53 protein-coding genes and 2 riboswitches are annotated in these 52,529 nt (G+C 74.5%); of the genes, 29 read left to right on the forward strand and 24 right to left on the reverse strand.

What is annotated here, in order from left to right:
* Nucleotides 1–217: 217 nt before the first annotated feature.
* Nucleotides 218–1,453: an RNA polymerase sigma factor gene (locus tag DMH08_RS13565; RefSeq protein ID WP_125614349.1), complete on the reverse strand. Its 1,236-nt coding sequence runs from the start codon at nucleotides 1,451–1,453 to the stop codon at nucleotides 218–220.
* Entirely contained in the window at nucleotides 1,453–1,791 is a 339-nt protein-coding gene (locus DMH08_RS13570) for a YciI family protein (protein ID WP_026403774.1), read from the reverse strand. Before DMH08_RS13570 ends, DMH08_RS13565 begins: the two co-directional genes overlap by 1 nt.
* A gap of 280 nt (nucleotides 1,792–2,071) precedes the next feature.
* On the opposite strand from DMH08_RS13570, the gene DMH08_RS40085 reads away from it, so the two are divergent.
* The 5 genes from DMH08_RS40085 to DMH08_RS13595 all read left to right on the forward strand — a co-directional run bounded on the left by DMH08_RS40085 (nucleotide 2,072) and on the right by DMH08_RS13595 (nucleotide 7,428).
* Complete coding sequence (locus tag DMH08_RS40085) at nucleotides 2,072–2,737, forward strand: hypothetical protein (protein ID WP_158642299.1); 666 nt, start codon at nucleotides 2,072–2,074, stop codon at nucleotides 2,735–2,737.
* Entirely contained in the window at nucleotides 2,734–3,783 is a 1,050-nt protein-coding gene (locus DMH08_RS13580; RefSeq protein WP_125614266.1) for a hypothetical protein, read from the forward strand. The genes DMH08_RS40085 and DMH08_RS13580 overlap by 4 nt, the downstream gene beginning before the upstream one ends.
* 91 nt (nucleotides 3,784–3,874) lie before the next feature.
* Nucleotides 3,875–4,243, forward strand: a complete 369-nt coding sequence (locus tag DMH08_RS13585; protein ID WP_125614269.1) for a hypothetical protein — start codon at nucleotides 3,875–3,877, stop codon at nucleotides 4,241–4,243.
* A gap of 74 nt (nucleotides 4,244–4,317) precedes the next feature.
* Nucleotides 4,318–7,065: a helix-turn-helix transcriptional regulator gene (locus DMH08_RS13590; protein WP_233617571.1), complete on the forward strand. Its 2,748-nt coding sequence runs from the start codon at nucleotides 4,318–4,320 to the stop codon at nucleotides 7,063–7,065.
* Between the two features lie 12 nt (nucleotides 7,066–7,077).
* Entirely contained in the window at nucleotides 7,078–7,428 is a 351-nt protein-coding gene (locus DMH08_RS13595) for an anti-sigma factor (RefSeq protein ID WP_233617572.1), read from the forward strand.
* 33 nt (nucleotides 7,429–7,461) lie between these two features.
* On the opposite strand, the gene DMH08_RS13600 is transcribed toward DMH08_RS13595, so the two are convergent.
* The 4 genes from DMH08_RS13600 to DMH08_RS13615 all read right to left on the reverse strand — a co-directional run bounded on the left by DMH08_RS13600 (nucleotide 7,462) and on the right by DMH08_RS13615 (nucleotide 10,053).
* Entirely contained in the window at nucleotides 7,462–7,809 is a 348-nt protein-coding gene (locus tag DMH08_RS13600; protein WP_125614272.1) for a DUF1330 domain-containing protein, read from the reverse strand.
* An 85-nt stretch (nucleotides 7,810–7,894) separates the two neighbouring features.
* Nucleotides 7,895–8,263, reverse strand: coding sequence for a nuclear transport factor 2 family protein (locus DMH08_RS13605; protein ID WP_125614275.1), 369 nt, complete (start codon nucleotides 8,261–8,263; stop codon nucleotides 7,895–7,897).
* Nucleotides 8,264–8,373: 110 nt separating this feature from the next.
* On the reverse strand, nucleotides 8,374–9,441 hold the full coding sequence (locus DMH08_RS13610) for a hypothetical protein (RefSeq protein ID WP_125614277.1): 1,068 nt from the start codon (nucleotides 9,439–9,441) through the stop codon (nucleotides 8,374–8,376).
* Between the two features lie 111 nt (nucleotides 9,442–9,552).
* Nucleotides 9,553–10,053, reverse strand: coding sequence for an Lrp/AsnC family transcriptional regulator (locus DMH08_RS13615; RefSeq protein ID WP_034519246.1), 501 nt, complete (start codon nucleotides 10,051–10,053; stop codon nucleotides 9,553–9,555).
* 30 nt (nucleotides 10,054–10,083) lie between these two features.
* Between DMH08_RS13615 and DMH08_RS13620 the strand changes: the two genes are divergently transcribed.
* On the forward strand, nucleotides 10,084–13,692 hold the full coding sequence (locus DMH08_RS13620) for an indolepyruvate ferredoxin oxidoreductase family protein (RefSeq protein WP_267898542.1): 3,609 nt from the start codon (nucleotides 10,084–10,086) through the stop codon (nucleotides 13,690–13,692).
* A gap of 55 nt (nucleotides 13,693–13,747) precedes the next feature.
* Here DMH08_RS13620 and DMH08_RS13625 read toward each other — a convergent pair whose 3' ends face one another.
* From DMH08_RS13625 to DMH08_RS41595, 4 genes are all read right to left on the reverse strand, one after another.
* Nucleotides 13,748–13,942, reverse strand: a complete 195-nt coding sequence (locus tag DMH08_RS13625) for a CsbD family protein (protein ID WP_026403764.1) — start codon at nucleotides 13,940–13,942, stop codon at nucleotides 13,748–13,750.
* Nucleotides 13,943–14,013: 71 nt separating this feature from the next.
* A complete protein-coding gene (locus DMH08_RS13630) occupies nucleotides 14,014–14,217 on the reverse strand; it encodes a hypothetical protein (protein WP_125614283.1) in 204 nt (67 codons plus the stop codon).
* 98 nt (nucleotides 14,218–14,315) lie between these two features.
* The gene (locus tag DMH08_RS13635; protein ID WP_125614286.1) at nucleotides 14,316–14,996 is read right to left on the reverse strand and encodes a TetR/AcrR family transcriptional regulator; all 681 of its coding nucleotides are present in this window, start codon (nucleotides 14,994–14,996) and stop codon (nucleotides 14,316–14,318) included.
* Nucleotides 14,993–15,874, reverse strand: a complete 882-nt coding sequence (locus DMH08_RS41595) for an oxygenase MpaB family protein (RefSeq protein WP_233617573.1) — start codon at nucleotides 15,872–15,874, stop codon at nucleotides 14,993–14,995. Before DMH08_RS41595 ends, DMH08_RS13635 begins: the two co-directional genes overlap by 4 nt.
* A gap of 169 nt (nucleotides 15,875–16,043) precedes the next feature.
* Here DMH08_RS41595 and DMH08_RS13645 point away from each other — a divergent pair, with 169 nt between their 5' ends.
* Together DMH08_RS13645 and DMH08_RS13650 are read left to right on the forward strand one after the other, a co-directional pair.
* Complete coding sequence (locus DMH08_RS13645) at nucleotides 16,044–17,840, forward strand: ABC transporter permease (RefSeq protein ID WP_125614292.1); 1,797 nt, start codon at nucleotides 16,044–16,046, stop codon at nucleotides 17,838–17,840.
* Between the two features lie 148 nt (nucleotides 17,841–17,988).
* Nucleotides 17,989–19,380: a GntP family permease gene (locus DMH08_RS13650; RefSeq protein ID WP_125614294.1), complete on the forward strand. Its 1,392-nt coding sequence runs from the start codon at nucleotides 17,989–17,991 to the stop codon at nucleotides 19,378–19,380.
* A gap of 54 nt (nucleotides 19,381–19,434) precedes the next feature.
* On the opposite strand, the gene DMH08_RS13655 is transcribed toward DMH08_RS13650, so the two are convergent.
* The 3 genes from DMH08_RS13655 to DMH08_RS13665 all read right to left on the reverse strand — a co-directional run bounded on the left by DMH08_RS13655 (nucleotide 19,435) and on the right by DMH08_RS13665 (nucleotide 23,419).
* On the reverse strand, nucleotides 19,435–20,139 hold the full coding sequence (locus DMH08_RS13655) for a FadR/GntR family transcriptional regulator (RefSeq protein WP_034519243.1): 705 nt from the start codon (nucleotides 20,137–20,139) through the stop codon (nucleotides 19,435–19,437).
* A 143-nt stretch (nucleotides 20,140–20,282) separates the two neighbouring features.
* Complete coding sequence (locus DMH08_RS13660) at nucleotides 20,283–21,074, reverse strand: CHAP domain-containing protein (RefSeq protein ID WP_125614297.1); 792 nt, start codon at nucleotides 21,072–21,074, stop codon at nucleotides 20,283–20,285.
* A gap of 12 nt (nucleotides 21,075–21,086) precedes the next feature.
* A riboswitch (cyclic di-AMP (ydaO/yuaA leader) is annotated at nucleotides 21,087–21,214 on the reverse strand.
* 321 nt (nucleotides 21,215–21,535) lie between these two features.
* Entirely contained in the window at nucleotides 21,536–23,419 is a 1,884-nt protein-coding gene (locus tag DMH08_RS13665) for a Na+/H+ antiporter NhaA (protein ID WP_125614300.1), read from the reverse strand.
* 226 nt (nucleotides 23,420–23,645) lie between these two features.
* On the opposite strand from DMH08_RS13665, the gene DMH08_RS13670 reads away from it, so the two are divergent.
* The 5 genes from DMH08_RS13670 (at nucleotide 23,646) to DMH08_RS40090 (ending at nucleotide 28,001) form a co-directional block, all read left to right on the forward strand.
* Nucleotides 23,646–24,482 (forward strand): alpha/beta fold hydrolase, encoded by an 837-nt coding sequence (locus DMH08_RS13670; protein ID WP_125614303.1) that lies wholly within the window; start codon nucleotides 23,646–23,648, stop codon nucleotides 24,480–24,482.
* Nucleotides 24,475–25,038, forward strand: coding sequence for a TetR/AcrR family transcriptional regulator (locus DMH08_RS13675; RefSeq protein WP_026403758.1), 564 nt, complete (start codon nucleotides 24,475–24,477; stop codon nucleotides 25,036–25,038). The genes DMH08_RS13670 and DMH08_RS13675 overlap by 8 nt, the downstream gene beginning before the upstream one ends.
* Before the next feature lie 187 nt (nucleotides 25,039–25,225).
* Nucleotides 25,226–26,077 (forward strand): peptidoglycan-binding domain-containing protein, encoded by an 852-nt coding sequence (locus DMH08_RS13680; RefSeq protein ID WP_125614306.1) that lies wholly within the window; start codon nucleotides 25,226–25,228, stop codon nucleotides 26,075–26,077.
* A 51-nt stretch (nucleotides 26,078–26,128) separates the two neighbouring features.
* Nucleotides 26,129–27,016 (forward strand): peptidase inhibitor family I36 protein, encoded by an 888-nt coding sequence (locus DMH08_RS13685; protein ID WP_125614309.1) that lies wholly within the window; start codon nucleotides 26,129–26,131, stop codon nucleotides 27,014–27,016.
* Between the two features lie 28 nt (nucleotides 27,017–27,044).
* Nucleotides 27,045–28,001: a peptidase inhibitor family I36 protein gene (locus DMH08_RS40090; protein WP_199747774.1), complete on the forward strand. Its 957-nt coding sequence runs from the start codon at nucleotides 27,045–27,047 to the stop codon at nucleotides 27,999–28,001.
* A 24-nt stretch (nucleotides 28,002–28,025) separates the two neighbouring features.
* On the opposite strand, the gene DMH08_RS13695 is transcribed toward DMH08_RS40090, so the two are convergent.
* Nucleotides 28,026–29,012: an NBR1-Ig-like domain-containing protein gene (locus DMH08_RS13695; RefSeq protein WP_125614312.1), complete on the reverse strand. Its 987-nt coding sequence runs from the start codon at nucleotides 29,010–29,012 to the stop codon at nucleotides 28,026–28,028.
* Nucleotides 29,013–29,448: 436 nt separating this feature from the next.
* Between DMH08_RS13695 and DMH08_RS13700 the strand changes: the two genes are divergently transcribed.
* Together DMH08_RS13700 and DMH08_RS13705 are read left to right on the forward strand one after the other, a co-directional pair.
* Nucleotides 29,449–30,072, forward strand: coding sequence for a ClpP family protease (locus DMH08_RS13700; RefSeq protein ID WP_125614315.1), 624 nt, complete (start codon nucleotides 29,449–29,451; stop codon nucleotides 30,070–30,072).
* Nucleotides 30,069–30,671: a ClpP family protease gene (locus tag DMH08_RS13705; protein ID WP_026403754.1), complete on the forward strand. Its 603-nt coding sequence runs from the start codon at nucleotides 30,069–30,071 to the stop codon at nucleotides 30,669–30,671. Before DMH08_RS13700 ends, DMH08_RS13705 begins: the two co-directional genes overlap by 4 nt.
* 16 nt (nucleotides 30,672–30,687) lie before the next feature.
* Here DMH08_RS13705 and DMH08_RS13710 read toward each other — a convergent pair whose 3' ends face one another.
* On the reverse strand, nucleotides 30,688–31,071 hold the full coding sequence (locus DMH08_RS13710; protein WP_026403753.1) for a helix-turn-helix domain-containing protein: 384 nt from the start codon (nucleotides 31,069–31,071) through the stop codon (nucleotides 30,688–30,690).
* A 114-nt stretch (nucleotides 31,072–31,185) separates the two neighbouring features.
* On the opposite strand from DMH08_RS13710, the gene DMH08_RS13715 reads away from it, so the two are divergent.
* On the forward strand, nucleotides 31,186–31,911 hold the full coding sequence (locus DMH08_RS13715; RefSeq protein WP_125614318.1) for a poly(ethylene terephthalate) hydrolase family protein: 726 nt from the start codon (nucleotides 31,186–31,188) through the stop codon (nucleotides 31,909–31,911).
* An 18-nt stretch (nucleotides 31,912–31,929) separates the two neighbouring features.
* Here DMH08_RS13715 and DMH08_RS13720 read toward each other — a convergent pair whose 3' ends face one another.
* Nucleotides 31,930–33,264: a hemolysin family protein gene (locus DMH08_RS13720; RefSeq protein ID WP_026403752.1), complete on the reverse strand. Its 1,335-nt coding sequence runs from the start codon at nucleotides 33,262–33,264 to the stop codon at nucleotides 31,930–31,932.
* Nucleotides 33,265–33,337: 73 nt separating this feature from the next.
* Complete coding sequence (locus DMH08_RS13725) at nucleotides 33,338–34,306, reverse strand: sporulation protein (protein ID WP_125614321.1); 969 nt, start codon at nucleotides 34,304–34,306, stop codon at nucleotides 33,338–33,340.
* 163 nt (nucleotides 34,307–34,469) lie between these two features.
* Between DMH08_RS13725 and DMH08_RS13730 the strand changes: the two genes are divergently transcribed.
* Nucleotides 34,470–34,844 carry a BlaI/MecI/CopY family transcriptional regulator gene (locus tag DMH08_RS13730; protein ID WP_125614323.1) on the forward strand — a complete coding sequence of 125 codons (375 nt, stop codon included), beginning with the start codon at nucleotides 34,470–34,472 and terminating at the stop codon, nucleotides 34,842–34,844.
* Nucleotides 34,841–35,716 carry a M48 family metalloprotease gene (locus DMH08_RS13735; RefSeq protein WP_026403749.1) on the forward strand — a complete coding sequence of 292 codons (876 nt, stop codon included), beginning with the start codon at nucleotides 34,841–34,843 and terminating at the stop codon, nucleotides 35,714–35,716. Before DMH08_RS13730 ends, DMH08_RS13735 begins: the two co-directional genes overlap by 4 nt.
* A 213-nt stretch (nucleotides 35,717–35,929) precedes the next feature.
* Here the strand turns inward: DMH08_RS13735 and DMH08_RS40095 are convergent, their stop codons facing one another.
* Nucleotides 35,930–36,109, reverse strand: coding sequence for a hypothetical protein (locus DMH08_RS40095; RefSeq protein ID WP_125614326.1), 180 nt, complete (start codon nucleotides 36,107–36,109; stop codon nucleotides 35,930–35,932).
* Between the two features lie 32 nt (nucleotides 36,110–36,141).
* Between DMH08_RS40095 and DMH08_RS13745 the strand changes: the two genes are divergently transcribed.
* The gene (locus tag DMH08_RS13745; protein WP_125614329.1) at nucleotides 36,142–36,708 is read left to right on the forward strand and encodes a suppressor of fused domain protein; all 567 of its coding nucleotides are present in this window, start codon (nucleotides 36,142–36,144) and stop codon (nucleotides 36,706–36,708) included.
* A 4-nt stretch (nucleotides 36,709–36,712) separates the two neighbouring features.
* Here the strand turns inward: DMH08_RS13745 and DMH08_RS13750 are convergent, their stop codons facing one another.
* Nucleotides 36,713–37,243, reverse strand: a complete 531-nt coding sequence (locus tag DMH08_RS13750; protein WP_125614332.1) for a dihydrofolate reductase family protein — start codon at nucleotides 37,241–37,243, stop codon at nucleotides 36,713–36,715.
* Nucleotides 37,244–37,371: 128 nt separating this feature from the next.
* Nucleotides 37,372–37,553: riboswitch (cobalamin riboswitch) on the forward strand.
* Between the two features lie 37 nt (nucleotides 37,554–37,590).
* Between DMH08_RS13750 and DMH08_RS13755 the strand changes: the two genes are divergently transcribed.
* Genes DMH08_RS13755 through DMH08_RS13765 form a run of 3 tightly spaced genes read left to right on the forward strand, consistent with a single transcriptional unit; the run spans nucleotide 37,591 to nucleotide 40,444 of the window.
* Nucleotides 37,591–38,610, forward strand: a complete 1,020-nt coding sequence (locus tag DMH08_RS13755) for an ABC transporter substrate-binding protein (RefSeq protein WP_125614335.1) — start codon at nucleotides 37,591–37,593, stop codon at nucleotides 38,608–38,610.
* Nucleotides 38,607–39,662, forward strand: a complete 1,056-nt coding sequence (locus DMH08_RS13760; RefSeq protein WP_026403744.1) for a FecCD family ABC transporter permease — start codon at nucleotides 38,607–38,609, stop codon at nucleotides 39,660–39,662. The genes DMH08_RS13755 and DMH08_RS13760 overlap by 4 nt, the downstream gene beginning before the upstream one ends.
* Nucleotides 39,659–40,444 (forward strand): ABC transporter ATP-binding protein, encoded by a 786-nt coding sequence (locus DMH08_RS13765; RefSeq protein ID WP_051301031.1) that lies wholly within the window; start codon nucleotides 39,659–39,661, stop codon nucleotides 40,442–40,444. Before DMH08_RS13760 ends, DMH08_RS13765 begins: the two co-directional genes overlap by 4 nt.
* 14 nt (nucleotides 40,445–40,458) lie before the next feature.
* Here the strand turns inward: DMH08_RS13765 and DMH08_RS13770 are convergent, their stop codons facing one another.
* Nucleotides 40,459–41,484 carry a hypothetical protein gene (locus tag DMH08_RS13770; protein WP_125614337.1) on the reverse strand — a complete coding sequence of 342 codons (1,026 nt, stop codon included), beginning with the start codon at nucleotides 41,482–41,484 and terminating at the stop codon, nucleotides 40,459–40,461.
* Between the two features lie 302 nt (nucleotides 41,485–41,786).
* Between DMH08_RS13770 and DMH08_RS13775 the strand changes: the two genes are divergently transcribed.
* Nucleotides 41,787–42,881: a glycerophosphodiester phosphodiesterase family protein gene (locus tag DMH08_RS13775; protein WP_233617574.1), complete on the forward strand. Its 1,095-nt coding sequence runs from the start codon at nucleotides 41,787–41,789 to the stop codon at nucleotides 42,879–42,881.
* Nucleotides 42,882–43,080: 199 nt separating this feature from the next.
* A complete protein-coding gene (locus DMH08_RS13780) occupies nucleotides 43,081–43,509 on the forward strand; it encodes a Fur family transcriptional regulator (protein ID WP_026403740.1) in 429 nt (142 codons plus the stop codon).
* Nucleotides 43,510–43,569: 60 nt separating this feature from the next.
* Here DMH08_RS13780 and katG read toward each other — a convergent pair whose 3' ends face one another.
* The 3 genes from katG to DMH08_RS13795 all read right to left on the reverse strand — a co-directional run bounded on the left by katG (nucleotide 43,570) and on the right by DMH08_RS13795 (nucleotide 46,955).
* Nucleotides 43,570–45,798 (reverse strand): catalase/peroxidase HPI, encoded by a 2,229-nt coding sequence (gene katG / locus DMH08_RS13785; RefSeq protein ID WP_125614340.1) that lies wholly within the window; start codon nucleotides 45,796–45,798, stop codon nucleotides 43,570–43,572.
* Nucleotides 45,799–45,831: 33 nt separating this feature from the next.
* Complete coding sequence (locus DMH08_RS13790) at nucleotides 45,832–46,236, reverse strand: Fur family transcriptional regulator (RefSeq protein ID WP_199747777.1); 405 nt, start codon at nucleotides 46,234–46,236, stop codon at nucleotides 45,832–45,834.
* A 152-nt stretch (nucleotides 46,237–46,388) separates the two neighbouring features.
* The gene (locus DMH08_RS13795) at nucleotides 46,389–46,955 is read right to left on the reverse strand and encodes a TetR/AcrR family transcriptional regulator (protein ID WP_026403737.1); all 567 of its coding nucleotides are present in this window, start codon (nucleotides 46,953–46,955) and stop codon (nucleotides 46,389–46,391) included.
* A gap of 86 nt (nucleotides 46,956–47,041) precedes the next feature.
* Between DMH08_RS13795 and DMH08_RS13800 the strand changes: the two genes are divergently transcribed.
* From DMH08_RS13800 to DMH08_RS40100, 5 genes are all read left to right on the forward strand, one after another.
* The gene (locus DMH08_RS13800; protein WP_125614343.1) at nucleotides 47,042–47,749 is read left to right on the forward strand and encodes an SDR family oxidoreductase; all 708 of its coding nucleotides are present in this window, start codon (nucleotides 47,042–47,044) and stop codon (nucleotides 47,747–47,749) included.
* A gap of 83 nt (nucleotides 47,750–47,832) precedes the next feature.
* Entirely contained in the window at nucleotides 47,833–49,086 is a 1,254-nt protein-coding gene (locus DMH08_RS13805; RefSeq protein WP_125614346.1) for an APC family permease, read from the forward strand.
* 70 nt (nucleotides 49,087–49,156) lie between these two features.
* Nucleotides 49,157–50,548, forward strand: a complete 1,392-nt coding sequence (locus tag DMH08_RS13810) for an alanine/glycine:cation symporter family protein (protein ID WP_034519237.1) — start codon at nucleotides 49,157–49,159, stop codon at nucleotides 50,546–50,548.
* 475 nt (nucleotides 50,549–51,023) lie between these two features.
* Complete coding sequence (locus tag DMH08_RS13815; protein ID WP_026403734.1) at nucleotides 51,024–51,509, forward strand: hypothetical protein; 486 nt, start codon at nucleotides 51,024–51,026, stop codon at nucleotides 51,507–51,509.
* Nucleotides 51,510–51,715: 206 nt separating this feature from the next.
* A complete protein-coding gene (locus DMH08_RS40100; RefSeq protein WP_158642301.1) occupies nucleotides 51,716–51,853 on the forward strand; it encodes a hypothetical protein in 138 nt (45 codons plus the stop codon).
* A 118-nt stretch (nucleotides 51,854–51,971) separates the two neighbouring features.
* On the opposite strand, the gene DMH08_RS40105 is transcribed toward DMH08_RS40100, so the two are convergent.
* On the reverse strand, nucleotides 51,972–52,529 hold a 558-nt coding region (locus DMH08_RS40105), incomplete at its 5' end, for a hypothetical protein (RefSeq protein ID WP_442778638.1).

Genomic DNA, 52,529 nt, shown 5'->3' on the forward strand with positions numbered 1-52,529 from the left:
GTGCCGACCCGCTTCGGGTCGCCCGCCTGCAGCGGCTCCGTCTTCGCGTTGGACACTCCGCCCGCCCTCCCGCCGCGCCGGCCACCGACCGGACCCGGCCGTCCGGGCTCCCCCGGGGACCGAAGCGCCGCAGGGGCCCGGCCGCGCGCCGGTCCGACCGCTAATAAACACTGCCGTTCTCCTAAGAGTACAGCCCGCGGCACGGCACGCGGGGCGGTCAGCCGAGGGTGAGGCGTCCTTCTATGAGCGCCCGCTGGGCGGGGTTGGCGGTGAGCCGCAGGGCCCTCCCGTCGGCGGCGCGGGCCTCGGCGGGACGGCCGAGGGCGCGCAGCAGTTCGGCCCGGGTGGCGTGGTACGGCGGGTAGCGCTCCAGGGTCGCGCGGTCGTTCTCCGGGAGGGCGTCCAGGTCGGCCAGGGCGTTGCGGGCGCCGCCGCGGGAACCGGGGTGGTGGTGCAGGGCGATGGCGCGCTGGAGCCGGTGCACGGGGGACGGCGCCATCGCCAGCAGCATGTCGTACAGCACGACGATCTGCGGCCAGTCGGTGTCGTCCCAGGCAGGTGCTTCGGCGTGGCAGGCGACGATCGCGGCCTGCACCTGGTACGGGCCGGGGCCGCGGAGCGCCGCGGCGCGTTCGAGCAGCCGGACCCCCTCGGCGATGGCGTCGCGGTCCCAGCGGGCGCGGTCCTGGTCGCGCAGCGGCACCAGGTCGCCGCCGCCGTCGAAGCGGGCGGCGGCGCGGGCCCGGTGCAGGCGGATGAGGGCGAGCAGGCCGAGGACCTCGGGCTGCCGCGGCATCAGCCACGCGAGCTGCGCGGCGAGCCATTCGGCGTCGGCCGCCAGGTCGGGCGCGTGCGTCCGTCCGCCCGTGCTGGCCAGGTACCCCTCGTTGAACAGCAGGTAGATGACGGTCAGGACCTCGCGCAGCCGGTCGGGAAGGTCGTCGCCGGCGGGGACGCGGTAGGGGATGCGCGCGTCGGCGATCTTGCGTTTGGCACGGGTGATGCGCCGGGAGACCGCCGGTTCCGAGGCCAGGAGCGCGGCGGCGATCTGCGCGGTGGTGAGCCCGCACACGGCCCGCAGGGTGAGCGCGATCCGCGCGGCCGGCGGCAGCGCGGGGTGGCAGCAGGTGAACAGCAGCTTGAGCCGGTCGTCGGGTTCGGACGGCACCGGCCACCGCAGCCGCGCCAGCTTGTCGCGCTGGACGGCGCGGCGGCGCAGCACGTCGATGCCGCGGCGGCGCGCGGTGGTGAGCAGCCAGGCGTCCGGATGCTCGGGGATCCCGTCGACCGGCCAGCGCCGCAGCGCGGTCTCGACCGCGTCCTGGACGACGTCCTCGGCGGCGGCGAAGTCGTCCAGCACCCGCACCAGGCACGCGGTGAGCCGGCCCGCGTGCTCGCGCACGGTGCGGGCCAGCTCGGCGTGCACCCGCGGGTCCGGGTGGGCGGACGCCATCAGGTGATCGGGCGGATCTCGACGAGCGGGCACGCCGGCCACGAGCGGGCCACCGCCATCGCCGCGTCCAGGTCGGCGACCTCGATCTCGGCGTACCCGGACACGACCTCCTTGCCTTCCACGAACGGCCCGTCGGTGACGATCGCGTCCCCGCCCGCCAGCCGCATCGTGGTGGCGGTCTCGGCGGGCCGCAGGTGCGCGTGGTGGGTGATCACGGCCGCGTGCTCGGTGAACCAGCGCCCCACCGCCTCGAACGCCGCCTGCCGCTCGTCCTCGCCCATCGCCTCCAGCTCGCGGGCGAACTCCTCGGTCTCGACGAACATCAGCACGTACTTCACGTGTGTCTCCTTCCCCGGAACGGCCGCCCGACGTCTTTCGCCGGGAAGCGCTCCTCACCCCCAAGACGAACGGGCCCTCCCCCGATCCGACACCGCCGCCGGCCGTTTTCCCCGGCGTCGCCGGGGTCAGGCCCGCCTTGCGGAGCCGGGTGCCGAGGCCCGTCCAGGCGTTCGGGACGTCCGGCGGCCCGGCGAACCAGCGCTCCCAGACCGGTCGGACGTGCTCGGGGACGGGCGGGAAGTACACCCCGTCGAGCTCCAGGTCGATCAGGTCCGTGCCGTGCGCGGACGGGCGCCAGGCGCGGACCTCGACCCAGAGCGTCCGGTCGGTGAGGGGTTCGCCCCGGTCGTCCCGTATCTCCAGGACGGTCTCGTCGAGGTTCAGCGCGCGGCGGGTGCCCTTCGCCAGGGCCGCCCGCAGCCGGTCTCCGGGGGCGAGGCCGCGCAGGACGAGCGCGGGCCGCTCCCGCTCGGGCGGCAGGACGCGGGCGAACTCCCGGCAGGAGCCCAGCCACCGGCGCTCGTCGTGCACCCGGACGCGGCCCCGGTGCCCCTCGGGCGGGCCTTCGTCGTCGTCCAGGCCGGTCAGCACGAGGCTGCCCGACGCCGGGTGGAGCCCGGGGGCGCGGGCGTCCTCCAGCAGCCAGGCGTCGCCGCCGTCGGGGACGAGCCAGACCCGGTCGCCGACCCACCCGTGGACTCCGGCGCCGTCCGGGACCCAGCCGAGCAGCTCGTACGTCCCGCGCTCGGGCTCGCCGAAGAGGCCGTCCACCGCGGCGCACACGCCGAGGACGTGGTCGTCTTCGGCGGCGACCAGGGTGAACCGGCCACGTCCGCGATGTTCCACGATGCCCATCATGCCCGGATCGGCGCGCGGGCGGGGATGCCTGTCGGGGGCGGCTGGCAGGGTTGCGCGGAAACGCTCCCGAGAAAGGTGACGCCATGACGCTGCTCGACTCCAGCGGACGGGCCCTCCCGCTGCCTCCCGACCCGCCGAGCCCGGTGCCGGACGAGGTCGGGCGCGGGCTGGCGGCGTTCCGGGCGGGCGACGCCGGGCGGGCGCGGGAGCTGCTGGCCGCGGCCGCCGACGCGGGACGGACGAGCGCGTCCGGGCACGCGGCGATGGCGCTGGCGGGCATCGGGATCGGCGAGGACGGGCTCGACGGCCCGCACCGGGCGCGGCTGGAGCAGGCGGCCTCGGGCGAGGACCCGTGGCTGGGGCCGCTGGCCGCGGTGCTGCTCACCCCGGACTTCCGGTCGGGCGCCTCGGCGGACCCGGACGGGCGGCTCCTCCCGGGCCTCGCGGCCTGGCTCACCGGTGACCCGGACGCCGCGCGGGACGGCTTCGGGCGCACCTTCGAGGCCCGCAAGGGCACGGCCGCCGGAGACGTCGCGGGCCTGCTGCTCGGCGCCCTCCTCGTCCAGGGCGGGGAGCCGGAGGCCGCCCTCGAACCGCTCCGCTACACGCGGAAGATGTCCGACGGCACACTGGCGGCCTTCGCCGGCCATCTCGAGGCGCACGTCCTCATCGGGCAGGGCAAGAAGGAGCGTGCGAGCACGGCGCTGTCGTACGCGCACCGCGCGTCCCATCCGGCAGGAGGCGGCGACGCGGGGCTGCACCCGTGGGTCGCGGTCAGGTTCGGCGAGCTGCTGGCGAGCGAACCGTGGATGGACATCGTGTACGACCAGGTCGAGCAGAGCGGGGTGAGCGAGGGCTCGGTGATCCGGGAGCCGTTCGAGTCCGCCCAGTACCAGAAAGAGGTCAGCGCACCCGCGCTCGCCGACATCGGCCTGTTCCTGTTCCCGGCCACGTTCGAACCCGTGCACGCGGGTCTGGACCGTCTGAAGGAATGGAGCGACGAACGGTACGAGCGCGCCCGCAGGCTGGTGCTCACGCTCTACACCTTCGTCGAGGACGGCCGCGACGCGGAGCGCACGCGGGGCCTGGCGGAGCTGCTGGCGAAACTCGACCTGCCGAGGCCCGAGTACTGATCGGCGAAGGGCGCGGGTGCCGCGCCGCCGGCCGTGTCCGCCTTCGGACACGGCCGTTTCACCGGTCGGGATGTTCATGGATGGTGAGGCCATGCGCTCCCTGATCCGTGTCCTCACCCTCGCCGCCGCCGGTGCCGCCGCGGCCTTGACCGCCTCCCCCGCGCTGGCGTCCGCTCCCGCCGGGTTCCCGGTGTGCATTCCGGAAGCGCCGGTGTGCGCGGGCATCACCGGCGAGCCGGGGGGCTACTTCTATGCGTTCCGCTTCCAGCCGCAGCCGACCGGCGTCCTGACGTTCACCGTCAACGACGCGTACGCGCCCGGGAGCGTGTACTACGAGAGCGGCCCCACGTACCTGCGCGGCGAGTACCGGCCCACCGTGCCGCTGGTCAGCGGGGACGAGGTCTGCTTGAGCTACACGATCTCCGGCTGGCCCGGCGAGACCTGCGACACCGTGCCGTGACCGGCCGTCGCGGTCGCCCGCCGCCCGCGGAGGTCAGGCGAAGCCTGTATCTCTAGAGGGGACACAAGGGGGCGATGCGCATCATGGCGGGGCCGGTCGAACTGTGCGGCAGAGAGCCGGAGGCCGCGTCGGTCGCGGACCTGCTCGCCGGGGCGCGCCGCGGCGAGAGCGCGGTGCTGGTGCTGCGCGGGGAACCGGGCATCGGCAAGACGGCGCTCCTCGACCACGCCGCCGCGGCGGCCGGGGACCTGCGGACGCTCCGCGGCGCGGGCGTCGAGTTCGAGGCGGAACTGCCGTACTCGGGCCTCCAGCTGCTGCTGCGTCCGGCGCTGGGCCGCCGCGCCGCGCTGCCCGCCCCGCAGCGCGCGGCCCTGGAGGCGGCGTGCGGGCTCGGCGCGGGCGGCGGCGCCGACCCGATGCTGGTGGGGCTCGCGGTGCTGTCGCTGCTCACCGACCACGCGGGCGCGGACGGGGCGCTGTGCCTGGTCGACGACGCGCAGTGGCTCGACCGGGCCTCGCGGGACGCGCTGCTGTTCGCCGCGCGGCGCCTGCAGGCCGAGGGCGTCGTCATGCTCTTCGCCGTCCGGGACGGCGAGGGCGACTTCCCGGCGGCGGGCCTTCCGGAGCTGCGGCTGGCCGGGCTGGCCCCGGCGGCGGCCGCCGCGCTGCTCGACCGGGCGCCGCTGGCTCCCGACCTGCGGTACCGCCTGCTGGCGGAGGCGGGCGGGAACCCGCTGGCGCTGCTGGAGCTGCCGGTGGCCCTGGCCGCCGAGGGCGGCGGGGCGTTCGCGCCGCGCGCGCTCCCGCTGACCGACCGCCTGCGGCTGGCCTTCCACGGGCAGGTCGGCCGGATGCCGGAGGCGTGCCAGCGGGTGCTGCTGGCGGCGGCGGCCGAGGAGTCCGGCGAGGTTGCGGTGATCCTGCGCGCCGCCGCCGCGCTGGGCGCGGCCGTCGAGGACCTGGCCCCGGCCGAGCGGGCCGGGCTGGTGCTGCGCGGGGGCGCCGAGGGCGTGCTCCGCTTCCGCCATCCGCTGGTCCGCGCCGCCGTCTACCAGCGTGCGCCGCTCGCGCAGCGGCTCGCCGTGCACCGCGCGCTCGCCGCCGCCCTCGACGCGCCCGAGCACGCCGACCGCCGGGCCTGGCACCTGGCGGCCGCCGCGACCGGAGCCGACGACGGGGTCGCCGCGGCGCTCGAACGCACCGCCGTCCGCGCGCGGGAGCGCAGCGGCCACCAGGCGGCGGCCGCCGCGTACGAGCAGGCCGCGCGGCTGAGCGCCGGGCCCGGAGACCGCGCGCGGCGCGAGGTCCTGGCGGCGGAGGCGGCCCTGGAGGCGGGCGACCTGGAACGTGCCAAGGCCCTCGGGACGCGCGCGTCCCGGCGGCAGGCCGGCCGGGACCCGGCCGGGCACGCGCGGATCGCCGCGGTGCGGGCGCACGCGGACTTCTGGCAGGGCTCCTACGCCGCCGCCCACCGGACGCTGCTGGACGGCGCCGCGCTCGTCCGCGACACCGACCCGGACCGGGCCGCCGCCCTGCTGGTCCAGGCCGTCCACCCGTCCTGGTACCTGGGCGAGCGGGCGCTCGCGGCGACGCTGGACCGGCTGACCGCGCTGCCGGACGACGGCGCGAGCCCGTTCGCGCCGATCGGCCCCTTCCTCGCCCGCCTCGGCCGGGACCGCGCCGGCCCGCCGCCGGGCCTGGGCGGCACCGTCGCCGAGGTGCGGCGGCGCGGCGGCGTCCCCGACCAGGCGCTGATGATCCTGTGCGGTGCCGCGCTCGCGCTGGGGCAGGACGCCGACGCGCACGCGCTGGCGGCCGAGCTCGCCGACGGGCAGCGCGCCCGGGGCGGCGCCGGGCGGCTGCCGACCGTGCTGTTCTTCGTGGCGGAGGGCGAGGTGTTCACCGGGCGGCATCTGGACGCGCTCGCCACGGCGTCCGAGGCCCTGGGGCTCGCCCGCGCCACCGGGCAGCGGCAGTGGGTCGGCCAGTTCGCGAGCGTGCTCGCCTACCTCGACGCGGTGCGGGGGCGGGAGGCGGACTGCCGCCGGAACGCCGAAGACGGGCTCGCCGGCGCGGCCGTCGGCGGCGTCTCGCCCGGAGCGCCGTGGGCGCACTGGTCGCTCGGGCTGCTGGACCTCGGGCTCGGCCGCGCCGAGGCGGCGCTCGCCCGCTTCGAGCGGCTGGCCCGCGAGCCGATGCGCCACCACATCTGCGCGACCCGCTCCATCCCCGACCTGGTGGAGTCGGCCGTCCGGGTGGGGGCGCCGGAGCGCGCCGCGGAGCCGCTGGAGCGCTTCGAGCGGTGGGCCGGGGCGGTCGGGCTGCCGTGGGCGGACGCGCTGGTGCTGCGCTGCCGCGGGCTGCTGGCCGCCGACGACCGGGCCGAGGAGTGCTACACCGGGGCCCTGCGGCTGCACGACCGGGACGACCGCGCGCTGGAGTACGCCCGGACCGCGCTGCTGTACGGCGAGTGGCTGCGCCGGGCCCGGCGCAAGGCCGAGGCGCGCGGGCGGCTGCAGGACGCGCTGGACGTCTTCGACCGGCTCGGCATGCGCCCGTGGGCCGACCGCGCCCGCGGCGAGCTCACCGCGACCGGCGTCCCGGACCGGGGCGCGCGGGCCGGCGGGGCGGCCGCCGGCCTCACCCCGCAGGAGCTCCAGATCGCGCGGCTCGCCGCGCGGGGCCTGTCCAACCGCGACATCGCGGCGCGGCTGTTCCTCAGCCACCGGACGGTCGGCTACCACCTCTACAAGGCGTATCCCAAACTCGGCGTCGCCTCCCGGGGCGAGCTGAGGGACGTCGCCGACCGGCTCGGGCTGTGAGAGGCTGCCCCGGTGACGGCTCCCGAGCAGGCGCTCCCCCCGCAGGTGCTTCCCGGACAGGTGCTTCCCGTGGACGTCGACGAGGTCCCGGCGGTCGAGCTCGGACCCGGCGTCCGCGCCCGGACGCTCCCGGGCATGCCGGGCGTCCGGACGTGGGTGATCGACCTGGACCCGGGCGCGGAATGGCCGGGGCTCGACGTGCACGAGACCTACGGCGAGGCGTACTTCGTCGTGCGCGGCGAACTCATCGAGGGGGACCTGGTCCACGGGCCGGGCACCTACGTCGCGTTCGGTCCGGGGACGAGCCACCGGCCCCGCACCGAGACCGGTGTGCGCGCGTTCGGGTTCAACTACGACGCCTGAGGAGTCCCGGCGGGACGAGCGGTGGCCCGCGGGCTATCCGGCGGCGAGCGCGTCCCGCATGGCCCGCACGGCGGGGGCCGGGTCGTAGCCGTCGGGGACGCCCTCGACCAGGACGATGTCGCCCTCGATGTGCCGCGAGCGCAGCGGCGCGATCGCCCGGTACGCGGGCGAGTCCCACCAGGCCCGCGCTTCGGCGGCCCCGGGGAAGCCGATCATCACGACGGCTCCGGGCCAGCCGCCCTCCAGCACCCGGTGGGCGGTCATGTGCACGAGGTAGCGGCCGCCGTACGGCGCGAACGTGCCGGGCAGGCGCTCGATGTAGTCGGCGATGTCCGGGTGCGGAGGGGCGTCCTGCAGGTGGGCGATGACGTAGGCGGTCACGGTTGCTCCTCGGATGGTGCGGGCGGATGCTGCGGGCGGCGGGGCGGGGCGGGGCGGGCCGCGGCGCGGCCCGCCCCGGGGGCGGTCAGGCTCCGGCCGGGACCCGGTCGAGGAAGCCGAGCACCTGGCGGATCCGCCCGTCGGCGCCGAGCACCGCGACGTCGAAGCCGATGACGACGGGCTCGCCGCCCGCGGGGCCCAGGTGCCAGGTGAACCGGGCGATGTCGTGGTGGGCGTCCACCGCGCCGCCGAGGCTGAAGACCAGCCCGCCGAACTGCGCCTGGACGGCCGCGATGGTGGCGTCGAGCCCGTCCGGGCCCTCGACGGACGCCAGCGGGTCGGTGTAGACGGCGTCGTCGGCGAAGACCTCCGCCAGGATCGCGCGCCGCGCGGCGGCGTCGGTCTCGTTCCACGCGGCGAGGTAGCGCTCGACCAGCTCGGTGATGTCGCTCATGTGCTTCTCCCTGGGGCGTGCTCTCTCTTGGTGATGACCACGCTAGGGAGGCGGGGCGTGCGGGGAATCTGACGTGCTTAGGTACTTTCGCGCGGCGGGCGGGGCGCCTCTCATGGCGCGGTGAGCACCAGCGGCGAGTTGATGACCGTGCTTCCCGTCGCCCAGATCCGTCCGCTCGGCGCGACGGAGACGTCGTCCACCCACGTCTCGACCGGGGTGGTGAACGTCTGCCAGGTGCCGCCCGCGTAGCGCAGGAGCGGCGCGGGGCCGTAGATGCTCGCGCGGGAGAGGACCACGAGGGGGTTGCCGTCGCCGTCCAGCCGCACCTTCTCGCCGTAACCGTCGAAGGCGTCGGCGGCGGGGGCCGCGGTCCACGCCGCGCCGTCCCAGCGGTACAGGGCGTCCCAGGTGAGCGCCCACACCGTGCCGCCGGCGGCGGGCGCGACGCTCTCGACGCACCGGTCGGCGGGGAGCGGGGGCAGCGCGGTCCAGGCGGCGCCGTCCCAGCGCAGGACGACCGGTTCGGGCCGTCCGGCGGCGGCGTCGTAGCGGCAGCCGCCTCCCCACGCCTCGGTGGCGCCGCGGGCCTGGACGTCCGACAGCCCGTCCTGCAGCGGGCGGGCGACGGGGTCGGCCGCCCAGGCGCCGCCGACGCGGCGGAACAGCGCGGGGACGAGCTGCCCGCCGTCCGGGCCGCCGGAGACGTCGACCTGGATCCACACCCCGGCCGGTCCCGCCCACATGCGGGTGCCGTGGGCGTAGGCGACGCCGGGCGGCGGGGCGACCGGCCGGAACGCGGTGCCGTCGAACCGCGCGAGGTAGAGGTCCTCGTCGTCCTGGACGCCCCAGGCCCAGACCTCGCCGCCGTGCGCGACGACCTGCCAGACGGCGCCGCTCCCGGACCAGCCTTCGAGCGGGTACTCCTTCCACTGCGCGCCCGCGCGGCGGCGCACCACCGGATTGCCGGTGCCGTCGCCCGTCCGCCCCTGCCGGCCGGAGATCCACGCCTCGGTGTCGGAGACGGCGGCGACGCCGGTCACCCCCGCCCGGGGCCACAGGAACGGAAGCGGGACGTCGCGCAGCGCGGCCGGTGCGGGCTCCGCGTGGACGGCGGCGGCGGGGGTCAGGGCGACGACTGCGGCGGCGGCGACGGCGAGCCGGACGGGGAGTGCTCTCATGCGGCCATCATGCGGCGCCCGCCAAAAAGATGCCAGTGTTTACTGGGAAATTCGGCCGCGCCGCCCGGCCGGTACCGGTCGGCGCGGCGGCCGCTACGCGCGCGGCGGCCGCTACGCGCGCGGCTTCCGGTCCGCGGCGCGGGCCCGCTTCTCCTCGTCCTCCAGCAGGGGGCCGACGCGGAACGGGACCTGGTCGGTGAGGACGATCGAGGTGGTGCTGCGCCGGACGCCCGGGCAGGCGAGGATCGCGTCGATCACCTCGTGGAGCTGCTTGCCGTTCGGGGCGACCGCGCGCACCAGCAGGTCGCCCTGGCCGGTGATGCCGAGGACCTCCAGGACGCGCGGGATCGCCGCCAGCCCCGCCGCCGCCTCGCGCAGCCGCCCCTGCGCGACCTCCAGGGTGACGAACGCGGTCAGCTCGAAGCCGAGCGCGCCGAGGTCGACCTCCCGGCCGCGGTGCCCGATGACGCCCTCCCGTTCGAGGCGCTCGACGCGGGCGTGCGCGGTGTTGCGGGCGATGCCGAGCTTCGCGGCCAGCTCGGTGACCCCGATCCGCGGCTGCTCGACGAGCCGCCGCAGGATCTGCAGGTCGAGGAGGGTGGTACGGGTCACAGCGCTCAGCCTCCACGGTTCGTCCGGCCCATGTTTGAGCAATCTGCTCAACTATCGTCCAGCCATATTGCAATACGCTCACCGCAGAGCGCTAATGCAGGCATGAACACCATCGCTTCCCCGCTCCGCGACCGGCTGGAACTCGACCGGGGCCGGATCGCGATCGGCGGGGTCCACGCGCTCGTCCGGCTGCTGCTCGACCAGCGCCGCGCGGACGCCCGGCGCGGCTGGACGACCGCGGGGTTCGTCTCCGGGTACCGCGGCTCGCCGCTCGGCGGGCTCGACCAGCAGCTCGTGCGGGACGCGGCGCTGCTGGAGGCGGACGGCATCCGGTTCGTGCCCGGCGTGAACGAGGAGCTGGCGGCGACGGCCGTCTACGGCTCGCAGCTCGCCGAGCACCTGCCCGGCCCGCGCTACGAGGGCGTCTTCGGCCTCTGGTACGGCAAGGCGCCGGGCGTGGACCGGTCGCTGGACGCCTTCAAGCACGCGAACTGGCTCGGGACGTCCGCGCGCGGCGGGGTGCTCGCGGTGGTGGGCGACGACCCGTCGTGCAAGTCGTCCACGCTGCCGTCGGCGACGGAGGGCGCGCTCGCCGAGGCGTTCATGCCGGTGCTCGTCCCGGCGTCGGTCGGGGACGTGCTGCGGCTCGGCCGGCACGGGTTCGAGATGTCGCGGTTCAGCGGCGCCTGGACGGGCTTCAAGGTCGTCACGGACGTCGCCGACTCGCACGAGGTGGTGGACGTCGCGCCGCTGCCCGACCCGGTGCTGCCCGAGTTCGCGTGGCGGGGGCGCCCGTGGCGGCCGACGCGGCGGCCCGGCGTCGACCTGAAGGACACCGTCGCCCTGGAGCCGGAGGTGCTGGAGGGGCGGCTGCGGGCCGCGACCGCGTACGCCGCGGCGAACGGCCTCGACCGGATCGAGGGCGCGACCGGCGACGCGGCGATCGGGCTGGTGGCCGCCGGACGCACCTACCTGGAGCTGCGGGAGGCCCTCGACCGGCTCGGGCTGGACGACGCGGCGCTGGAGCGGCGCGGCGTCCGGCTGCTGCGGCTCGCCCTGGTCCACCCGCTGGACGCCGACCGGGTGCGGGAGTTCGCGCGGGGGCTCCGCGAGATCGTCGTGGTGGAGGAGAAGCGGGCGTTCATCGAGACGCAGATCCGGGACGTCCTGTACGACGCGGCGGACCGCCCCGCCGTGTACGGCAAGCGCGGGCCGACCGCGTACGGCGAGTCGGCGCCGCGCGTCCCCGGGTCCGGGCCGGACGGGACGCTCGTCCCGGTCGACGGCGGGCTCGACGCGGACCGGATCGTCAAGGCGCTGGCCCGGTACCTCGCCGACCGGATCGGCGCGGAGCACGTCGACCTGCGCGACCCCGTGCTGCGGCCCGGCAAGCCCGCGATCACCCTGCTCGGGGCCGCGCGGACGCCGTACTTCTGCTCGGGCTGCCCGCACAACCGGTCGACGGTCGTCCCGGACGGGTCGATCGCCGCGAGCGGCATCGGCTGCCACGTGATGACGGTGTTCACCGACCGCAGCATCGGGACGACGCAGATGGGCGGCGAGGGCGCGATGTGGGTCGGCGCGGCGCCGTTCAGCGACACCGAGCACCTGTTCCAGAACCTCGGCGACGGGACGTTCTTCCACTCGGGCGGCCTCGCGATCCGGCAGGCGGTCGCGGCGGGCACGAACATCACCTACAAGATCCTCTACAACGCGGCCGTGGCGATGACCGGCGGGCAGGACGCCGACGGCGGCGCCGACCCGGCGGCGATCACCCGGATGCTGCACGCCGAGGGCGTCGCGAAGATCGTCGTGGTGGCGGACGACCCGTCCCGGTACCCGCGCGGGACGGACTGGGCGCCGGGCGTCCGCGTCCGGCACCGCGACGACCTGGACGCCGTCCAGCGCGAGCTGCGCGCGACGCCCGGCGTGACCGTGCTGCTGTACGACCAGGCGTGCGCGGCGGAGACGCGGCGCAAGCGCAAGCGGGGCCTCGTGCCCGACCCGCGGACCCGCGTGCTGATCAACGAGTCGGTCTGCGAGGGCTGCGGCGACTGCGGCGTGAAGTCGAACTGCCTGAGCGTCGCGCCCGTCGAGACCGAGTTCGGGCGCAAGACGCAGATCGACCAGACGTCCTGCAACAAGGACTACTCGTGCGTCGACGGGGACTGCCCGTCGTTCCTGACGGTCGTCCCGGGCGAGGCTAAGGCCGCGCGGCCCCGGCTGCCGGAGATCGGGGCGCTCGCCGAGCCGGAGTCGCGCCCCGCGGCGGCGGACGTCCTGCTGGTCGGCATCGGCGGGACCGGCGTCGTGACCGTCAACCAGGTCCTCGCGACGGCCGCGCTGCTCGACGGGCGGCACGCCCGCGCGCTCGACCAGACCGGGCTCAGCCAGAAGGCCGGCGCGGTCGTGTCGCACCTGCGGATCGGGGACGGCGGGCGCGACCGCCCCGGCATGGTCGGCGCGGGCGGCGCGGACGCCTACCTGGTGTTCGACGCGCTGGCCGGGACGTCCGACGCGAACCTGCGCCGCTGCGCGCCGGACCGCACCGCCGCGGTCGTGTCGACCAGCGAGGTCCCGACCGGCCGGATGATCACCGACACGTCGGCGGCGCTGCCGCCGAGCGCCGCGCTCGTCCGGCGGATCGCGGACCGCACGGACGCCGGCCGCCTGGTCGCGTTCGACGCGCTCGCGCTCGCCGAGCGCTGGTTCGGCGCGACGACCACCGCGAACTTCGTCGTGGTCGGCGCCGCCTACCAGGCGGGACTGCTGCCGCTGTCGGCGGACGCGATCGAGCGGGCGCTCGCGCTCAACGGCGTCCAGGTGGACGCGAACGTGCAGGCGTTCCGCGCGGGGCGGCGGCTCGTCCTCGAACCGGGCTGGGCGGACGAGCCCGCGGCGCCGTCCCCCGCGCCGGTGCGGCGCCCGCTGGACCGCACCGCGCCCGCCGCCGAGCGCCTGGTCGACGCGTCCGGGGCGGACGGCGAGCTGGCCCGCGTCCTGCGGATCCGGGTGCCGGACCTCGCCGCCTACCAGGACCTCGCGCTCGCCGAGCGGTACCTGGCCGCCGTGCTGCGCGTCGCCGCCGCCGAGCGGGCCTCCGGCGCGGACGGGCAGCGGCTCGCGGTCGCCGTCGCGCGGAACCTGTACAAGCTGATGGCCTACAAGGACGAGTACGAGGTGGCGCGCCTGCACCTCGACCCGGAGCTGGCCCGGCGGGTCGAGGAGCGGTTCGGCGCGGGCGCCGAGGTCCGGTACATGCTGCACCCGCCGCTGCTGCGGGCGGTGGGGCTGGACCGGAAGATCGCGCTCGGCCGGTCGGCGCGCCCGGCGTTCCGCGCGCTGCGCGCGATGCGGCGGCTGCGCGGCACCCCGCTCGACCCGTTCGGCGCCGCCGCGCAGCGCCGCGCGGAGCGCCGCCTCGTCACCGGCTACGTGGCCGTCGTCAACGAGCTGGTCGCGGGCCTCCGCGACGGCGCGTCCCCGGAGCGGCGCGACCTCGCCGCCGAGATCGCGGAGCTGCCCGACATGGTCCGCGGCTACGAGGACGTCAAGACGGCGAACATCGCCCGCTACGAGGAGCGCCTCCGCGAGCTGCTGGCGGCGTGGCGCACGGAACGCTCCCCGGTCGCCCGCTGACCGGCGCGCCGACGCCCCCGCCGCGCGGCGGGGGCGTCGGTGTGCGCGGGCGCGGTCAGCGGCGGGTGGTGCGGCCGACCTCGCGGACCGCGTCCTTCGCCTTCTCGGCGACCTGCTTGGCGCCGCCCGCGGTGCGGTCCTTGCGGCCCTCCGCCTCCAGGTAGGGGTCGCGCGACCCGCGTCCCGCGTTCTCCTTCGCGCGGCCCTTGGCGCGCTGGGTCCGGTTCTTGAGCTTGTCGAGCATGCCCATGGGACTGTCCTCTCCGGGGGTCCGTCGTCGGCCGGTACGGGTGGACGGTCGGGGCCGTCCGCGGCCGGCCGTCAGCCGGTGCGGCGCCGCCCGCCGCGGCGGAACAGCTCCGCCTCGTGGTGGATCCTGGCTTCGGTCGCCATGAGCCGGGCCTCCGCGCGCTCGGTCCGCATCCGCGCGTCCATCTCCCGGAAGGTCGGCACCCTGCGCTCCGCGCGGGACCCCGCCCCGGACCGTTTCGCCATCCTTCGCCGCAGGCCGTCCAGCAGTGCCACGTTCGTCTCCCTCCACGCCGTACGGGCGACAATGTCCCCGATACCGGGCGTTCCATGCGTGGCGGTGCTCACGTCCCGCCGCCGGGACGGGCGCGGGCTCAGCGCAGGACGGGGACGAGGTAGCGGCGGGCGAAAGCGCGCGCGCCCTCGTCGTCGAGGGGGATGAGCCCGGCCGGGGTCAGCAGCAGCGACTGCGTGAGCCGGACCAGGATCTCCGCGACGACCTCCGGGTCGAAGTCGCCCGCGTCGCCCTGCCGCTGGGCGGCGCGCAGGCGGCGGGCGAGGTAGCCGCGGGCGGCGGCCAGCAGCGGCCCCGCCCGTCCGGTGGCGTGCGGGAGCAGGACGTCCGGCTCCAGCACCATCAGGCGGTTCAGCAGCCGCTGCTCGCGGCTGATCCGCAGCGTGGTGACGAACCCCTCGACGAGGCGTTCCTCCAGGGTGTCGAAGGCGGCGACGGACCGGTCGAGCTCGTCGAAGAAGCGCCGCGCCTCGCGCAGCAGGACCCCGGTGACCAGCTCGTTCTTGCCGGGGAAGCGCCGGTAGACGGTGGCGCGGCCGAGCCCGGACGTGCGCGCGACGTCGTCCATCGTGGTGCGGCGCGGCCCGAAGGCGGTGAACAGGTCGAGCGCGGCGTCCAGGATCCGGTCCGCCTGGGGCCCGGACGCCGTCCCGGACGGCTCGGCGAGCAGCCCGCGCAGCACCGCGTCACCGGCGGGGTCGGCGGGGTCGGCTTCGGCGGGGCTCGCAGCGGCGGGGTTCGGATCGTCCTGGTGGCTCATCCCGCCGACGAGCCTACCGGCGCAGGCGGGCGCGCAGCAGGGCGCGGGAGGCGATCGGCGAGTAGCGCAGCGGCCCGACCATCCCGCGGTCGGCGGTCCGCAGGGCGGCGGCGAAGGCGCGGAACCGGCGCTCGTCGGCGGCCGACCAGGGCAGCCCGAACCGCTCGCGCAGGACCGGCGGCAGGGCGCCGGTGCCGACCCGGCGCAGCACGGCGGCCGTCGGCAGCGCGAGCCCGGACCAGGCCGGGTCCGGAAGCGGCCAGCGCGGCGGGGGGCGGGAGCGGCGTCCGGTCGAGGTCGATGAGCAGCCGGACGGTGTCGTTGCACTCCAGGCGGTCCTCGACCATGGCGTCGAAGTACTCCCGGAAGGCGGCCGGGCCGGCCGGGAGGTGGCGCTCGGTGATGCCGAGGGCGAGCGCCAGGTCGCGCCACTCGCCGAACAGGGCTTCCTCCCGCGCCGCCGGGACGCCCCGGCCGAAGAGGCGCTGGGTCTGCACCATGCCGTGGAAGAGCGTGGCGTGCACCCACAGGTACGCCTCCGGGTTGAGCGCGTGGTAGCGGCGCCCCCGGTCATCCACTCCCTTGATGTCCTTGTGCACCTCGCGGAGCCGCGCCGCCTCCCGCCGTCCCCGCCGCTCGCCGCGGTAGCCGAGGAAGTCGAACGTGGACTCGAGGGTGCGCGCGAGCCGTCCCCACCGGTCCTCCAGGAACCCGGAGTGCTGCCCGACGCCCGCCCCGACGACCGGGTGGGCCACCTGGAGCAGCAGCGTGGCGCGGCCGGTCAGCGCCCCGCGCCAGTCGCCCGCGTACCGCCAGGTGAGGGAGTCGGGGCCGGGGATGGCGCCGGCGGTGATGGGACGGACGTCCAGGTCGGTCATGGCGGCCTCCGGGAGACGCTCGGACGTGTGAGACGTTCATACTCACTTCGTCTCACCATCTCACATCGGCCCCGCGCGGCCAATGCCCGGACGGAACCTCCGGCTTTGACACCCGTCTCGGCGGACCGCTATCAATTGGCTAACCGTTAGGCATAGGAGATCGAACGCCGTGGGCCGCTTCCTGCTCGTCTTCCGCCTCGTCCTGGCCGACGTGCGCCGGCATCCCGCCCAGGCCGCCGTCCTGGTCGTCTCGATCACCGCCGCCACCGCGATGCTGAGCCTCGGCATGTCGATGCAGGGCGCGACCGAGCGGCTCTACGAGCACACCCGGGCCGCCACGGCCGGACCGGACGTCGCCGCGTACTCGCCCGGCACCGACCCGGAGACCGTCCGGGCGCTGGAGTCCCTGGCGGACGCGCCCGGGGTCGTCGCGCACAGCGGCCCGCACCGCCAGTACCACACGTCGCTCACGGCGGGCGGCGCCACGGGCGCGGCGGTGGTGCAGGCCGTCGCGGAGGCGCCGGGCCCGGTCGACCGCCCGCTGGTGACCTCGGGCGGCTGGGTCCGGCCCGGCGGGGCCGTGCTCGAACGCGGTTTCGCCGCCGCGCTGGACGTCCGCGTCGGCGACGACGTCACGGTCGCCGGGCGCACGCTGCCCGTCGTCGGCATCGCGGTGACCGCGGCCCGCTCGGTCTACCCGTGGGCGCCGGGGATCGGCCCGAACGGCGGGCCGAGCGACGGCGGCGGCCTGGTCTGGCTGGCCGAGCCGGACACCCGCGCGCTGGCGTCGTCCGGCGACGTCCCGGTCACCTCCTTCACCTACCTGAAGCTGAAGGATCCCGGCGCGGCCGCGAAGCTGACCCGGGACGACCCCGCGCTCGCCCCGGCGTTCGCGGACACCTGGGTGAACTTCACGCCCTGGCAGATGATCGCCGAGCAGGACGAGGTCATCCTGCGGGGCAGCAAGCCGATCCTGGCCGTCGGGAGCTGGCTGCTCGCCTTCCTCGCCGTCGGCGGCGTCGCCACGCTCGCCGCGGGACGCGCCGTGCGGCAGACCCGCCGGGTCGGGCTGCTCAAGGCGGTCGGCGGCACGCCCGGCCTCGTCGCCGCCGTCCTGTTCGCCGAGTACCTCGCCCTGGCGCTCGTCGCGAACGTCCTCGGCCTGCTCGCCGCGCGGCTGGCCGGGCGCGCCGTGGTGAACCCCAGCGGCAGCCTGATCACCACCGCGGTCGGGCCGTCCGCGGACACCGCGGCGGTCACGACCGTCCTCGCCCTGGCGGTGGCCGCGCTGACCACGCTCGGCCCGACCGTGCGGGCGCTGCGCGCCGGCACCGCCGCCGCCCTCGCCGACGGCCCCCGCCCGCCCGCGCACCGGGCCCGCCTGACGCGGGTGTCGGCGCTGCTGCCGACCCCGCTGCTGCTCGGGCTGCGGCTGGTCGCCCGCCGCCCCGGCCGCGCCTTCCTGCACGCCTGCAACACCGCCTGCACGATGACCACGGTCATCGGCCTGCTGGTGATCTACGCCCAGCCGACGAAGGGCTACCCGGGCTCGGCGATGGCGACCGCGCTGCGGGACGCCCAGGAGCGCCACGTCATCCTGGCCGTCACCCTCGCGCTGATCGTCCTCGCCGCCGTCAACACCGTCGCGGTCACCTGGACGACGGCGCAGGACGCCCGGCCGACGATGGCCGTCGCGCGCGCCTTCGGCGCCACCCCCGCGCAGGTCACCGCCGGGCTGTCCGCCGCGCAACTGCTGCCGACGCTGCCCGGCGCCCTCGCGGGCATCCCCCTGGGCCTCGCCCTGTGCCTGCCGTTCAGCGCGGGGAACACGGTGTGGCCGCCCGCGTGGCTGCTGCTCGCCGCCGCGCTCGCCGCCCTGCCCGTGACGGCGGCGCTCACCGCCGTCCCCGCCCGCCTCGCGGCCCGCCGGTCCGTCGCCCGGACCCTCGCCCCGGAAGCGGGCTGAACGCGGCGATCCCTCGCGCTTTCGTGGGTAAAAGGGCCGGTAGCCCGGCCCGAACGCGGGGCGGACCAGAGCCTTGTAAAGGTCATACCTTTGCGGCATCGTGAGCGTACGCACCCGATGACCGACGGGCCGGACGGACGGAGGCGCCGTGGAAGCGATCGAGCCGCAGTACGGCACCGTCACGCTGCTGCTGATCGCGGCGGGCGCCGTGGCGGTGCTGCTCTTCCTGATCATGAAGGTGAAGCTGCACGCCTTCGTGGCCCTGGTGCTGGTGAGCGTGCTGACGGCCGTCGCCGTCGGGTTCGAGCCCGGCGACATCCCGGACGTGCTGATGTACGGGTTCGCCGACACGATCGGCGGCGTCGCCCTGCTGGTGGCGTTCGGCGTCATGCTCGGCCGGCTGCTGGAGGTCACCGGCGGCGCGCAGACGCTCGCCGACACGCTCATCGGCCGGTTCGGCGAGAAGCGCGCCCCGCTCGCGCTGGGCGTCGCGTCGCTGCTGTTCGGGTTCCCGATCTTCTTCGACGCCGGGCTCGTCGTCTTCGTCCCGATCATCCTCACCGTGGCGCGGCGCTTCGGCGGGTCCGTGCTGTACTACGCGCTGCCCGCGGCGGGCGCGTTCGCCGCGATGCACGCGGTCGTCCCGCCCCATCCGGGTCCCGTCGCGGCGGCGAACCTGATCGGCGCCAACGTCGGGCTCACGCTGCTCATCGGCATCCCCATCGCGGTGACCGCGTGGTACGTCGGCGTGATGCTGGTGTCCCGCTTCCTCGGCGCCAGGGTGCACGTACCGGTGCCGGACATCATCTTCGGCGAGGTGCGGGACGGCGACAAGGCCGAGGGGGCCGGATGGCGGGCGCCGTCCTTCGGCACGGTCCTCGCCCTGCTGCTCATCCCGCTGGTGCTGATCTCCTTCAACACGGTGCTCACGACACTGGTCGACACCGACGTCCTCGACGGGGACCAGGCGTGGGTCGGCTACCTGAGCCTGCTCGGCATCACCCCGGTGGCCCTGCTGATCACGGTGCTCGCGGCGATCCTGCTGCTCGGCCGCCCCAACGCGTCGATGGCCACCGTCAGCGGGATCGTCGACCGGGCGCTCGGGCCGGTGTGCGCCATCATCCTGATCACCGGCGCGGGCGGCATGTTCGGCGGGGTGCTGGAGCTCAGCGGCATCGGCGACGCGCTGAGCGAGAGCCTGTCCGACCTCGGCATCTCGCTGATCCTGCAGGCGTTCGTCATCGCGGCGCTGCTGCGCGTCGCGCAGGGCTCGGCGACCGTCGCGCTGACCACGACCGGCGGGCTGATCGCGGGCGCGGTCGCCGACGCCGATCTCGGCGACGTCAAGCTGGTCCTGCTCGTGGCCGCCATCGCGGCGGGCGCCACCGTCCTGTCGCACGTGAACGACTCGGGCTTCTGGCTGGTCAGCCGCCTGTTCGGGATGGACGAGAAGACCACGCTCAAGACCTGGACCGTCCTGGAGACGACGCTCGGCCTGTCGGTGTTCGCGATCGCCGCGGTCCTCTGGCTGGTCGTCTAGCCCCGGCGGGGCCGGGCGCCGGTCAGGACGGCGCCCGGTCAGGACGGCGCCCGGTCAGGAGCGGGCGCCGTTCCCGCCCAGCCGGCCCATCTCGTCGGCGACCTCGACGCAGATCGCCGTCATCGCGGCCCGCGCGACCTCGGACTCGCGGCCCGCGACGGCCTCGGCCACCACCAGGTGGAGGCGGAGCGCCTCCGGCTTGGGCCGCGGCGGCATCAGCCGGTGCAGCGTGCGGCCCCGCAGCACCTCCTCCACGACGTGCGCGAGGCCGGCGAACATCACGTTTCCCGATGCCTCCAGCAGCAGCCGGTGGTAGGCGATGTCGTGCTCGAGGAACGCGGCCAGGTCGCCGGCCGCGCCCGCCGTCTCCAGCGCCGCCCCCAGCTCGGTGATCCGGCCGCGCTGCCGGACGTCCGCGTGCCGGGCGGCCAGCGCGGCGGCGGGCGGCTCGATCGCGGTGCGCAGCTCCGAGAGCTGGTGCAGGTGGACGTCCCGGTCCGGCCCGCCGAGCCGCCACCTGATCACGGCGCGGTCGTAGGAGTCCCACTCGTCCGCCGGCAGCACCGTGACGCCGGTCCGGCGGCGGCTGGCGACCAGCCGCATCGACGCGAGCACCTGCACGGCCTCCCGGGCGACCGTCCGGGAGACGCCGAACTCCTGCTGCACCCACTCCAGGTTGACCTTCGCCCCCGGCTCCAGCGCCCCCGAGACGATCAGCGGTCCGAGCTTGGCGAGGACCTCCTCGTGCAGGGTCGGCATGCCCGCCAGGGTACCCGCGGGCGGTCCGGCGGCCCGGCGCCCGGGCGCCCGTCCGGAGACGCCGAAGGCGCCCGGCGGGGATGCCGGGCGCCTTCGGGACGCGCGTTGGATCGGGCGCGTGTTGGATCAGGCGCGTAAGGGGATCAGGCGTAGTCGGGGTAGCCGTAGCCGACGACCTGGCCCTTGTCGCGGGTCTTCTCCTGGACGGAGTTGTCGACGTTGCCCTCGATGGTGTCGATGGTGCCGTCGCCGTTGTCCTTCTCGACGATGCCGACGTGGTCGATGGCGCCGATGGAGCCGCCCGAACCCGCGCCCCAGTCGTAGAAGACGACCGCGCCGGGCTTGGCCTCCTGGCCCCAGCGGTCCTGGTCCTTGAACCAGCTCGCGTGCTGGACGGTGTAGGCGTCCCAGCCCATGTTCTTGACGCCGGTCTGCGAGCCGAGCCAGGACACGAACATGTCGCACCACTGGGCGCCCTTGTAGGCGTCGACCGAGAAGCCGCCGTCGCGGGCCGCGGTCGCCTCGGCGTGCGGCGTCGAGACGTACCAGTCGTGGAACTTGGTCATGTCGCCGGGCCCCTCCTCCTCGATGCCGACCTGCTCCTTGGCCAGGTCGATCACCTCGGACGCCGCGACGGCGCGCGGCGGGACCTTCCAGCCCTCGGCCTTCGCCTCGGCCGCGGTCATCGCGCCCGACGCCTCCGTCTTCCCGGAGTTCTGCGCCGCCGCGACGGTACCGCCGCCGGCCGCGCCGTGCGCCTCGGTGGCCGCGTCGGCCCCGCCGAGGGGGTGGAAGGCCGTCAGCCCGACGGTCCCGGCCAGCACCGCGCCGACGGCGACGCCGACGGCCCGCTCCTCCGGGCTCAGCCGCTTCACGGCGGCCTGCGGGTTGAAGCGCTTCACGGACTCGCTAAGTCGATCGAAACGACCGGTCATGCAGGGAATCTCCTTGTCTCCCATGGCGCCTACCGGGTTAGCTGACGGATTCGGGCATGGAAGAGCCCTACGGCGCGCTCGGGACGCGCCGATTCACCCCTGGTACTCGGGTCCCCGGCTCCGCTCGGCCCTCAGGGCCTCGTGCGGACTCGGCCTGCGCGCCGCGATGCGGCGCTGGATTGTCGGATTTCGCTGAGCGACTGCTCTCGGGCTCCGGTGAGCGACCGCTCCCGGAGGGCGCGCGTTCCTGGCGCGCGTCGCGTGCGTGATCCGCTCCGCGACGACGGCCGCATCCCTGGCACGGCCGACCGCGGCACTCGAAGTGCCGCGTGGTTCAGGTCGAAGGTACCAACCATCCCCGGGAAAGCAAACCAAGTCAAAAGCGATCTTTTCCCTGGTCAAGTGCCTTCCAAGGACTTACCAACACCCACCCGCCGGATGTTCTTCCCGATCTTTGCCCGTCAGTCCGAAAGGGCGGCGCGCGCGCGAGCGGCGCGGATCGCGGCGGACAGGCTCGCGATGTCGTAGGCGCCGTGGTGCCGCCGCCCGTTGACGAAGAAGGTGGGCGTGCCCGCGACGGTGCTGAGGTCGGCCGACTCGATGTCCGCGGCGACGTGCGCGGCCCCGGCGCGGGCGTCCATGTCCCGGGCGAAACGCGCGAGGTCCAGGCCGACGCGGGTCGCGTGCCCGCGCAGGTCGTCGGCTTGCAGGTCGCCCTGGTCGGCGAGCAGCGCGTCGTGCATCTCCCAGAAGCGGCCCTGGCGCGCGGCGGCCTCCGCGGCCTCGGCGGCGAGCTGGGCGTGGAGGTGGACGTCGGTCAGCGGCAGGTGCCGCCAGACGTACCGGACCTCGTCCCCGAAGTCCGCGAGGAGCCCGCGGACGACCGGTTCGGCGCGGCCGCAGTACGGGCACTCGTAGTCGCCGTACTCGACGATCGTCACCGGGGCGTGCCGCGGCCCGCGCACGTGGTCGCGCTCGGGGTCGACGGGCACGGCCAGGTCGACGATCGCCTCCGCCCGCCCCAGCAGCGCCCGGAGCCGCAGCCCGGGCGGCAGCGCGGCGAGGACGGCGGTGACGAGCCGGGAGGTCAGGAACGCGGCCGCGAGGGTGCTCAGGACGCCGATCTTCGCGTCGTCCAGCACCTCGCCCTCGAAGGCGTGCGTCGCGATGAGGAGGGAGACCGTGAACCCTGCCGCGGACAGCGTGCCGCCGGCGGTCAGCGCCCCCCAGCCGACCGGGATCCGGACCCGCCCGCGGGACGCGGCGGTGGTCAGCGCGGCCGCGGCGACGACGCCGAGCGGCTTGCCGACGGCGTACCCGATGAGGACGCCGAGGGTCACCGGCGACGTGAAGGCCCGCGCGAGCTCGCCGCCGCCGACGTGGATCCCGGCGTTGGCCAGCGCGAACACCGGGACGATCACGTAGCTCGTCCACGGGTGGTACAGGCGCTGGAGGCGGTCGTTCGGGGAGATCGCCGACGCGATGCGGGCGCGCACGTCCCGTTCGAGTTCGGGGGTGGGCTGCTCGCGGAACAGCCGGAACAGCCCGCTGGCCCGCTCCAGGTCGGCGCGCTGCGCCGGGTAGGCGTAGGTGAGCAGCCCCATGACCAGCCCGGTCACGATCGGGTCGATGCCCGATTCGAGGAGCGCCGCCCACATGACCACGCCCAGCGGCGCGTAGACCGTGCCCCGCCGCACGCCGAGGCGCCGCACGCCCAGGATGACGGCGAACGTGACGGCGGCGGCGGCGAGCGCGGGCACGGAGAGGCGGTCGCCGTAGGCGACGGCGATGACGCCGAGGGCCAGGAAGTCGTCGACGACGCTCATCGTGAGGATGAACACCCGCAGGCCCGGCGGCAGGCGGCGGCCGACGACGGCCAGCAGGCCGAGGGCGAACGCGGTGTCGGTGGACATCGCCACGCCCCACCCGCCCTCCGTGCCGTGCCCCGCGTTGATCGCGAGATAGAGGGCGATCGGCACGACCATGCCGGTGAGCCCGGCGGCGAGCGGCAGGGTCAGCCTTCTGCGCTCGCGCAGCTCCCCCAGGTCGAACTCGCGGCGGGCCTCCAGCCCGACCACGAAGAAGAACAGGGTCATGAGCCCGCTGTTGACCCATTCGGTCAGGTCGAGCGAGATCCCGTACGCGCCGAGCCGGACGGACAGGTGCGTCCCCCAGAACGCCTCGTACGCCGCGGGCGCCGCGTTGGCCCACACGAGCGCGGCGGCGGCCGCCGCGACCAGGACGGCCGCGCTCCCGGTCTCCGTGCGCAGGAAGTCGCGCAGCGGGGTGCGGGCGGCGCCGCCGCACTGCGTCCGCCCCGTGTAGTCGCCGGATCCGCGCGCCATGGCCGGACGCTCAACCGCCGCTCGGCGCACGGTCCGCCATGAGCATGTCCCCCTTCCGGGCGCCGCCGCGCCCGTCCGTCCGCCGCCGGGTCCCCGCGGCGATCACCGCGTGGACCCCTTCCCGCATCCCCGCCGAACATGACCCGCCGAACATGACCCGCCGGATGTTGACACCGTTGGCGAATGACATTAGCTTTTAGCTAACGCTCTTAGCCAAGGAGGCGCCATGACCGAGTACCTCGCCGTCGACGGCGGCACGATCGCCTACGACGTGACGGGTTCCGGCCCGCTGATCGTCCTCGCCCACGGCATGGGCGACAGCCGCGCCGCGTACCGCGCGATGATCCCGGCCCTGGTGGCGGCCGGCCACCGGGTCGCCGCGGTCGACCTGCGCGGCTGCGGCGAGTCCAGCGTCGACTGGTCCGACTGGAGCCGCACCGCCATCGCCGGCGACCTGCTCGCCCTGATCCGCCACCTGGGCGGCCCGGCCGTCCTCGTCGGCCACTCGGTCTCCGGCGGCGCCGCCACCATCGCCGCCGCGCTGGAGCCCGAGCTGATCACCGCCGTCGTCGAGCTGGCGCCGTTCACCCGCAAGCAGTCCGTCCGGCCCGGCGACCTGCGGGTCAAGCGGTTCAGGCGCGGCATGCTGCGGCTGCTCGGCGCCGGCGCCCTCGGCAGCCTGCCGCTGTGGCGCTCCTACCTCGACGTCGCCTACCCGGGCACCAAGCCGGACGACTGGGACGAGCGGATCCGCCGCATCGACGCCCTGATGCGCGAGCCGGGCCGGATGAAGGCCATGCAGCGCATGGGACGCAGCGCCCCGACCGACGCGGGCGAGCACCTCGGCGGCGTCCGCGGCCCGGTCCTCGTGGTGATGGGCACCCTCGACCCCGACTGGGCGGACCCGCGCGCCGAAGGGGAGGCGATCGTGGCCGCCCTCCCGTCCGGCCTCGGCCGGCTCGAGATGATCGAGGGCGCCGGGCACTACCCCCACGACCAGTTCCCCGACCAGACGGCCGCGCTGGTGCTCGACTTCCTCCGCGAGGCGGACGCCCGTGCCTAGGGCCGGGCTGGACGCGGCGGCCGTCGTCGCGGCGGGCGCGGCCCTCGCCGACGAGGTCGGCTTCGGCGGCCTGACGATGAGCCTGGTCGCCGCGCGGGTCGGCGTGCGGACGCCGTCCCTGTACAAGCACGTGGACGGCCAGGAGGACCTCAACCGGCGCATCGCGGCGCTGGCGCTGACCGAGGCGGCCGACGCCGTCGGCGACGCGGTCCGGGGCTACGCGGGCCGCGACGCCCTCGCCGCCGCCGCGCGCGCGTTCCGCGCGTTCGTCGTCGAGCACCCCGGCCGGTACGCGGCGACGATCGGCGTGGAGCCGTCCGGCCCGGACGACCCGCTGGCCGCCGCGGGCGCGAAGCTGCTCGGCGCGTTCATGGCGGTCCTGCGCGGCTACGAGGTCCGGGAGGCCGACGTGGACCACGCCCTGCGGCTGCTCCGCAGCCTCTTCCACGGCTTCGCCACGCTCCAGTCGGGAGGCGGCTTCCAGTGGAGCGCCGACGTCGACGAGAGCTTCGAATGGCTGATCGACTTCGCCGACCGCGGCCTGCGCGACCTCTGACAGCGTCCGCGCCGCGGCGTCGATCCCCGCCCCGACAGGGGTTTCCGCTGTCAGACGGCGCGCGCGGCTGTACGGAAGGGCACTGCGGACAAGCTGACAACAACGATCTTCTTGTGGATCGGCGAGCGGTCGGTGACGGTGGTTCCGCCATGGGCTTCGCCCCCAGCTCCCGCATCCAGGGGAACCGATGAAGCTGCCCTTCACACCGTCCGCCATCGCCGCCGCCGCGCTCGCCGCGGCCGGGCTGCTCGCCCTTCCGCTCGCGACGCACGGGACGCCCGCCGCGCGGGCCGCCGCCCTGCCGAGCGTCGACATGGAGGCCACCGTCAAGGCGGCCCAGATCGACCCGCGCAGGGCCGACGACACCCGGACGCCCGGCGCCGAGGCGAGCGTGCTGCTCGTCGAGCAGGCGCTGCGAGACCGGGACCTGCTCGACCCGCGCTGGGTCGACGGGTACTTCGGCACCACGACGATCGCCGCGTACGCGAAGTACCAGAAGTCGCTCGGCTACACCGGCCTCGACGCCAACGGCCTGCCGGGGAAGACGTCGCTCGCCAAGCTCGGCACCGACCGCTTCCGGGTCACCCGCACCCTCACGCCGGGCGACCGGGTGTCCGACGGCGGCGTCGTCCTCAACACGCGGACGCGGAGCATGCTCGCCGAGGCGGAGCGGCTGTTCGGCCGCGCGTTCGTCATCGAGCAGGGCTCCTACAACCCCGGCGGCGACCCCACGTCCGCGGGCACGCACGACGGCGGCGGCGTCGTCGACCTCTCGGTCGCGGGGATGACGCCCGCCGACCGCACCGCGGCCGCCCGCGCGCTGCGCCGGGTCGGCTTCGCGGCCTGGGTGCGCAGCCCGCGGCAGGGCGACTGGCCGTGGCACATCCACGCCGCCGCCATCAGCGACACCGACCTCTCCAGCCAGGCCCAGCACCAGGTGGGCGACTACTACCTCGGCCTGGACGGGCTCGCCGCCCGCGGCCCCGACGACGGCCCGAAGGTGACCATCCGCACCTGGGAGGAGTACCGCCGCCGCTGACCCCGCCCACCCGTTCCGCAGTCGCAGTTCCGCGAACAGAAGGAGACCAGCATGAGCACGTTCACCAGGATCCTCACCCTGTCCACCGCCGCGATCGCGCTCGGCGGCGCGGCGTCCGCCCTCGCGGCGCCCGCCTCGGCGGCCGCCCGCAACGGTGTGTGCGAGAGCGGCGAGTTCTGTTACTACTACAACAGCAACAACGCGGGGTCGGTGTCGGACTTCACCGGCTCGCTCGCCAACTACGGCACCGAGCAGCCCTCCTGCTACGACTTCAAGGGCGCCGGCAACGGCAAGGGCCTGTGCATTAAGAACGAGGCCGCCTCGGTGTGGAACCGCAGCACCAAGACCGTCCGGGTCTACTACAACAGCAACTACGGGGGCGCCTACCAGGACTTCAAGGCGGGCGCCAAGGGCAACCTGAACGCCACCCTCAAGAACAACAACGCCTCGCACGAGTTCTCGCCGTCGGCGCGGACGAACATGTCGTACGCGCTGTACAAGGCGAGCGGCGGCCGGATCACCGCCGGCTTCGACGGCTACGAGAGCACGCCCGGCCGGCACGAGGGCATCGACTTCGCCCGCGGCATCGGCTCGGACGTCCACGCCCTGACGAGCGGCAAGGTCATCTACGTCGCGCGCGGGGCCAACGGCAGCGGCGGGCTCTCCACCGTCTCCGTCTACAACTCCTCGCTCAACAAGACGGTGATCTACCTGCACACGGCGCCGCGGTCCGGGGTGAGCGTGGGCGACTCGATCAGCCGCGGCCAGGTCATCGCGGACGAGGCGTGGCGCGGGGTGTCGTCCAGCTCGGGCGCCCACACGCACGTCGAGATGCGTCCGGGACGGCAGACGCACGCGGCGAAGAGCGTCGGCGACCCGGTCCTCGACAACCCGAACCCGAACTCGTTCTGGCGCTCGCAGGGCTACAACGTCCGATAACGCGGCCCGGCGGAAGAGGATGACGACTGTGTCGACACGAACCGGACGGCTCGCTCCGCGACTCGTCCCGAGGCTCGTCGCGGCGGCCGCCGCGGTGCTGCTCGGCGGGGCGGTCCTCGTCCCGGCGACCACCGCGTCGGCGGCGGCCCGCAACGGCGTCTGCGAGAGCGGCGAGTTCTGCTACTACTTCAACAGCAACAACGCGGGATCGGTGTCGGACTTCACCGGCTCGCTCGCCGACTACGGCACCGAGCAGCCCTCCTGCTACGACTTCAAGGGCACGGGCAACGGCAAGGGCCAGTGCATCAAGAACGAGGCCGCGTCCGCCTGGAACCGCAGCGGCAAGACCGTCCGGGTCTACTACAACAGCAACTACGGCGGCGCCTACCAGGACTTCAAGCCCGGGACCAAGGGCAACCTGAACGCCACCCTCAAGAACCAGAACGCCTCGCACGCGTTCCTGGGCTCGACCCCGCCGACCGGATGCAAGACCGACGGGACGCACACCAAACTGCCCACGACGATCCTGGTGTACCGGGTGTCGCTGAACCGGGTGGACCGGGTCGACTTCAAGACGTACGTCAAGAACGTCCTGCCCAACGAGTGGATCACGAGCTGGCCGACGGAGTCCCTGCGGGCCGGGGCGATGGCGGTCAAGCACTTCGGCTGGTACTGGGCGCTGCACTCGACGCGCAAGACGCCGAGCGGCCAGTGCTTCGACGTCTACGACAGCACGTCCAGCCAGGTGTACAAGCCGGGCTCGGCGAAGGCGTCGACGAGCGCCGCGGTGGACGCGACGTGGAACACCCGGATGACCCGGAGCGGGAAGATCCTCCAGGCGCACTACTGCTCCACGACGACGGCCTGCGGCGCCTGGGTCACCGGCGACTGGATGTCGCAGTACGGCTCCCGTGACAAGGCCAACGCGGGCTGGAGCCACTCCAGGATCCTCAAGGCCTACTACAGCGGGATCGTTCTTTCCTGATCCCCCGATTCCCTGATCCGCCGATCACGGGCCCCGGTTCCCCGTCGTGTCGTCCACGACGGGGAACCGGGGCCCCTGGACGATGACCTGGAAGTTGACCGGCCGACTCCCGGGAAACACCACTTTTCCGGCGGAGTCCACCATCTTGAAGCGCACGTAACATAAACCCGGCTTCTTGGGGGTCGTGATGTCGACCCGGATGTCGACCATTTCACCGGGCCCCGTGTCGTCGATCGGCACGTCGGAGATGGTCTGGCATTGGTCGGCGCGCTGCGGCAGGTCGAGGCGGCGCAGCGAATACCCCTCCCACGGCACGCTCCCGCTGTTCTTGATCCGCCACACCTTCGCCACGGTCCTGCGGGCGCCGACGCGCGTGCAGTCGGGCAGCGTGACGTCCGTGATGAACGTGGCCGCGTCCCCCTTGTGCAGGGGCGGGGCCGGCGGCGGGTTGGTGGTGCGGACCGGGCAGTCGGTCGGGGACGGCGCGGCCTTCGCCGGCCGGGCGCCGGACGCCCCCGGACCGTTCCCGTCCGCGGCGGAACCGCGGTTGACGACGACCACGACGAGCGCCACCGTGCCCATCCCGACGGCCGCGGTGGCGAGCGCCGCGGCGGCGGCGCGGCTCGGCCGGAGGCGTCCCCGCCGCCCGGCCACCGGGACGGCCCGCACGCCGTCGCCCGCCCCGCCCGCGGTCTCGCCGGGCGGCGGCGGGGGCGTTCGCGGCGCGTCCGCGTCCCGCACGGCGTCCGCGTCCCGCACGGCGTCCGCGTCCCGCACCGCTTGGGCGTCGTGCGGGACGTCCGCCTCTCGGGCGGTGTCCGCGTCCCGGACGGCTTCGGCGGCCGGGGCGTCCGCGGAGGCCGCGGCGCCCTTCGCGGGCGCGGACCGGACCGTCCGGTTCGCGGTCTCCCAGCGGTCGCGGTACGCGGCCGGGTCGCCGCCGCACGCCTTGACGAACTCGGCGGTGGTGCCCCAGCTCGGGAGTTTGTTCCCCTTCGTGGCTTCGTGCAACGTCGTATGGGAGATGGCCCCTGACCGGCCCGACATCTCCCGGAAAGGCGGATTGCCGACCGAGTTGCGCAACTCGCGCAGAGCCCTCGCGAAATCCGCGATCGCCGCCTGTGCACGCTTGTCGTCCACCGGGTGAAGCTAACAGCGCCCATGGTGATCACTCAAGCCCGGATCGGTAACTGCGGGGTCCGGGACAAGGCAGAACGGTTTCCCGCGCGTGAAGGATCGGTGGCCGGAAAGAACGCGCAGGTCATGGACGTCCCGGCGGCGAGACGCCGGCACCCGACCGGCATTGTCGGCGAAAGGGAAGGGGTCTGTCGAAATGGGACGGAAATGAGACCGAGTGGAGCGGAGCCGCGGCCGCGCTGCTGAGAGCAGATCCGCCGTGGGCGGATCGGGGTGGGCGCGGTGCCCGCGCCGCCGCACAGTGAAGGGCATGAGCGAGGAACAGAAAATCCCGTTGTTCAACGAACGCGTCCGGAACGAGCTCTACGGGCAGCGCGTCCTCGTCCTCGACGGCCCCCTGGACGACGACAACGGCACGCTGCTGGCCACCCAGCTGATCACGCTGGCGCGGGAGGACGCGAAGTCCGACATCGCGCTGTGGATCCACTCCCCCGGCGGGTCGGTGCCGTCGATGCTCGCGATCCGCGACGTGATGCGGCTCGTCCCGTGCGACGTGTCCACGCTGGTGCTCGGCATCGCCTACAGCGCGGGCCAGTTCCTGCTGTCGTCCGGAACCCGCGGCAAGCGCCGCGCGATGCCGCACGCCCGCGTGCTGATGCACCAGGGCTCCGCCGGGATCGCCGGCGCCGCCGTCGACATCGAGCTGCAGGCCGGCGACCTGCGCCACACCCGCGACACGGTCCTCGGGCTCATCGCCGAGGACACCGGCCAGCCCATCGAGCGGGTCTTCGAGGACTCGCTGCACGACCGCTGGTACACGGCGCGGGAGGCGCTGGAGTACGGGTTCGTCGACGCCGTCGTCGGCGACTTCGAGGAGATCGCGCCGGCCGGCCGCCGGCCCGCCGGGCTCCGCCCGGAAGGAGGCGCCCGATGAGCACCTACACGATCCCGAACGTCATCGCGCGGGACTCCCGCGGCGAGCGCATCATGGACGTCTACTCGCACCTGCTGACGGAGCGGATCATCTATCTCGGCACCGCCATCGACGCGGGCGTCGCGAACGCGCTCGTCGCGCAGCTGCTGTACCTGGAGGCCGACAGCCCCGAAAGCGACATCCAGCTCTACATCAACTGCGAGGGCGGCGACCCGAGCGCGATGCTCGCCGTGTACGACACGCTCCGCTACATCCGCCCGCAGGTGGCGACGACGTGCGTGGGGCAGGCGGTCGCCGTCGGCGCCGTGCTCCTCGCCGCGGGCGCCCCCGGCAAGCGCGCCGCGCTGCCGCACACCCGGGTCGTCCTGCACCAGCCGATGGGGCAGGGGCGCGGGGCGATCCCGGACCTCATCCTCCAGGCGGACGAGGTGGTGCGGGTGCGCGCGGAGATCGAGCGCATCCTGTCCCGGCACACCGGCCAGGACACCGCGACGCTGCGGGCCGACACCGACCGCGACCGCGTGTTCACCGCGGAGGCCGCGCTGGGCTACGGCCTCCTCGACCACGTGCTCGAGGAGCGCAGGCCGCTCCCGGTGTAGGGACCGCGCGGGCCGGTCAGGCGGCCAGCGCGTAGGCGGCGCTGCAGGTCGGGCCCGCCGGGGCGGATCCGGCCCGCGCCGCTCCCGGGAGGGCGGTGCCGGCCGGGACGGCCAGCAGGCTCGTCGCGACGGCGAGGGTCAGGTCGGCGAGGGTGGTGTCCAGGGCGCCGGCGACCGCGGCGATCATCTCGCTCGACGGCTCCTTGACACCGCGCTCGATCTCGGAGAGGTACTGCGGCGAGACCCCGGCGCGGCGCGCGGTCTCCACCAGGATCTCTCCGCGCTCCAGGCGCAGGCTCCGCAGGCACGAGCCGAGCGCGGCGCGCCACAGCGGCTCCGCCGCCGGTCGCGTCGCGGTCCGCTCGTGCGGCGTCTCGTCCGGTCGGATGCTCTCGGCCATGCGCACATCGTAAGTCGGCGGCGGCGCCGGGCCCATCCCTTCCGCCCACCGCTGAACGGCCGGGGCGCGCACCGGCGATTTCCCCGATTCCCGGCGGCGGGATCGCGGTTTGACTTGGCGGCGTCCGGTTCCCGGCCAGAAGGGATCACCCCCGGCCCGTACGCGGTGGCGGTCGACGAGTCCGCGGGCCCCGGGAACGACGGGTGGCTCGTGTACCCGGCGAACGCGGGCGCGGACGGCGTGGACCACCCGGTCTTCGTGTGGGGTCCGGGCGCGGGGTCCGACCCGTCCGACTACGCGGACATGCTGCGCCAGTGGGCCTCGCACGGGTTCGTCGTCTACAGCGAGGTGTCGTCCAGCAGCGGCGCCTACATGGTCGAGGCCCTCGACTGGCTGGAGCGGCAGAACTCGAGCCCGCTCAGCCCGCTCTACCAGGACCTCGACACGTCGGAGATCGCGTTCGGCGGGCATTCGCGCGGGTCGATCGGGACGTTCGACGCGGCGGACGACCCGCGGCCGGCGACGACGGTCCACGTGGCCGGCGGGTCCTTCGACGGGAACGGCCCGGACAACCTGCGGAAGCCCGCGCTCTACATCGGCGGCGACAGCGACTTCGCCACCGGCAACATCGAGCGGGACTACGCGAACACGGACGTCCCGGTCTGGTTCAACATCCTGGACGACACCGACCACATCCTCGCCACGCGCAACGGGCAGCACATCATCACGGCGTGGCTGCGGTGGCATCTGGCGGACGAGGAGTTCCGCCGCACGGAGGACTTCCTGAGCGGGGCCTGCACGTTCTGCGGCCTGGGCGACGTCCGGTACAAGAACTGGTGACGCCGCCTGCCGCACGCCCTACCGGTCGCCCCGGTCCGCCGGGTCGGCTGTGTCGGCGGCGTCGCGCCGTCCGGCGGACTTCCGGACGGGACGCATCCGCACGCCCGTGATCGCGTGCCGGTCGACGTCGGTGACCTCGATCGTCCAGCCGGAGACGCCGACGCGGTCGCCGGGCCGTTCGGGGACGCGGCGCAGCTTCGCGAGGACGAGCCCGGCGACGGTGGTGTAGTCCCCGGCGGGCGGGTCGGCCACCTCCACGCCGAGGTCGGGGAGGTCGTGGATCGGGAACGTGCCCGGGAGCAGCAGCGCCCCGTCCGGCTCGGTCCGCACGGCCAGCACGTCGCGGTCGGTCTCGTCGTAGATCTCCCCGACGATCTCCTCCAGCAGGTCCTCCAGGGTGACGATGCCCTCGACGCCGCCGTGCTCGTCCACGACGAGCGCGAGCTGCTGGTGCTCGGCCTTGAACCGGCGTAGCGCCTCCGACACCCGCACCGAGTCGGGGAAGACGACCGCCGGGCGGGCCAGCGCCGCGACGGGGGCCGCCGGGTCGCCGGTCGTCAGGTCGCGCAGGTTCGCGATGCCGACGACGTCGTCCAGCTCCCCCGCCGCGATGACCGGGGCCCGCGAGTGCCCCGACTCGGCCAGCGCGGTGCGCGCCCGCCCGGTCGGCTGGTCGTCCGGCAGGGTGAACACCTCGCGGCGCGGGCGCAGCACCTCGCGGAGCGTCCGCTCGTGGATCTCCAGCGCGCCGGAGATGATCTGCCGCTGCTCGGCGGTGAGCCCGCGGTGCCCCGCCACCAGGTCCCGCAGCTCTTCCGGGCTGAGCTGCTCCTTGTCGGCGCGCGGGTCGCCGCCGAGCGTCCGCACCACCAGGTCGGTGGACGCCCCGAGGGCCCAGATGGCCGGGCGGGAGACCAGCGACAGGACGTCCAGCGGGCGGGCGACGAGCATCGCCCAGCGCTCGGCGAACTGCATGGCGAGCCGCTTGGGCGCCAGCTCCCCGAAGACCAGGGTGACGAACGACAGCACCACCGTGACCAGGGCGATCGCGACCGGTTCGGCCGCGCCGCCGAGGAACCCCAGCGGCGCCACGAGCGGCTCGGCCAGCGACACCGCCGCGGCGGCCGAGGCCAGGAAGCCCGCCAGCGTGATGCCGACCTGGATGGTGGCGAGGAACCGGTTGGGGTCGCGGGCCAGCCGCACCAGGGTGCGCGCGGCGGCGCCGCCGCGGCGGTCGAGCTGCCGGAGCTGGCCCTCGCGCAGGGAGATCAGTGCGATCTCGCTCCCGGCGAACACCGCGTTCAGCAGCACGAGGACCGCGACCAGCGCGATGTTCACCCAGTAATCGCCCATGACTTCCCGTTCACCCGCCTACGCCGACCCAGACAAACTACACGTGTAGCCGATGGGGTCCCGGCGCGGGCGCTCAGTCCTCCTCGTCGCCCTCGTCGTCCTCGAAGACCTCCTCCAGCACCTCGCCGGCGATCATGCCGCCGGCGACCCCGGCGGCGACGCCCACCGCCGCCCCGGCGGCGACGCCCGCCCAGCCCGGACCGCCGCCGTGCCCGTGCCCTTTGTCCCCGCCGTGGCCGTGGTGGTCCGCGTACCCGGCGCGGTGGCCGGACGGCCCGCCGGTCAGGTCGTCCAGCCAGCGGGCCAGCTCGGCCGTCCAGTCGAGGGACACCGCCTCCTCGTGGCCGACGCGCAGCCGGAAGACCTGGTCGGACGAGCCGAACAGGCCGCCGCGCCGGTCGGCCTCCAGCACCACCGCCATGCCGACCGGGTCGGCGACGAACGTCAGCTCCACCTCGCCGATCCGGCCCGCGTACGCGGGCGGCGCGGAGAACTCGATCTCCTGGTAGAACGGCAGCTCCTGGTCCACGCCGTGGAGGCGGCCGTACTCGAGGTCGGCGCCCTTGAACCCGAAGCCGAGCCGGTCGAAGGCGTCCAGCACGCGCTCCTGCGACGGCAGCGGGACCACCGCGACCGGGTCCAGGTCGCCCTTGTCGACGGCCTTCGCCAGCGCCAGCTCGGTGCGCACCCCCAGCGCCATGCCGTGCAGCGGATGCCCGTGCACCTCGGTGATCGGCGCCTCCCACGGCAGCGCCAGCTCGAACGGGAGGACGCGGTCCTCCCCGGCCTCCAGCCGGAACGCCCCCGCCGCGTCCGCGCGGCCGAACTCCAGGGCGCCCGCCGACTCGCCGTCCCCGTGCTCGACCTCGACCCGCGCGACCAGGCCCAGCGACACCCGCTGGACGTCCACGGCGTAGTCGGCGGCGGTGATGCGCACCTCGCCCGCCAGGGTCTCGCCGGGACGGCGGCGCGGTTCGGTGAGCACGGTGTCGACCTTCGGGCCGCCCACCCCGAACGCGCCCAGCATCTTCTTGAACCCCACAACGCCTTCCTTCGCGCCGCGCGACGCCGGCTCCGCCGCCGGCGTCTCCCGGGGCAACGTTATTACAAGTGTAGTTTCCAGTCTCGTGAATCCCCGCGGGCAACGGGCACGATTAAGCTTCCGGAACGGGCGCAGCGCCCGACGGACGAGGGAGGTGCGGCCGGTGGCGCGACGCGCGCTGGGACATCTGGAGGCCGAGGTGCTGGCCGCGCTCGCCGCCGCGGACGGCCCGGTCAGCACGGCCGAACTGCGCGACCGCATCCCCGGCGACCCCGCCTACACCACGATCAACACCATCCTGTTCCGGCTGCACGCCAAGCACCTCGTCACCCGTGCGCGGCAGGGCCGCCACTACCGGTACCGGCCGGCGGTCGACGAGTCCCGGCTCGTCGCCGACCGGATGCGCGACCACCTGCGCCTCGCCAGCGACCCGTCCAGCGTCCTCAGCCGGTTCGTGCAGGACCTCACCGCCGACGAGGAGCGCGCCCTGCGCGCCGTCCTCGCCGACCCCCGCCGCTCCCCCGGAGAATCCGCGTGATCTGGCTGACGCTCCTGCCCGCCACGCTGGTGCTCGCGCTCGGCGCCGCGCTGAGCGCCGTCCCGCTGCCGCTCCACCCGTCCTGGACGGCGCGGCTGCTCGCCACGGTCGCGGGCATGGCCGTGACGACCGTCATCGGGACGCTGCTGTTCATCAGCCTCAACTACGCGGCCACCCTGTTCCCGCACGCCGCCGACCGGCTGCCCGAGTGGGCGCTGTTCGGCGACGACCGCCCGGTGCACGCCGCCCTCGGCGCCCCCGCCTGCGCGCTCACCTGCCTGTGCGTCCTCGCCGCCGCCCGGCTCGCGTCCCGCTGGGCCGCCGAGGTCCGCCGCGCCGCGCGCGGCGCCCGCTCGATCGCCGACTCCGACGTGCCGCTGGCGCTGGCCGTCCCCGGCCGCGGCGTCCTGGTCTCCCGCGGGCTGCTGGCGCTCCTCGACCCGGCCGAACTGCGCGCGGTGCTGCACCACGAGGCGTCCCACCTGCGGCACCGCCACCACCACTACCTCGCCGCCGGCGCGCTCGCCGCGGGCACCCTGCCGTTCCTGCGGCGGCTCAACGGGCGGCTCCGCTTCCACCTGGAGCGCTGGGCGGACGAGGACGCCGCCGAGGCCGTCGGCGACCGCGAGCTCGTCGCCCGCACCATCGCGCGGGTCGCCCTCGCCCGCCCGTCCGGCGACGCGTCCCCGCCGCCGCTCTCCGCGTTCACCGACTCCGGCGTCGTCCAGCGCGTCCAGGCGCTGCTCCGCTCCGCCCCCGCCAAGAACACCGTCACCGGCCCCGTCGTCCTCACCGGCGCGGGCCTGTGCACGGGCGTCCTGGCGTCGACCGCCTGGCAGCTCGACCACGCCCTCGGCCTGGCCATCCTCTGACCCCCGAAGGAAGGCGACGCCGCATGGGACCGCGGCGCGGCGGCGCCGGCGAGGCCCGCAAGACCGACCACCGCTCCGCCCTCGACCTGCTGGACGGAAGCGCCCTGCGGTAGGCGCGCCGGTGAACGACATCTCGCCCGCCCCCGCACCCGGCATCGACCGGCGGCGGCGCCGTCCGGGAGCACCTGCGGATCACCGCCGACGCGGTGTTCCTCAACGCCGGATCGCGACGCCGAAGTGCAGGCCCTCATCCGCGCGCGGATGGACGAGTTCGCCCGGGTCGGCGGCGGCGTGATGATCGACCGCGACGCGCAGGACCCTTCGACCTGGCACGCGCTGGGCGGCGTCCCCATGGGCGGCGCGGGCGTCGCCCTTTTCCACGGAAAGGCGCATAAAGGAACGCGAACGACCCCTAGGTTTTTCGTATGACGTCTCCCTACGAAGGCCTGTTCGAGCACGCCGAGCGGTACCTCGGCCCCGTGACGCACGCCGAGCCGCCGGACGTCCTCGGCTTCAACCGCGGGTTCGCGATCGGCTACCACCGGCACCCCGAGTTCGAGATGGTGTCGGCCGCGACCACCGGGGTCCGCTTCCAGGACCTGGAGTTCGAACTGCCCGAGGAGATCGTCTGCTCGGCGCGTCCGGGACAGGAGTCGGAGGCGGGCTACCTGGCGCACGTCGCCGCCTCGAACGCGGTGAAGAGCGGCCGGGGGCACGGCTACGGAGGCGGGTACCGCAACGCGGAGCCGCTGATCCCCGACACCCGGATCTCCGCCTTCGCCCACTTCCTGCACCCGCTCCTGCCGAAGGAGTTCGCCTACTTCCGCAACGCCGCCGGTGAGGCCGCGCTCCGGTTCGTGACGGTGGTGCCGATGACCGACGCCGAGTTCCTGTTCGTCCGCGACGAGGAGGAGGGCTTCTCCGGCCTGATGGAGGTGTGGCGGCTGAACGGCACCGACATCCTCGACCTCTACCGGAAGTCGGCCGTCTGAGGCGTCACGGGTACACGACGCGGTACCAGTGCGCGGACTCGTCCTTGAGGGGTTCCAGCCGGACGCGCGTGCCACCGGGGCTGTCGAACAGGCGCACGCCGTCCCCGAGGAGGACGGGGGCGATGAAGACGAGCACCTCGTCGAGGATTCCGGCCTCGACGCACTGCCGGGCGACGTTCGCGCCGAGGACGTTGACGTAGCGGTCGCCGGCGGCGGCGCGGGCCTCGGCGACGGCGGTGCGCAGGTCGCCGGCGAAGACGACCCCCGGGACGGGCTCCGCCGGGGGCCGGTGCGTCAGGACGACCATCGGCCCGTCGTACCGCCCGCCGAACGCCCCCTCCTTGTCGGTGCCCTCGTTCGGGTCGCCGCCGCCGTAGGTGCCGTTCCCGGCGAGGATGGCGCCGATCCGGTCGACGAGCCCCTCGGCCGCCGGGTCGGGGGCGGCCAGGTGCTCGGTCAGCCAGGACATGTCCCCGCCCGGTGCCGCGATGAAGCCGTCGAGCGACATCGTCGCCGAGTACAGGAGCTTTGCCACGGTTCTTCCTTTCGTGATGGTCGAAGGGGTCGACCGGGCGGGGGCCCGGAACTCATCGGCCGGCCCCCGGAACGGGCCGCGCGGGTCGCGTCATTCATCTTGTGTGCCGCAGAGGCGTGGGATGCCCGCTGTGCCACAATGGCCCGCGTAGGCGACGGCGGAACGAGGAAGTCCGGTGCGAATCCGGCGCGGTCCCGCCACTGTGATCGGCGAGCGGACCCCGAACACGCCACCGCCCCTCCCGGGGCGGGAAGGCCGGGGCGAGCGACGACCCGAGAGCCAGGAGACTCACGCGGTCGCCTCCTCACGGTAACTGGGGCGGATCTCCCCAGAGAGGAGAGGCTGGCATGGCCGTTGGAATCCCGGTGGTCCGGGACCGCGGCGGACGGCGGGCGCGCTCGGCGCTCGGGTCCGCCCTCGCACTCGTGCTCCTGCTGTCGGGCTGCGGCGCGTCCGGCCGCGCCGCGGACGGACGGGACGGCGCCGCGCCGCCCGGCTTCCCGGTGACGGTCGAGAACTGCGGCGTCACGACCACCTACGAGCGGCCCCCGCGCCGCGCGGTGTCGCTGAACCAGCACGCGACCGAGGTGATGCTCGCGCTCGGCCTCGAACGGTCGATGGTCGGGACCGCGTTCCCGGACGACGCCGTCCTGCCGGAGTTCGAGCGGGCCTACGGCGGGATCGAGGTGCTGGCCGACGAGTACCCGTCGTTCGAGGTGCTGCTGGCCGCCGAACCCGACTTCGTGTACGGCGGCTGGGCCAGCGCGTTCGCCGAGCAGGACGGGCGGAGCCGCGCGGCCCTCCGCGAGGCCGGCATCGACACGCACCTCAACATCGAGGAGTGCCCCGGCGGCCCGGTGACGATGGCGACGGTCGAGGAGGAGGTCCGCACCGTCGCGAAGATCTTCGGGGTGTCCGCGCGCGCCGAGGAGCGGATCGCGTCCATGCGCGCCGTCCTGGAGCGGACCGCCGCCGCCCTCGCGGGCGCCGACCCGCTGACGGTCGCCGTGTACGACAGCGGCGACCGGACCGTGTTCACCTCGGGCGGCGCCGGGATCGGCAGCGAGATCATCCGGCTCGCGGGCGGCACCAACCTGTTCGCCGACCTCGACGACGCGTACGGGGACGTCTCGTTCGAGCAGTTCGCCGAACGCGCGCCCGAGGTCGTCCTCATCTACGACTACGGCGACCGGCCCGTCGAGGACAAGAAGAAGTTCCTGCTGGAGCACCCGGCGCTGCGGGACGTGCCCGCGATCCGCGACGAGCGGTTCGCGGTGCTGCCGCTGTCGTCGACGGTCACCGGCGTGCGGGCGGCGGGCGCGGTGGAGGCGCTCGCCCGCCAGCTGCACCCGGACCGCTTCGCGTGACCGCGACCGCAGGACGGGTCGCGCTCCCCCGCGTGCGCGCCCCGTACCCGCTCGTCCTGGTCCTGCTCGGGGCGCTGCTGCTCGGGACCGCGACGGCCGCGATCGCCGTCGGGTCCGTCGGCATCCCGCCCGACCAGGTGTGGGGCATCCTGCTGCACCGGCTGCACCTCGCACCGGCCGCGGACTGGACGCCCGCCCGCGAGACGATCGTGCTCGACGTGCGGCTCCCGCGCGTCCTGCTGTGCGGGGTCGTCGGCGCGGGCCTGTCGGTGTGCGGCATGGCGCTGCAGGCGATCGTCCGGAACCCGCTCGCCGATCCGATGCTGCTCGGGGTGTCGTCCGGCGCGTCGGTCGGGGCGGTGCTGGTCGTGGTGTTCCACGTGTCGTGGTTCGGGATGTTCTCGCTGCCGCTGGCCGCGTTCGGCGGCGCCCTCCTCGCGCTCGTCCTGGTGTACGCGCTCGCCCGCTCGGGCGGCCGGATGACGACGGTGCGGCTCGTCCTCGCGGGCGTCGCGACGGCGGAGGTGCTGTCGGCGGTCGCGAGCTACCTGGTCATCACCTCGGACGACCCGCACGGCGCGGAGTCGGCGCTGCGCTGGATGCTCGGCGGCCTCGGCGGCACCACCTGGGCGGTGCTGTGGATCCCGGCGGCGGCGGTCCTGGCCGGGACCGCGGTCCTGCTCGGGCTGTCCCGCCCGCTGAACCTGCTGCTGGCCGGGGAGGAGGCCGCGACGGCGCTCGGGATGGACGTGCACCGCTTCCGCGCCGCGCTGTTCGTGCTGGTCGCGCTGATGACCGGGACGATCGTCGCGGTGAGCGGCGCCATCGGGTTCGTCGGGCTGATCATGCCGCACGCCGTGCGGCTGCTGGTCGGCGCCGACCACCGCCGCGCGCTCCCGGTCGTCGCGCTGCTCGGCGCGTCCTTCCTGACCGCCGCGGACCTCGCCGCGCGGACCCTGATCAGCCCGGAGGAGATCCCCGTGGGCATCCTCACCGCCCTGGTCGGCGGCCCGGTGTTCCTGTACCTGATGCGGCGGAAGGCGGCCCGGTGACCCCGCGGACCGGACCCGGGACGCTCGAGGCGGAGGCGGTGTCGGTCGTGCTCGGCGGCCGGACGCTCGTCGACCGCGTGTCGCTGGTCGCGGCGCCGTCCCAGGTCATCGGGCTCGTCGGGCCGAACGGGGCGGGCAAGTCGACGCTGCTGCGCACGTTCTACCGGGCGCTGCGCCCGGCGTCCGGGCGCGTCCTGCTGGACGGCGGCGACGTGCGCCGGATGCCCGGGCGGCTCCTCGCGCGGCGGCTCGCCGCCGTCCTGCAGGAGGCCCCGGGGGACTTCGAGCTGACCGCGTACGACGTCGTCGCGATGGGCCGCACCCCGCACAAGCGCGCGTTCCAGGGCGACGACGACGCCGACCGCGCGATCATCTTCGGGGCGCTGGCCGAACTGGAGGCCGCGGACCTGGCGGACGCGCCGTTCGACCGGCTGTCGGGCGGCGAGAAGCAGCGCGTCCTCATCGCCCGCGCGCTCGCCCAGCGCACCGGCACCCTGGTGCTGGACGAGCCGACCAACCACCTCGACCTGCGGCACCAGATCGACGCGCTCCGGCTCGTCCGCCGCCTCGGCGTCACGGCCGTCATCGCGCTGCACGACCTGAACCTCGCGGCGGCGTACTGCGACCGCGTGCACGTGCTGGACGGCGGCCGGACGGTCGCCGCCGGGACGCCCGCCGAGGTGCTCACCGCGGACCTGCTCGCCGCCGTGTACCGCGTCGACGCCGAGGTCACCGCGCATCCCCGCACGGGCGTCCCGCAGATCACCGTCCTACCGGAGTGAGCCGCCCCACCCGTTCACCGCGCGGCCGGCTCCGCCCCCGCGCCGGGCTCCACCCCGGCGCCGGGGCCCGCGCCGCGGCCCGCGGGCGGCCGGTTCGGCCGGACGGCCCGGTGGACCAGGTCGGCGACGTTGTAGCCGACGATGCCGGCGATGTCGGCCAGCCCGGGAGTGCCGATGATCGCGTTGGCCTCACCGGCGGTGAGGCTGCGGTGCCAGCGGGTGTCCGCCTTGGGCTTCTCGTTGTTCCAGTAGGGGCGCGCCTTCTCCACGAACAGCTCCGCCTCGGCGCGCGCGGGCCCGTCGAGCCGTCCGATGTGCTCCTCGAGCTGCTCCTTGCCGACGTAGGGCACGAAGGAGCTCCAGTTGCCGCCGGCGTCGTGGATGCGGCCGGTGTCCGCCTTGTCCCGCAGCGGCAGGTGCAGGAAGGCGGCCAGCCGGTCGAGGTGCCGTTCCGGGCGCGCCATGTAGCCCTCGTAGCGCACCACCATGTGCGGGAGCCCGTGCGTGTTCACCGTCCGGAGCGCGTCGACGTAGGTGTTCCGCCAGATGTTCGCGCCCTGCCACAGCGGCTCGCCCGTCCGGTTGCGGTGGCTGATCGCGAAGGCGATCGGGTTGCGCGCGGTCAGGATGACGCTGAGCGGGGTCCGGTTCGCCGGGTCGGCCTGCTTCTGCTCGACGGCCCGGCGGAGCCAGGCGACGTACTTGCTCCCGTCGAGGATCGCCGCGGCGCCCAGCGACCGCGCGAGCTCCCCGTGCATGCCGAGGATGTCGTCGTACGACACGCGCTCGCGGAGCGCGTCGGTGAAGTGGCGGCACTCCCGGCCGAGCAGGGAGCACGGGCCGCAGACCATCCCGGCGTCCTTGTGGCTGAACCCGGGGACCTGGGTGAAGTTGTTCAGCTCGCCCACGTAGTGGGCCTTCTTGATCCGGGTCGTCATGTCGCGGCCGATCAGCGTCGACCCCGAGAACAGGGTGCCGAGGACGAAGACCGACGCCGGCGGCCGGTCCGGCGCCTTGGGCAGCCGCGATCGGAGGTTCACGAGCCTTCCGGGCACGGCCGAAGCCTCTTCCGTCTGAGAGTTCACGTTCACGCCCCCGGTGACGACGAGTGGAATCCATGCACCCTCTTACCCCGGTCTGTCCTGGTCGACGGCTCCGTGGCACAAGGAGGACACCCCGCACATTGTGCCGGTAGCGGGCCCGGAACGCGCGGGCCCGGGCCCGCGATCCGTTGTTCAGGTGGTGATCATGCGGGGGTCACCCCGTGCACGGGCGGGCGCTGCGGCCGGCGGCGAGGGTGGGGCCGCCCCGGCGCGGCGCCGCGGCGGAAGGAAGAGCGTTCATGAGGATGTGGCGGAGGGCCGCGGCGGTGTGCGCCGCGGTGTGCGCGGCGGCCGTGCCGGCGGTCGGGGTCGCGGTGCCGGCGGAGGCCGGGGAGCGGCGCGGGACGCGGTTCGACCTGCAGGCGCACCGGGGCGGGCTCGGGCTCGTGGCGGAGAGCACGACGGCGGCGTTCGCGAACGCGCTGGAGCTCGGCGTGAGCACGCTGGAGCTGGACGTGCAGATCACCGCGGACCGGCGCGCGGTCGTCACCCACGACCGGCAGGTCAGCGCGAAGAAGTGCCGGGACACCCGGCCCGCGTTCCCCGGCGACCCCGAGTATCCGTACGTCGGGAAGTACGTCAAGGACCTGACGCTGCGGCAGGTGCGGACCCTGGACTGCGGGTCGCTGACCCTGCCGGAGCATCCGGGGCAGCGGCCCGTGCCGGGGGCGCGGATGCCGCTGCTCGGCGAGGTGTTCGACCTCGTGCACCGGTACCGGGCCTACGGCGTGAAGCTCAACGTCGAGACGAAGGTCGAGGCGGGGGCGCCGCACGAGACGGCGCCGCGCGAGCAGTTCGTCCGGATCACGGCGCACGAGGTGCGCAAGGCGCGGATGCTGCGGCAGGTGACGATCCAGAGCTTCGACTGGGGCGCGCTGATGCGGATGCGGGAGGTGGAGCCGCGGCTGGAGCTGGTGGCGCTCACCAACCGCGACTTCCTGCAGACCGGGCAGCCTGGGCGGTCGCCGTGGCTGGGCGGCATCGACATCGACGACTTCGGCGGCGACCCGCTGGCGGCCGTCCGGTCGTTCGGGGCGTCCGCGTTCTCGCCGGTGCACGGCTTCCCGCAGAACGGGAAGGTCACCGACCCCGGCTACCGGCCCTACGTCACCCGGGACATGGTGCGGCGGGCGCACCGGCTGGGGCTGAAGGTGGTGCCCTGGACGGTCAACGACCCGGCCACGATGAACGCGCTGATGGACGACGGCGTGGACGGCCTCATCACCGACCGGCCCGACCTGCTCCGCGCGGTGATGGACGGGCGCGGGCTGCGGCTGCCGAAGCGGTACGAGGCGCGGAAGCCGCACCCCCGGGAGCGCGTCCGCGCCGGGTGACTCCGGACACGTCCGGGACGCGGAGGCCGGACCGCCCCACGGGGGCGGTCCGGCTCTCTTCGTGCGGGGACGCGGGCCGCGGGGGCGGAGGGGGGTGCCCGGACGGTCGGCGCGGCCGGGTATTTTAACTGCTGACCGCGCCCCGGCCGCATCATTCGTTGTCTTGAACCGTTCGCATTTATGAAGTTAGGTTGACGCCATGACCGCATCCCAGCCCCCGAACGCCGCCCAGGAGCTGCGCGGTGCCGGCCTGCGGGTGACGGCCGCGCGCGTCGCGCTGCTCGAGACCGTCCGGGCCGGCGACCACCTCGGCGTCGAGGCGATCGCGTCCGGTATCCGCGACCGCGTGGGCCACATCAGCCTCCAGGCGGTGTACGAGGCGCTGCACGCGCTCACCGCGGCCGGTCTCGTGCGCCGCATCGAGCCCGCCGGGAGCCCGGCGCGGTTCGAGGGGCGCGTCGGCGACAACCACCACCACCTCGTGTGCCGGCAGTGCGGCGCCGTCAAGGACGTCGACTGCGCGGTCGGGCACCCGCCGTGCCTCGACCCGGTCGACGACTCCGGGTACCTGGTCGACGAGGCGGACGTGACGTTCTGGGGCCTGTGCCCCCGGTGCCGGGCCGCCTGACGGCGGCGCCGGGCGCCCGGCGGCCGGGCCGGCCCGTGCGGGCCGGCCCGGAACGGTCGGTCAGGCGAGCGCGGCGAGGTCGTACCGGTCGAGGTTCATGACCTTGTCCCACGCGGCGACGAAGTCGGCGACGAACTTCTCCTTCGCGTCGTCGCTCGCGTAGACCTCCGCGACCGCGCGGAGCTCGGCGTTCGCGCCGAACACGAGGTCGGCGCGGCTGCCCGTCCACCGGACGTTCCCGGAGGCGTCGCGGCCCTCGAAGGTCTCGGAGTTCTCGTCCACCGGCTTCCACACCGTGCCCATGTCGAGCAGGTTCACGAAGAAGTCGTTGGTCAGCGTCCCGGGGGTGTCGGTGAGGACGCCCAGGGACGACTGCCCGTGGTTCACGCCGAGGACGCGCAGGCCGCCGACGAGGACGGTCATCTCGGGCGCGCTCAGGGTGAGCAGGTTCGCCCGGTCGACCAGCAGGAACTCGCCCGGGAGCTGATGCCCCTTCTTCAGGAAGTTGCGGAACCCGTCGTGCATGGGCTCCATCACCTCGAACGACTCCACGTCGGTCTGCTCCTGCGACGCGTCGGTGCGGCCCGGCGTGAACGGCACCTCGATGTCGTGGCCGGCGTCCTTCGCGGCCTTCTCGACGGCCGCGCACCCGCCGAGCACGATGAGGTCGGCCAGCGAGATCCGCTTGCCGCCCGTCTGCTCGGCGTTGAACGCCTCCTGAACCTGCTCCAGGGTGCGCAGCGCCGTCGCGAGCCGGTCGGGGTCGTTGACCTCCCAGTTCCGCTGCGGCTCCAGCCGGATGCGGGCGCCGTTGGCGCCGCCCCGCTTGTCGGTGCCGCGGAACGACGCGGCCGCCGCCCACGCGGTGGCGGCCAGCTGGGACACCGACAGGCCCGAGTCGAGCAGCCGCGCCTTGAGGGCGGCGACGTCCTCGGGGCCGACGAGCTCGTGGTCCACCGCCGGGACCGGGTCCTGCCAGACGAGCTCCTCGGTCGGGACCTCGGGGCCGAGGTAGCGGACGACCGGCCCCATGTCGCGGTGCGTCAGCTTGAACCAGGCGCGGGCGAAGGCGTCCGCGAACGCGTCCGGGTCGTCCTTGAAGCGGCGCGAGATCGGCTCGTAGATCGGGTCGAAGCGCAGCGACAGGTCGGTCGTCAGCATCATCGGCTGGCGGTTCAGCGTGCCGTCCTCGGGGTCGGGCACGGTGTCGGCGCCCGCGCCGTCCTTCGGCCGCCACTGGTGCGCGCCCGCCGGGCTCTTCGTCAGCTCCCACTCGTAGCCGAAGAGGACGTCCCAGAAGGTGTTGTCCCACTTGGTCGGGGTGGGCGTCCAGGTGACTTCCAGGCCGCTGGTGTGGGAGTCGCGGCCCTTGCCGGAGCCGTGGGTGCTCTTCCAGCCGAGGCCCATGTCCTCCAGCGGGGCGCTCTCGGGCTCGGGGCCGATGTGCTCGTCGCCGGGGGCCGCGCCGTGCGTCTTGCCGAAGGTGTGGCCGCCCGCGATCAGCGCGACGGTCTCCTCGTCGTTCATCCCCATCCGGCCGAAGGTCTCGCGGATGTCGCGGGCCGCGGCCACCGGGTCGGGGTTGCCGTTCGGGCCCTCGGGGTTGACGTAGATGAGGCCCATCTGCACCGCGGCGAGGGGCTTCTCCAGGTCGCGGTCGCCGCTGTAGCGCTCGTCGTCCAGCCAGGCGGTCTCGGGGCCCCAGAAGACGTCCTCCTCGGCCTCCCAGGCGTCCTCGCGGCCGCCGCCGAAGCCGTACGTCTTCAGGCCCATCGTCTCGAGGGCGACGTTGCCGGCCAGGATCATCAGGTCGGCCCAGGAGATCTTGCGGCCGTACTTCTGCTTGACCGGCCACAGGACGCGGCGGGCCTTGTCCAGGCTCGCGTTGTCCGGCCAGCTGTTCAGCGGCGCGAACCGCTGCTGGCCCGCGCCGGCGCCGCCGCGGCCGTCGCTGACCCGGTAGGTGCCGGCGCTGTGCCACGCCATCCGGATGATCAGCGGGCCGTAGTGCCCGAAGTCGGCCGGCCACCAGTCCTGCGAGTCGGTGAGGACGCGCGCGATGTCCTCCTTCACCGCGGGCAGGTCGAGGCTGTTGAACGCCTCGGCGTAGTTGAAGTCCTCGCCCAGCGGGTTCGCCACGGCGGGGTTCTTGGCGAGCATCTTCAGGTTGAGCCGGTCCGGCCACCAGCCGCGGTTGCCGCCGCCCTGCGTCGGGTGCGGGGCGCGGTCGTGCGCGACGGGGCAGCCGCCCTCGCTCGTCGTGCCGGTGTCGTGAACGTTGTCGGCCATGTCATTCCTTCCGGTGCTGAGGCGGGGTGGCGATCAGGAACTCTCGGCGGTGGAGCAGTCGGGACACAGCCCCCAGTAGACGACCTCGACCTCGTGGACCGCGTAGCCGCGATCGTCCGAGGCGGTCAGGCACGGCGCCTCGCCGACGGCGCAGTCGACGTCGGCGATCGCGCCGCAGGCCCGGCACACGAGGTGGTGGTGATTGTCCCCGACCCGCAACTCGTAGCGCGCCACGGACCCGGACGGCTGGATGCGCCGGACGAGCCCCGCGGCGGTCAGCGTGTGCAACGAGTCGTACACGGCCTGGTGGGAGACCTTGGGGAGGCGGCTGCGCACGGCGCCGATGAGCGTGTCCGTGTCCGCGTGCGGGTGCGCCTGCACCGCGCTCAGCACGGCCGTCCGGGGACGGGTCACGCGCAGAGCGGCCCCGCGCAGCATCCGCTGGAAGTCCAAGGCCGTCGCCACGTCGGAAAGACTGTCCCAGTTTCTTGAACGAGTCAAGAGTAGGAATCAATAAGGAGGAAAACGGCGGTCTCCACCCGTCTGACATGCCCGGACGTCCGGCGCGCGGCCCGGCCCGGCGGGTGCGGTCAGCCGTCGCGGAGGCCGAACAGGACGGTGAGGACGTCCTCGATGATCTCCGGGTGGTCGTCCTGGCCGCGGTCGAGGAGCCACTGCTGCTGCATGCCGTCCAGGAGCGCCAGCAGCGCCGTCGCGGCCGCGCGCGGGGTGAGGCCGCTCGGCAGCCGCTCGCCCCACCGCTCGGTGAAGCTCCGCACCATCCGCTCGCGCACCGTCGCGTAGTGGTCGCGGAAGTACTCCTGCGCCGGATGCCCGTCGGTGACGCTCTCGGCCATGAGGACGCTGTAGACCCGCGCCAGCCCGGGGTGCGCGTGGTCGTGCGCGACGACCTCGGCCATCTGGCCGGGCCAGTCCGCGCCGGCGTGCTCGGCGAGCAGGTGCTCGCGGTTGAGCTCCTCGCGGCGCCGCAGGATCTCGACCAGCAGCCGCTTCTTGCTCGGGAAGTAGTGCAGGACGCCCTGCCGGGTCAGGCCGACCTCGGCCGCGATCGCGTCGAGGGACGTCCCGCGGTAGCCGCGCGCGGCGAACATCCCGAGCGCGGCGGCCACGATCTCCTCGCGCCTGCTCCTCGTCATGCGGTCTCCACGGAACGACCGTATCGGCCCATGCCCGCATATCGCCCCCTATCCCTACCTACAGGTAAGTAGGTACGCTGCGCGGCATGAGCGAAACCGCGATCATCACCGGGGCGGCGGGCGGCATCGGGGCGGCGACGGCCCGGCGGCTCGCGTCGTCCGGCGTCCGCTGCGTGCTCGTCGACCGCGACCCGCAGGTGACGGACGTCGCCGCGCCCATCGGCGGCACCGCCCTGGTGGGCGACCTGACCGACCCCGACCTGTCGATGCGGGCCGCCGCCGAGGCGGGCGACGGCCTGGCGCTGGTCGTCCTCAACGCCGGGACGAACTCGCCCGACAAGGACCCGGCCACGCTCGACCTCGACCGGTACCGCGCCGTCGTCGGCGTGAACCAGCACTCGGTCACCTACGGGCTGCGGGCCGCGCTGCCGGCGCTGCGGCGCCGCGGCGGCGGCTCGATCGTGGTCACCGCGTCGCTCGCCGCGCTGCACGGCGTCGAGCAGGACCCGATCTACACGATGACCAAGCACGCGGTCATCGGCCTGGTGCGCGCCCTGGCCGGCCCGCTGGCGCGGGAGGGGATCAGGCTCTCCGCCGTCTGCCCCGGCCTCGTCGACACCCCGCTCACCGCGGGCGCGCGCGACCGCTTCCGGGCCGCGGGGGTCCCGATGCTCACCGCCGACGAGGTCGCCGCCGCGATCGTGGACACGCTCCGCGACGGCGAGCCCGGCACCGAACTCGTCGTCCGCCCGGGCCGGGCACCCGCGCGTTACTCCCCGGCCCCGCTCCCCTAACGTCCGCGCACCGCCGGTTCACCGCGGGTTGGTAGGTTGCGGCGTCCGGCCGTGCGGGACGTTCGCCGGGGAGGGTCCACGACGTGAGCGGAGCACCGGACGAGCTGCGGCGCGGGCTCGGGACGTTCGACGCCGTCGTCGTCGGGCTCGGCGCGATGATCGGCGCGGGGATCTTCGCGGCGCTCGCCCCGGCGGCCCGCGCCGCGGGGTCCGGGCTGCTGCTCGGGCTCGCGCTGGCCGGGGCCGTCGCCTACTGCAACGCGACGTCGTCGGCGCGGCTGGCCGCACGGTACCCGGCGTCCGGCGGCGCCTACGTCTACGGCCGCGAACGGCTCGGCGACTTCTGGGGCCACCTCGCCGGCTGGGCCTTCGTGGTCGGCAAGACCGCGTCGTGCGCGGCGATGGCCCTCACCGCCGGCGGCTACGTCTGGCCGGAGCACGCCCACGCGGCGGCCGTCGCCGCCGTGGTCGCGCTGACGGCGGTGAACTACGCGGGGGTGCGCAAGTCCGCGCTGCTCACCCGCGTGATCGTCGCCGCGGTCCTGGCCGTGCTGGCCGCCGTGGTCGCGGCCGTGCTCGCCTCCGGCGCGGCGGACGCCGCCCGCCTCGCCCCCGGCGCGGGCGCCGCCCCGGGCGGGGTGCTCCAGGCGGCCGGGCTGCTGTTCTTCGCGTTCGCCGGGTACGCGCGCATCGCCACCCTCGGCGAGGAGGTCCGCGACCCGGCCCGCACCATCCCGCGCGCGGTCCCGATCGCGCTCGGGATCGTCCTCGCCGTGTACGCGGCGGTCGCGGCGGCGGCCCTGGCCGTGCTCGGCGGCGACGGCCTCGCGCGGACGGCCGCGCCGCTGGCGGCGGCCGCCGACGCCGCCGGGACCCCCGGCCTGGCGCCGGTCGTCCGGGCGGGCGCCGCCGCCGCCGCGCTGGGCGCGCTGCTCGCGCTCGTCCTCGGCGTCTCGCGGACCGTGCTGGCGATGGCCCGCGACCGCCACCTGCCGCACGCGCTCGCCGCCGTCCACCCCCGCTTCGGCGTCCCGCACCGCGCCGAGCTCGCGGTCGGCGCCGTCATCGCGGCGGCCGCCGCGACCGCCGACCTCCGCGACGTCATCGGGTTCTCGTCGTTCGGGGTGCTGGCGTACTACGCGGTCGCGAACGCCTCGGCGTGGACGCTCGCACCGGACGAGGGCCGGCCGCCGCGCGCCGTCCCGCTGCTGGGCCTCGCGGGCTGCCTCGCGCTGGCGTTCGCCCTGCCGCGCGCGTCCGTCGCGGCCGGCGGGGCCGTCCTCGCCGCGGGCGCCGCCTGGTACGCGATCCGGCGTTTCACGACGTCACACGGCTAATCTTCACAAAGCCGCTATGGCGGGATACGTTCCCAACGTTAACGTCAGTCTCATAGAGCGCGGTGGTGCAATGGAGTCGTTGGAGACCTTCCTAGCCGATGTCAGCAGCTTCGTCTGGGGCCCGTGGTTGCTCATCCCCCTGCTGCTGCTGACCGGTCTCTATCTCACGATCTTGCTGCGCGGTCTGCAGTTCCGGCACTTCAAGCTCGCCTTCTGGCTGGCGTTCTTCAAACGCAGCGACGGCGAGGACACCGAGGGCGACATCGCGCACTACCAGGCGCTGACCACGGCGCTGGCGGCCACCGTCGGCGTCGGCAACATCGCCGGTGTCGCGACCGCGATCGCGCTGGGCGGGCCGGGCGCGGTCTTCTGGATGTGGTGCACCGGCCTCGTCGGGATGGCGACCAAGTACAGCGAGGCGTTCCTCGGGGTGCGGTTCCGGCGCAAGGACGCCGCCGGGGAGCAGAGCGGCGGCCCGATGCACTACCTCCGCGAGGGCATCCAGGGCCGCCTCGGCTGGTTCCTGGGCGGGTTCTTCGCCATCGCGGGCGCCATCGCCGCGTTCGGCATCGGCAACATGGTCCAGGCCAACACGGTCTCCAGCAACGTCGAGGCCGAGTGGGGCGTGCACACCTGGGTCACCGGGCTGCTGCTCACCGGCCTGGCCGCCGTGGTGATCGTCGGCGGCATCAAGAGCATCGGCCGGATCACCGCCGCGTTCGTGCCGATCATGATCGTCCTGTACGTCGTGGGCGCGCTGGGCGTCCTCGCGTTCAACCTCGGCGAACTGCCGGGCGCGCTCGGCCTCATCATCACCGACGCCTTCTCGGGCACCGCCGCCACCGGCGGGTTCGTCGGCGCGGGCGTCGCCGCCGCCATCCAGTACGGTGTCGCGCGCGGCATCTTCTCCAACGAGTCCGGGCTGGGCACCGGCGGCATCGCCGCGGCGGCCGCCAAGACGACGCACCCGGTGCGGCAGGCGCTTGTGTCGATGACCCAGACCTTCATCGACACCCTCGTCGTCGTCAGCTTCACCGCACTGACGATCATCGTGACGGACTCCTGGAAGACCGGCGGCGAGGCCGACGCGGCCACGTTCACCGCCCGCGCCTTCGACGAGGGCCTGCCGGGCGACTGGGGCAGCGTCATCGTCACGCTCGGCGTGCTGTTCTTCGCCTCGTCCACCATCCTCGGCTGGTCGTACTACGGCGAGCGCTGCATGGAGTACCTGTTCGGCCGGAAGGCCGTGCTGCCCTACCGGCTGGTCTTCATCGCGATGGTCTACGTGGGCTCGGTGTCCACGATCACCGTGGTGTGGAACTTCTCCGACCTGATGAACGGCCTGATGGCGCTGCCGAACCTCGTGGGCCTGCTCATCCTGAGCCCGCTCGTCTGGCGCGAGACGCGCGCCTACTTCAAGTCGGGACCGCAGCAGGAGCCGTCCGAGGCGGTCAAGACCTGACGAGCCGCGCACCGACACCCGCTCGGCCCCGGGACGACCGTCCCGGGGCCGTCGTCGTCCCGGGGGCGACCTACCTGAAACATGTTCTTGCGAAAGGTCGCACCGTGCCATTTGCGGCAATGGCGGCGATCAGCGGATAAGCGGAGTCGCCACACCGGCCATTTCCGCAATGTACGCCACATCTCTCACGGCAGCCTCAACCAGTGACACTGACATAGCTGCCAAAAGAAGTCGGGGATGTAGTCACCTTTCGGGCGTTGACCGCTCAACGACCCTTGCCTATGGTGTCAATAGAACGCGTTCTAGTAAGACGGTCGGAAGATCGGCGTCGACGGCGACGGCGTCCTCCGGCCGGCCGTCCCCGGTTCGCACCTTCCCCGATCCGCCGGCCACGGGCGGGCGAGGCCGGACCGCGGACTCCCACCCCACCCTCGGGTGCAGGCGCGACGCCCACGTCCCCGAAATGAGGACCCCCTTGTCCCGCATCAGCAAGAAGGCCGCGTTCCTCTCCACGACCGCCGCGGCCGCCCTGACCGTCGCCATGACCGCCACCCCCGCGCTGGCCTGGCCGGCCGGCAGCTTCACCGCCACCCTCGACGGTGACATGGTGATCGACGCGGGCATCCCCGCCACGTGCACCGACTCGACCCTCACCGGCAGCGTCGCGGCGGACGGCACGCTCACCGTCACCGGCGCCTCCGTGAGCGGCTGCGGCGTCACCGTCACCCCCGTCGGCCTGCCCTGGAGCGGCAGCCTCAGCGGCGGCGTCGCGTCCTTCGACGGCTTCCAGATGAGCGCCATCGGCTGCACCTTCGGCGGCGACATCACCGGCTCCTACTCCGGCGGCGAGACCTTCCCGGTCACCGCGGCGTTCACCGAGCAGACCGTCCAGCGGACGAGCGGCTGGCTGTGCCCGTCGTCCGCCACGATCACCGCCTCGTACACCTTCGCCCAGTCCTGATCCCCGGGACCGCAGGGTCCCCCTTCGCCACGGCCCCGGCGGGCGCCCGCCGGGGCCTATTGGCGACTCGTCAGTAACTATTGGCACAGCGCCAATTTCGTTCTACAGTGCAGGTCAGGCAGTGACCACACGACTCCGGCGGTCCCCGCCACGCACGTTCCGCGCCGGATGGGGGCGGGGGCCGCCGGTTCTCCCCGGGGAGACGCATGCCCGACGACCGGAGCGACACCCCCTCGCTGTGCAGGATCCTCGTGCCGCTCGCCGACACGAGGACGGACGGCGCCGCCCGGGTCCTCATCGACGCGCTGCTCGGCGAGGACGCCCGCGAGGAGGACGACCGGTGAACAAACATCGGCTACGTGCTGTACCCCGGGTTCACCGGCCTCGACCTGGTCGGCCCCTACGAGGTGATCAGCCGTCGGCCACCTGCTCACCGCCCGGCGCCGCCGCCCCGCCGCGTGATCACCCGGCCGGCGACGCCCCCGGCGTCGGCACGACGGCCTCGCCGCCCTGCTGCCGCCCGTCCGGGTCCGTCATCGTCTCCTGCGCGGCCCCGATCGACGTCACCTCGGTGACCCGCCACGTCCCGTCCTTGCGGACCAGCCGCATGTCCAGGTGCGAGCCCAGCACCCGCCGGGTGCCCGCCGAACTGCGCACCTCCGAGTCCATCACCACGATCGCGCGCGCCGTGGACTCGTCGACGTCCCCCAGGTACACGGCCCGCACGGTCGCCGACGCGTCCGCCTTGAGCTTCGTGATCACGCCCTCCAGCCCGCCGGTGAACGCCACGTCGTACGTCTTCGCGAAGTCCTCCGACGCGAGCGAGAGCACCCGGTTCCGGGCGTCCTGCAAGTGCTCGTGGTCGTAGCTGAGCAGCGCCTGCCCGAACTCCCCGGCCTGCCGCTCCACCGCCTGCCGCGCCGCCTCCTCCTGCGCGGCCCGGTCCGCCCGGTACCACTGGAGCCCCGCCGTCGCGACCGCCGCGACCAGCAGGAGCCCGACCCCCGCACGCCCCCACGC

The organism is Actinomadura sp. WAC 06369 (assembly GCF_003947565.1).
Lineage (GTDB): Bacteria > Actinomycetota > Actinomycetes > Streptosporangiales > Streptosporangiaceae > Spirillospora > Spirillospora rifamycini.

Coding starts and splice junctions, on each gene's coding strand:
- DMH08_RS13580 (WP_125614266.1), top strand. CDS start 2,734: ATGACGCTGCTCGACTCCAGCGGACGGGCCCTCCCGCTGCCTCCCGAC.
- DMH08_RS13705 (WP_026403754.1), top strand. CDS start 30,069: ATGAGCACCTACACGATCCCGAACGTCATCGCGCGGGACTCCCGCGGC.
- DMH08_RS13810 (WP_034519237.1), top strand. CDS start 49,157: ATGGAGTCGTTGGAGACCTTCCTAGCCGATGTCAGCAGCTTCGTCTGG.
- DMH08_RS13685 (WP_125614309.1), top strand. CDS start 26,129: ATGAGCACGTTCACCAGGATCCTCACCCTGTCCACCGCCGCGATCGCG.
- DMH08_RS13700 (WP_125614315.1), top strand. CDS start 29,449: ATGAGCGAGGAACAGAAAATCCCGTTGTTCAACGAACGCGTCCGGAAC.
- DMH08_RS40100 (WP_158642301.1), top strand. CDS start 51,716: ATGCCCGACGACCGGAGCGACACCCCCTCGCTGTGCAGGATCCTCGTG.
- DMH08_RS13660 (WP_125614297.1), bottom strand. CDS start 21,074: ATGACCGGTCGTTTCGATCGACTTAGCGAGTCCGTGAAGCGCTTCAAC.
- katG (WP_125614340.1), bottom strand. CDS start 45,798: ATGGCCGACAACGTTCACGACACCGGCACGACGAGCGAGGGCGGCTGC.
- DMH08_RS13795 (WP_026403737.1), bottom strand. CDS start 46,955: ATGACGAGGAGCAGGCGCGAGGAGATCGTGGCCGCCGCGCTCGGGATG.
- DMH08_RS13610 (WP_125614277.1), bottom strand. CDS start 9,441: ATGAGAGCACTCCCCGTCCGGCTCGCCGTCGCCGCCGCCGCAGTCGTC.
- DMH08_RS13655 (WP_034519243.1), bottom strand. CDS start 20,139: ATGCCGACCCTGCACGAGGAGGTCCTCGCCAAGCTCGGACCGCTGATC.
- DMH08_RS13620 (WP_267898542.1), top strand. CDS start 10,084: ATGTTTGAGCAATCTGCTCAACTATCGTCCAGCCATATTGCAATACGC.
- DMH08_RS13800 (WP_125614343.1), top strand. CDS start 47,042: ATGAGCGAAACCGCGATCATCACCGGGGCGGCGGGCGGCATCGGGGCG.
- DMH08_RS13670 (WP_125614303.1), top strand. CDS start 23,646: ATGACCGAGTACCTCGCCGTCGACGGCGGCACGATCGCCTACGACGTG.
- DMH08_RS13775 (WP_233617574.1), top strand. CDS start 41,787: ATGAGGATGTGGCGGAGGGCCGCGGCGGTGTGCGCCGCGGTGTGCGCG.
- DMH08_RS13790 (WP_199747777.1), bottom strand. CDS start 46,236: ATGCTGCGCGGGGCCGCTCTGCGCGTGACCCGTCCCCGGACGGCCGTG.
- DMH08_RS13710 (WP_026403753.1), bottom strand. CDS start 31,071: ATGGCCGAGAGCATCCGACCGGACGAGACGCCGCACGAGCGGACCGCG.
- DMH08_RS13605 (WP_125614275.1), bottom strand. CDS start 8,263: ATGAGCGACATCACCGAGCTGGTCGAGCGCTACCTCGCCGCGTGGAAC.
- DMH08_RS40095 (WP_125614326.1), bottom strand. CDS start 36,109: ATGCGCCTTTCCGTGGAAAAGGGCGACGCCCGCGCCGCCCATGGGGAC.
- DMH08_RS13590 (WP_233617571.1), top strand. CDS start 4,318: ATGCGCATCATGGCGGGGCCGGTCGAACTGTGCGGCAGAGAGCCGGAG.
- DMH08_RS13780 (WP_026403740.1), top strand. CDS start 43,081: ATGACCGCATCCCAGCCCCCGAACGCCGCCCAGGAGCTGCGCGGTGCC.
- DMH08_RS13625 (WP_026403764.1), bottom strand. CDS start 13,942: ATGGGCATGCTCGACAAGCTCAAGAACCGGACCCAGCGCGCCAAGGGC.
- DMH08_RS13585 (WP_125614269.1), top strand. CDS start 3,875: ATGCGCTCCCTGATCCGTGTCCTCACCCTCGCCGCCGCCGGTGCCGCC.
- DMH08_RS13680 (WP_125614306.1), top strand. CDS start 25,226: ATGAAGCTGCCCTTCACACCGTCCGCCATCGCCGCCGCCGCGCTCGCC.
- DMH08_RS13720 (WP_026403752.1), bottom strand. CDS start 33,264: ATGGGCGATTACTGGGTGAACATCGCGCTGGTCGCGGTCCTCGTGCTG.
- DMH08_RS41595 (WP_233617573.1), bottom strand. CDS start 15,874: ATGACCGACCTGGACGTCCGTCCCATCACCGCCGGCGCCATCCCCGGC.
- DMH08_RS13635 (WP_125614286.1), bottom strand. CDS start 14,996: ATGAGCCACCAGGACGATCCGAACCCCGCCGCTGCGAGCCCCGCCGAA.
- DMH08_RS13755 (WP_125614335.1), top strand. CDS start 37,591: ATGGCCGTTGGAATCCCGGTGGTCCGGGACCGCGGCGGACGGCGGGCG.
- DMH08_RS13665 (WP_125614300.1), bottom strand. CDS start 23,419: ATGGCGCGCGGATCCGGCGACTACACGGGGCGGACGCAGTGCGGCGGC.
- DMH08_RS13745 (WP_125614329.1), top strand. CDS start 36,142: ATGACGTCTCCCTACGAAGGCCTGTTCGAGCACGCCGAGCGGTACCTC.
- DMH08_RS13565 (WP_125614349.1), bottom strand. CDS start 1,453: ATGGCGTCCGCCCACCCGGACCCGCGGGTGCACGCCGAGCTGGCCCGC.